This window comes from Bacillus mycoides, from assembly GCF_018742245.1.
In the GTDB taxonomy this organism is placed as follows: Bacteria; Bacillota; Bacilli; order Bacillales; family Bacillaceae_G; genus Bacillus_A; species Bacillus_A cereus_U.
The window spans coordinates 205,344-263,014 of record NZ_CP036132.1; the positions used below are offsets into that span (position 1 = coordinate 205,344).

The following is a 57,671-nucleotide window of genomic DNA, read 5'->3' on the forward strand; positions in this document are numbered from 1 at the left end:
ATTTGTTAAATGTAATGATGTTCATAATAATCTCTCCTTATTTGTTTAATGTAGTTGCAACTGCTTTTGCATCGATAAGTGCGGATAGCACCATGCCCATTGTATTTAAAAATTTGTTTGATTCCATTTTGTTCATCATGCGTATCCGCTCCTTTTCGAATTGTTGTTGCCCTGGTTTATGTCTTAATTATATGAAATATAGCCGCCTGCAACTATCGAATTAGCTTACGGAAGACTTACACTTTTGTAAGAAAAAAAGACATTCGTGTAAGAATGTCCTTCAAAGCATGTTGATATGATGATGCTCTTCAATTGTTTTTAAAAAGCTACGCATTGAATTCGTCATATAGCTATCTTTACGGCGTATGAAAACCGTTGAAATACTACCATATTTTTCAGGGATTGCATGACAATGTACCTTACCAGCTTTAGAAAGATGGTGGACAGCAGACTGTGGTACGAGTGTAATTCCAAGGCCGAGTGCAACACTGTTTAATATTGTTTCTAATATGTTAAATTCCATAATTCTTTTTGGTAGCAAACCTTCATCTTTAAGCCACCGTTCTAGCTTGGAACGGTATCCGCATCCTTGATTAAAAACGAGTAGGGGCGTCGTAGTAAATTCTTCTATATGAAAAGCTTTATTTTGTGTAACAAGCATTAATTTTTCGGTGCTAACATCGTATTGTTCAATTAATGGATGTTTAATAGGACCTGATATAAATGCACCATCTAATTGGTGATCGATTACTTCTCTAATAAGTTCTTCTGTTAGACCAGCTTGTAATGATAGATCGACATTTGGATAGCTCTTATAGTAAGAAGACAAAATGGTCGGCAATGTGCTTACTGTTTCGACTGTACCAATTTTTAATATACCAGATGGTGTTTCACTATCTAAAAACACTTGTTTTAGCTCTTCAACATCTTGCAAAATTTTATGAACATAAACGAGCATTTTTCTACCTTCAGCTGTTAAAGTCATGCCTCGTTTATGACGGTAAAAGAGCGGTGTTTTTAGCTCGTTTTCTAATTGTTTAATACGTGCGGTTACATTTGATTGTACGTAATTTAATTCCTTTGCTGCGCCACTTACACTACCGCGGTCGGCAACGCTCTGGAAGATTTGTAAGTCTCGTAATTCCATTTTATGCTCCTCCTTGATGTTAACTATCATTATAAATGATAGTTAACATCATTTTGAATCATTTTACGTGATATATTTTTTCTTTTACAATTCTCTTTGTGCAAATAGAAAGAAGTGGGGGATTGCGGTGAGAAGAAGTCAAATGATAATAGGTGCGTTGGCATGTTTAATTGCAAGTATGTCATGGGGAGCAATGTTTCCTGTTGCTGATCATGCACTAGAATACATAGATCCATTTTATTTTTCACTTATTCGCTATGGAGCGGTAGCAATAGTGCTGATTGTATTATTGTTAATGAAAGAAGGAAAGAAAGCATTTCGTTTAGAAGGAAGAGGAAAGTTACTCGTCTTTTTTGGAACGATGGCGTTTACCGTATATAATGTATTAATTTTTCTAGGGCAAATGTTAATGGGAAAATCAGGTGTAATGGTAGCTTCTATTATGGAGGCGCTTATGCCGATGATTTCCATTTGTATTCTATGGGGATATAAAAATATAAAACCGAAAAAGTATATGATAACGAGCATGTGTATTGCTTTTGTAGGAGCAGTGTTTGTTATTACGAAAGGTGACATGAGTTTCTTTTTAACATTGAAAGATAACATGTTTTCACTAGCATTTATATTTGTTGGTGTTGTAGGCTGGGTTATTTATACGATGGGTGGTCAAACATGTAGCGATTGGTCAACATTACGCTATTCTACGTTGACATGTGTATTTGGTACAACTGTCACAGGAATTATAACTGTAATCATTACGTCACTTGGATATGTATCAGTTCCAAGCATGGGAACGATTTCTGTTGTGAAGTATGATTTGTTATTTATGATGACATTACCAGGTATCGTAGCACTACTTGCTTGGAACTACGGTGTGAAAATTTTATCATCAATTAATGGTATTTTATTTATTAACTTTGTGCCAATTACTACGTTAGTTATTATGATGATGCAAGGGTATAAAATAACAACATTTGATATTGTAGGAACATTATTTGTTATTGCAGCGCTTATTCGTAATAATGTTTGTCAGAGAAAAGAAGAAAATATAAATAAACAAGTTTTACAAGAAGAGCAATTGCGTCAAGCTGTTTAATAGGCAACTGGAGGATTTTATATGTTAGAAAGTTTATTGTTTTTTTTTGCTGCTGGAGTTGCCTGCGAGCTTGCAGCAATTAATCGAAATGGTCGTAAGAATATAAAACAACAAGCTGAACTGATACAGCTTTTAAAAGAATTGAAGGAAAGAAAAATTTAAAAAGACGACCGGGCATAGACGGTCGTCTTCTTCTATATAAAGGGGAAAGGGGACACAAAGTTTATATAAGCGTAGCAGCGTAAATAAAAGCAGTAAGAAGAACTGAGCCACTAGCTAATCCTAAAAAATCTAAGTTGTTAAAAGTTATGTTATTCATTATAAATTCTCCTTACTTGTTTAATGTAGAAGCAACAGCTTTTGCATCGATAAGAGCGGAAAATACCATGCCCATTGTATTTAAGAAATTGTTCGTTTTCATTTTGTTCATCATATAGATCCGCTCATTTTCAAATGGTTGTTGTTACTTTCTGACTTAATTGTATAAGATAGTGGAGGGAGTCACTATCGAATTAGCTTACAAGAAAATTACACTTTTGTAAGAATTGAAATTTAACAATAAATACTTATTTTTATTACCAACTCCTAAAACTTAGTGTTATAATCGTTATAAGAAAATGATTATACTTCGGATATTCAGAAAGGAACGAAACAAATGTATAAACTAATTACATTTTCGTTGAAATATATATTTAAAACAGCTGGGAAAGTAGAAGTACAAGGGAGAGAGAAATTACCGGAAGGTGGCCCTTACGTTGTTGCGTGCACACATACAAGTTTTATGGATGTTTTAATGTTAGCTGCAGGAATGTATCCAACTCAAATTCATTACATGGCAAAAAAAGAATTGTTTGAAGGTAAATTTAAAAATTGGTTTTTTAAAAATGTAAATGCGTTCCCTGTAGACCGTGCGAATCCAGGGCCAAGCACATTGAAAATTCCATCGCGTTTATTAAAAGAGGGAAAAGTAGTAGGGATTTTCCCAAGTGGGACGAGATCATCAGAAGACGTTTCATTAAAAGCTGGGGCTGTTACGATTGCAATGCGTTCTAACGTTCCGTTAGTACCGGCAGCTTATATTGGCCCATCAAGTATAAAAGAATTGATAAAAGGAAAAAAAGCGCAATTAGTTTTTGGAGATCCAATTCAAATTGATGCTGAAGAACAAATAGATCGAAAAACGGCTATGAAAATGATGACAGATGAATTAAATGCAAAGTTTGAAGAACTAAAGGAAGTTTTACAGCCAAATTAAAAGTAAGAAAAGACGACCGGGCATAGACGGTCGTCTTTTCTATTATTATTTATATAAAGGGGAAAGGGGACACAAAGTTATATAAGCGTAGCAGCGTAAATGAAAGCAGTAAGAAGAACTGAGCCGCTAGCAAGTCCTAAAAAATCTAATTTGTTAAAAGTGATGTTGTTCATAATGTATTCTCCTTACTTGTTTAATGTAGAAGCAACAGCTTTTGCATCGATAAGAGCGGAAAATACCATGCCCATTGTATTTAAGAAATTGTTTGATTTCATTTTGTTCATCATATAGATCCGCTCCTTTTCAAATGGTTGTTGCCCTGTTTCTGACTTAATTATATGAAATGTTGCGGAGAGTCACTATCGAATTAGCTTACAGGAAAATTACACTTTTGTAAGAAAAACGAATGAAGGTGTCATGAGGAGAAGATTTGACATATGTTCATGTGATTTATTAAGTTAAAAGTAGAGGTGAGTGTATGGCTAATATTAAAGAGATTGCAAAGATGGCTGGGGTTTCAGTTACGACTGTTTCGAGGGTATTAAATGATCATCCGTATGTAAGCGAAGAAAAAAGGAAAGTTGTTTTAGAAATAGTTGAGAAATTGAATTACTCGCAAAATGCAAATGCTGTTCATTTATCAAAAGGGAAAACGAATATTGTTGGTGTGATTTTACCTTATATTAATCATCCGTGTTTTGATGCGATGGTGGGTGGAATGATGGAGGTCGCATTAGCTCACAACTATCGAGTACTTCTTTGTCAAACGAATTACAATAAAAAAGAAGAAATGAAAAGTTTACATATGTTGAAAACAAAGCAACTAGACGGTCTTATCATTTGTTCTCGTGCCAATGAGTGGGAAATTATAGAGCCGTATGCAGCGTATGGGGCGGTTATTGCTTGTGAGGATAATGATATTGAAAGCATATCGAGTGTATATACAGATCATTTTAATGCTTTTCAATTAGGGATGAGTTACCTTATTGAAAAAGGTTATAAGAAGATTGGATATTGTACGGGAAGAAAGTTAGGGCCAAGTAGTAAGAAACGTTTTGATGCTTATAAACAACAGTTACAATTAATAGATGAAGAAGTGATGGAAGATCGGATTTTCACAGAATGCTTTACATTAGAAGATGGTGTAAGAGTTGCACATCAATTCAAGGAGATGGAGAATCCTCCTGAAGCATTAATAGTGGCAGGGGATGAAGTTGCTATTGGGATCATGACAGAAGTTGAAAAATTAGGTATTAAAGTTCCTGAAGATTTAGCAATTATTGGTTTTGATAATCAACCGATTTCTCAAGTTTTACAACTGACAACCATTGACCAAAATTTAAAGGGAATAGGTAAGACGGCTTTTGAAATGTTTTACAGGCAAGTAAGTGATGAGAGTTCTAAACAAGAAAAGATGGAAATTCCGTATAAACTTGTGGAACGCTCCACGGTTTAGTATTTATCCGTTATGTGTATAATCACATAACGGATTATTTTTTGAAATGTCTTTGACAAGAAACCCGTTTCATACTTTATAAAAGAGTTACACCGGTCTGTAATAATCCATGGATTCTTTTCAAGTGTTAAAACAATGAATAGAATTTGGAGGAATATGCATGAATGAGCTTTTATTAAGTATGAAAAAATATGTAGAGGATGATGAACAAATTTTAGCATTTGTGATAGGTATATTTGAGAAAGATGATTTTACCTTATCATATCGGCATGGGATTTTTGTTGCTACTACTAGACGTCTCCTTTTTTACGGGGAATTTCCTTACTATCCTGCAACATTTGAAGAGTATTCGTATTTGCATATAGACGACATAAATTCTCATCCGCATTTAGTATTTACTTGCAAGCAGGAAACGGTGACAGCTAAGTATATTCAGAAAGGTAATGTGGAACGCTTCGCTCGTACAGTTCGAGCAAATATGAATAATTAATCAGGCGTGTGTTTAAACATAATAACCTTACTGTTATGAGAAGAATTGCGTAATAAAAACCACTTCTAAACCTCTAGGAGATAGTGATACAATGTCAAATGGGGGGAGGGATGAACTATGGTTAATCAACGTATAAAGGAAATCGCATTAATTACAATCGGTTCATTACTATTTGCAATTGGTATTAATTACTTCGCAATTCCAAACCGTTTATCAGAAGGTGGAATCATCGGTCTAACGGTTGTTACTTATTATTTATTTGATTGGTCACCAGGAATTGTAAATTTTGGTTTAAATGCAATTTTATTAGCTGTAGGTTATAAATTTTTTGATAAGAAAACGATGGTTTACACAATTATAGGTATTGTGGAAACATCTTTGTTTTTATATGTTACAGAGCACATTCAGTATCAAGTAAATAGTGATACATTATTAGCGGCTTTATTCGCTGGTGTATTTGTAGGTATCGGATTAGGATGTATGTTCAAAGCTGGAGGTACATCAGGAGGGTCGGCAATTTTAGCGCGGTTAGCAAATCAATATTTAGGTTGGAGCGTCGGAAAAGGCGTACTTATTATTGATATCGTTGTAATTGCTGGATCTGTATTTATAATAGGACAAGAAAAGGCAATGTATACACTTGTAGCTGTATTTGTCGGAGCGAAAGTGATTGATTTCATCGTGGAAGGTATGGATACAAAAACAGCTGTTACGATTATTTCGAATCAACCAGACTTAATTCGAGAGACTATTACGAAAAACATGACACGCGGTGTCACTGTATTAGAAGGACGCGGCGGATATACTGGTAAAAATAAAGAAGTATTATATGTCGTTATTAATAAACAAGAGCTTGTTAAGTTAAAGCAAGTTATTAGTAGAGTTGATGAAGATGCTTTCGTTGTTATTCACGATGTACGTGATGTACTTGGTGGTGGCTTTAAAGCGAGCTAAAAGGTGAACGAGTAAATTCGTTCGCCTTTTTTAATTCTTACAAAAATGTAAGTGTAATGTAATGAGATTCAATAGTAGATTTTATTCCTTCTTTTTAAAATGGATGTATATATATCCTGCAGAGGAGGAATGTTTAGTATGAAGAAAAAAATGATCACTACTATAATAGCGATGATAGTGATAGTAGTAATGTTACTGCCTACAAAACTTGGACCAGTTATCGATAAATATAATCCACTTTATAAGACGAAAGAATATTATACGGTTGTGAATACAATTGGTCAGCATATTGGTGATGAATGGTATGAATATGAATTTATTGCATTTGACGAACGTGGAAAAGAACAAAAAATAAAGAAGACTGTTAAGCATATGTTAAAGAGAGATGAAGCATTAAAAGTGTACGCAAAAGGACGCTACGGCGAGGCGATTGAAGAAATTGAAGCTGTAAATATTCCTATTAATGCGAAGAGTAAACTTTTAACGATGAGATAGCGAATTATACCCCCGCCTATTTTTTGTCGAAAATAAAAATACTAGGTAGGGGTATTTTGGAGTGCATGAAAAATCCTTAGTCCATATGGACTAAGGATTTTTTTATTATATAAAGGGGAAGGGGGTACATTGTAGTAGCATGAGTGAAAGGTATAAGAAGAGTAGCTACTAGCAATGTAATTTGGTTATGTGAGTGTTCTTCTTATTTGGCTTACTTTCTAACTTTATTGTACGAGATGTAGGTAAAGGAAACTATCGAATTACATTACACATAGCTTACAAACATGTAAGCCTTCTGTAATGTAATTCGATGGTTAATAGATAGTGAATTTCATATAGTGTAATTAGAAAGTCTCACTGTATTACTTTCTGTTTGTAATGTTAATGAAGAACGAAAAACCAACTAACTTTGAATAGCCCTCATCTTAGCTTAAGATGAGGGTTTTTTTAAAACCTTACAATATTGTAAGGTTTACGTAAGTTAATTCGATAGTAATTTTGTCATATTTTTTGCATAATAGATACAAATAGATAAAAAATAATTAGGGATATAGTAAGAAGGGAGAAAACTGGGATGCGTAAAGAAGAAGTAGTGAAGTTTCCAATTAAAGATTTCTGTAGCTACTTTACTGTTGCCATAGTATGTATTGGATTATTTGATATAATAACAAATTTAATTGTTAACTAATATAGATGATAAAACAAGAAGGGAGACCCTTTCTTGTTTTTTTTATGGGGGCATAAAGATGAAATGGATTGATAGCCATATACATGTTGATCAATATGAGAATGAAGAGAAAAGTAGATTACTTATAGATGTGGAAAACAGTAAAGAGATACAAGGGCTTATTGCAGTATCTATGAATTATCAATCATGTCTAGAAACTTTATCTTTAGCAAAGCGATATCCTTTTGTGCAGCCAGCGATAGGTTTTCATCCAGAGCAACCGATTCATAAAGAGGAATGTGAGCAAATTTATAAATTAATTGAAGATCATGTAGAGGACATCGTTGCGATTGGTGAAGTGGGGCTCCCATATTATTTAAGGAAAGAAGATGAAAATATTGCTGTCGATCCATACATAGCGGTGTTAAAAGAGTTTGTTGAACTAGCTAGTAAATACGATTTACCAATTATACTGCATGCGGTTTATGAAGATGCTGACACTGTATGTGATTTACTTGAAGAATATAAAGTTTCACGTGCACACTTCCATTGGTTTAAAGGAAGTGAAGAGACAATGAAACGGATGATGAGGAACGGTTATTATATTTCTATCACACCGGATGTTTTACATAAGGAGAAAATTAGAAAGATCGTTTCGTATTATCCGCTTGAATATATGATGGTAGAAACAGATGGGCCGTGGGAATTTCAGAAAGATGTTATGACGCACCCAAAGATGATTCGAGAAGTACTAAAAGAAATCAGTGTCATAAAAAATATATCCATTGATAAGGTTACAGAAACAATATACGAAAATACAATTCAATTTTACTTGAAAGGATAGGAGAGTCACTCTTATCCTTTTTATTATGGATACTTTTTCTAATATTTTCTATAATTTATGTTGTGTTTAATTTAATGAAGGAAGCAGGGGGGAGAAAATGGGTAAAGCATATAAAAAGATAGCTATTACGATTATGACCGGGGCGCTTTCGCTTGCAATGTTTGGGTGCGAATCAGAAAAGAAGGTGACAAATACAAACGTAGCACAAGAAAATAAGGAAGAACAAATTGATCCATTAGTTGAAAAACAGATGAAAGAAAATGAGAAAAATGGGAATGCGGTTGGAAATAGTTCTAACAAAGGAAAAATGGCAGAGAGTAATGGATGGATTTACTATGCGGTAAATGGTGATAAAAATACAGGAGGCATTTATCGTACGAAGGATCAATTTCAAACATCAGAGCTTGTAGTAAAAGGCGTGAATGCTTCTTACATAAATATAAAAAACAAATCTTTATATTTTATTCATACGGATGAAGATAGAAATGCGGGATTATCTTCTTTAATGAAGTATGATATATCTTCTAAAAAGCTGGATACGTTAAAAGCAGATACAAAGTATGTTTATATAAAAGACCAAACGTTATTTTACCCGAAAAAGTATTCTGAACATGGTGGTTTTGATATTGTAGGGATTGTAAAAATGGATTTGAAAACAGGACAAGAAGAGGAAGCTGCATTTAAAAACTCTGGCTGGTCCAGGACGATAGACGATAGTATTCTACATTGGAATAAAAATCGTGGAACACAAGTGACAAAAGACAGTCAAACTTGGTCAAAAGAAAAGTATGCAACAATATCTAGTGCGACTTATAATAATGAAAAATTATACGCTGTTGTTGATTTTTCGTTACCTTTTGAAGCGAATCAAGCTGAACATGGTATATATGAGATAGACACTCAACAAAATAATGAAAAGTTATTGGTAAAGGATGCCTTGCAGATGAATGTGAAAGGTGATACTTTTTATTATTTGAAAAATGATGGAGTGTATAAGAAGAAAATTAATGGTGGAAATGAAAAGGTAATTTATAATAAAGCAATAGAGCCGACTAAATCCTATTTATATTTTGTAGCAGGAGATATGTATCTCTATACGGATAATGGAACTATTCTGAATCTGGATACGAAGAAATCAAACGAAGCAAAAGATAAGAAGTTAGCGGATGATGTTATGTTAAAGAAAGTATTGAATGCGCAAAAGGAACTTACTAATATTCAAATAGCGGCACTAACAGGAAGCCCAAAACGAATGGGGAATTTCTCATATGGAGAATTAGTGAATCCTACTTATAATACGAAGGCTGCTTTAGAGACTACACTATCTACGTACTTTTCAAAACAATTTATAGCAGAATACATGAAGAGTGAGTATATTAAAGAATTAAATGGAACGATGCATTATGTTATTGGAGATCCAGGGGCGAAAGCGGGGACTAAATATACAAAAATTCTTTCAGCTCAGTTAAAGGACGGAAAGATAGAAGCGCAGGTAGAAACATATAACGATTATGATAATGTAACGGAAGAAGTAGAAGTAGAATTTATTTATGAAAATAATCAATGGGTTGTTAATAAAATGCCACGTTTCGATTTAGGTTAAAAAAAACACCGAGCATCTCGCTTGGTGTTTTTATTATGACTCTAATTTTTTCGCACGTCTTAATAATAAAAGAAAGACAATTATAATGAACCCAATTATAAGGAAGAACCCATATTGTTTTATATAATCAATTATGTCCTTCGCACTTGTTGGCTTTTCAGCGTGAATGCCGTCTTTATTAGTAGTAATATGAATATCTTTCATTTTTACTTCATTCGTTTCTTTTTGTAAATCAATCCACTCTATGTTTGGAATATTTTCTAGTTCGTTTAATACTTCTTTTAATGGTGTAACGCCCAAGTAAGGATGATAAAATGCACCGATAATTCCATCGGATAATTTTTCGACAGATAAAGCACGTTCTTTCATTTTTGCTATAGCTTGTGGCTTATCTTCTTCAATAAAGCCAACAGTTTCAGGAATTAATTTCATCCCATGTAAAAATGACGGTGTACTTATATAAGCCGGTGAGTGCATTGATTTCCAAGTTGTATCGTTTAGTTGTAGTTGTCCTACATAAGTTGAAAAATATTGTGATAGTATTTCATATCCTTTTTGAGACATTGTATAGTGAGGAGCTTCAAAGGCAACTGGATATAATTTCGCTCCTACAAGCTCTGTAATCCCTTTTTCAATATGATCTTTAGTATATTTTTCTTCGAAGGCTTTTCCTTTTTCTATGTATTTATTGTAGTCTTCTGTAGACTGAAAATCTTCTTTTGTCTTTGGTTTTTCATGGTTTGGTTGGCGAATTGGTTGATCTGTTTTTACATCCCAAAATTCAAAACCTTCACCAGTTTCACTATCATAAAACTGATGAGTGTAACCATGCATAACGATAGAACCGCCGTTATCTTGCATAAAGCGTAAAACATTGACTAATTCAGAGTTATCCTTTAAATGTACTGTTTTTCCTGTGTTGGGATCTTTGTAAACAGGGATAACGGTAATCATATAAGGAAGTTTTTTCTCTTTTAGTAATTCAGCAATTTCTTTTAATTGCTTTACATCTACAGCTGGGTGAACGTCTTCAAGACGTAAATAAGCTGAAGTTTTATTTGTCATAGGCTTTTGTTCGAAGTAAGAAAATAGCATTTCACCGACGTAATGAGACATCCAATCAAAAAGGTTTGGAGTTGCGACATAATAGGATGTTCCTTGCTGAACGATTAACGGATGAGTTCCATCAGTACTCAAGGCGTAAGCAAGAGTTGTTCCTTTTGTTTCAACTTTCTTCATTAAGCGTTCTTCATGTAATTCATTTTTTAACTGGTTAGTCGGATATTCTATAGTGTGAATTCGTATATCGGTTTCTTTCGAGGTAATGAAAGAAAAACGATTAGATAATTGTTTAACATTTTGTCCTAAAACTAATACTGGACCTGAGAAGTTTTCTAGAAATTGTTTTACTTCAGTAGAAAAATCTTCTTTTTTCTCTCCGATATAAACAATATGTGTATAAGAAGATGAGTTAGTGGTTTCATTTACCTCGTTTAAACTTTTTACTGTTATATCTTTTGTAAAGTGCCCTAACTGAGTATTAAGGATTTGTACATTGTTTGTAATTTTGTTGTCTTCTGTACTATACAAAATAAGTACTTTTGGCTTGGATGATGTTTGCGCAGATGTGTGTATAGGAATGAGTAGTAAAATACTAAAAAAGAGTAGTAGGAATTTTTTCATTTATATATGCTCCTAGTCTATATAGAATTCAATTTACAATTATATACAATAAATAAGTTGTAGTCCATGTAAGTTACATTTTTGCACGTATTTACCAACTGTTTTTTCGCAAAATCGGTCTAAAGCATGATGAAAATATGTATAGTTATTTGCTATGATGGAAGAGTAAGAGAACGATAGAGTGTAGGTAATTGTAAAGGGAAGGCTGAAAGGGGACAAATTTCAGCGGAGAAAGAGGTAGAGGTAGTGAAGAAATTCTTTGTAGGATTTTTAGTTGTTCTTGGAGTGTATTTATATTTCCAAGGAAAGTCTGAAGGAATGGATAAACTAATGAATGAGACAAGCTATGTTGATTCAGAGGAAGCAAAACAGATGAAACAAATTATTATAGAGGAAGCAAAGAAAGTAAACCTTCCAGAATGGATACCTCTTACAATTGCCGAACATGAAAGTAGGTTAAATCCAAGAAGTGTTGGAGATAACGGAACTTCATTCGGATTGTTTCAATTACACCGCGGTGGTGGGCTTGCACCAGAGCATTTAACTGATGAAGAGTTGAAAGATCCGCGTACAAATGCGCAAATTGCAATGCCGCATTTAATGAAAGGATATAAGCGCGGGGTGCAAAAAGGTTTGACTGATTTTGCATTACTGAAATATATAGCGAATACATCTGGATGGCCAGGGAATTTAGGACCAGAGTGGACGGATAACAATATGAAGTATAATATCGGATTAGAGGATGTATACTATCGAAATAAAGGTGTAATTAAAGAGTAGGTTTTCTATACCTACTCTGTTTTTTTATGAATAATTTCATCCTTTTCTCTCGTGAAATACTGCACTAGTTGTATTTTCACATCTTCTAGTTTTGTAGAAACTTGCGGTATTTTATATCCTACATACAACGGTGAAACGACAAACCTAGGAACAACTTTACAAATGATTTTTCCATTTAGGTGATAGAAGAATAAGTTATAACTACTACACCCTTTGTGGAAATCTGTCAGTATGTAACGTACGGTTTGCTGAATATAATTGGCCATTTCATCTATAAATGCAATATCTTCAATGATGATATTAAATTCAGTAAAGCCGATAATAGGACGCTCTGAAATGTTGAGTTCAATGCGTTCATTTTTTTGAACAATTACCCCTTGGAAATTTGCTTCATCAATATTTTTAAGATAGTCTACATGTTTCATTCCGATAATTTGCATATGTGCATGGTGCAAACTCCCACCTGAAAACGGACCATGATTTTTGTATAAAATTACAGATGAAAAGTCTTCGTTTTCCTGTAAATTTAACCAATGTTGAATAGAGAAATGAATTAGTTTTCGCATATGTTCTTCTGTATATGTTGCGATATGGTCTTCGCAATTATCTGTTTCGATTAGCACGGTTTGAAAGGTATCCTTTAATGTAGGGAATTTATTTTTTAACCAAATAATAGAGCCCTCAGTTGCTAAAATATCCGTTAAATTTTCTCTGTCACAAAAAGGACATGTAGTGCTTCTGTTCCGAATACTTTCTGGTTTTTGTTTACCGATATCGTTTAAAAAATATAGTTGTTGTGTATCCATTTGTATATATGCCCCTTTAAAATATATGTAAAAATCCCGCTTAATACATTCGGGAAAAGGAGAAGGAAATCCTTTAAAGGGAATAGGGAAAAATAAAAGACAAGATATCCTCATTGCAATAGGGTACCTTGTCTTTTATTTTTTCTTTAATAGTGTGTATGGATAATATAGAGCATTTTCATCTTGTTTCTTTTTTCTATTTTTTATTGTGTATAAGGCAATTGCTGTACTTGCGATTACAATAATGGCTTTCTTCATATTCATATACCCCTTTTTATTGTTGGTTTAATTCTTGGCTAACTGCTTTTGCATCGATTAAAGCGTGTAAAACCATTTTCACCATGTTCATCATATTCCTTCACTCCTTTTTATAGTTCGTTTAGTTCTTTTACAACTGCTTGTCCGTTCACTAATACCTCAAAGATCGCTTTTACGAGTTCTTTCATCATGATTGTTTCCTCCTTGTTTTTGTCTCTCTTGTTTATATCTTTATTGTATAGGGAGGCATCTTTTCGTACTATCGCTTTCCATTACGTGAACATAACAGTTTTGTAAGATTGGATGTCACTTATTGAAATGTTTAGTCTATCTTCATTATTTTCAGAAAAATGACTATTCAAACATGAAATGGGAAAGTATAATAAAGAAGTAAGTATTAAATTCCGTACGAAAGGGGTGAATGAGATGAAACGTTCTTTAGCTGCGCGTGCCAAATTTTTAGATTATATCTATTTTTGTCGTGCGATTTTTCATGATGTAGTTGTTAACGGGATACGTATGCCCTTTTTTAACAATTGCATAGTAGCTATTGAACGATAGAAGTCTCTTCACCCATTTTTGATAAACGTGTGAAAAGGGAGCTATTTGGCTTCCTTTTTCTATGCCAAAAACCATGGGGAATGTTTCTTTCCCATGGTTTTTTATATTGAAAGGAGTACGGAAAATGACAATTTGTAGTGTAAATAATGTAAAGAAATCTTTTGGTGGAAACATCATATTTGAAAATATATCGCTTGAAATAAAGAATGGAGAACGTATTGGATTAGTTGGTCGTAACGGTAGTGGGAAGACAACTATCTTTCAGCTTCTAACAGGAATGGAGAGTTTGGATGCAGGAGCCATTCATATGAAGAAAGGTACATGCATCGGTCATGTAGCACAAATTCCAAAATTCAATAATGAAATGAATGTATATGATGTATTAAGCTCCGCTTTTAAAAAGGAAAAAGAGTTGGAGATAGAAATGCATGCTTTAGAAAAAAATATGGCGGAAGAACAGGAATCATCTGCTTTACAAAAATTGATGGAGAGATACGGAGTAATTCAAGAAAGGTACGCGTTTCTCGGTGGTTATGAAATAGAGGCGAATATTATGAAGGTAGCAAATGGTCTACAGGTGACGGAACTATTTCCTCGATCATTTATGGAGTTAAGTGGTGGAGAACAAACAAAAGTAAGCCTTGCGTATATGCTATTGCAGAAACCAGATTTACTTTTGTTAGATGAACCAACAAATCATTTGGACTTATTTGCAGTCGAGTGGTTAGAACAATTTCTAAAAGAGTATACAGGAACAGTTATGGTCATTTCGCATGATCGCTATTTCCTTGATGAAGTTGTAACGAAAATTTTTGATTTAGAAGATGGAGAAATTCACGTATATCATACGAACTATTCACAGTTTGTTGAGGAAAAGGAAGAAAGGTTGCTTCAAGAATTTCAAGCGTATCAAGAACAGCAAAAGAAAATAAAGAAAATGAAAGAAGCAATTAAGCGTCTACGTGAATGGGCAAATCAAGCGAATCCGCCGAATGAAGGATTGCATAAGAGAGCCAGAAATATGGAACGTGCATTAGAGCGCATAGAGAAACTAAAGAGACCCATTTTGGATAGAAAACAGATGGGACTTCAGTTTGAAGGGCAAGAGAGAAGCGGAAAAGATGTTGTTGTAATGAAAGAAGTGAGTAAAGGATTTGCTGAACGACCTTTATTTGAGAAAGCAAATTTGCATATTCGTTTTCAGGAGCGCGCAGCTATCGTTGGACGTAATGGTACAGGAAAGACTACGTTATTAAAACTACTACTAGAAGAAATGCAGCAAGATGCTGGTGAAATTCGGATTGGTAGTAGTGTGAAAATCGGTTATTTATCGCAACATGCGTACGGGAATATGAAGAACAATGTATTGGAAGCTTTCAGAGATTGTGTAGCTGTAACAGAGGGAGAAGCAAGACATATATTAGCGCGATTTTTATTTTATGGTCCAGCTGTTTTTAAGAAAGTAACGCAACTTAGCGGTGGAGAGAAAATGAGGCTAAGACTCGCGCAACTTATGTATCAAGATGTTAACTTTCTTATTTTAGATGAACCGACGAATCATCTTGATATTGAATCAAGGGAAGTTTTAGAGGAAGCCCTTGAACAATATAACGGGACGATTTTAGCTGTTTCACATGATCGTTATTTCTTAAATAAATTGTTTGAAAAGACATATTGGATTGATGAGCACAAATTATTTGAGTTTGCAGGGAACTATGCATGGGCTCGTCAAAAGTGGGAAGAAAGAATTGAGAAACAAGTAGCAAAACAGAAGCAGCAACAGCAACAGCAAGGGAATAGAGCGTTAGAAGTAATGCCTATAAAAAAGAAGAAGGCTAGGAATTTAGAGGAAGTTGAAAGCGAGTTAGTGCATATAGAAGAAGATATATATGCACTTGAATGTAAAATGGAACATGTAGTTGATGTTGAAATGCTTGAACAATTGTATGAAGAAAAAACGAAAAAAGAGTTTTTACGAGCGGAGTTATATAATGAGTTAGAGAATATTGTGGGGTAAAGAAAATAGAATGGAAGAGCAAGTTGTTTTCTCATGTTTTGAGGGAGGGCTTGTTCTTTTTTCTATAAGGAAAGAGGAAAAATTGGTATAATTTTCTTGTTGATGCGATAACGAGACGAACTTTAGGTTATTAAAATGTGAGGAGAATTTTATGTTAGGATACGCGCGGATTGCTACAATCGTTATGATTTGTTTCGTTTACGCAAATCATGTTTCACGTGAAACAGCAAATTTACAAATTTTTGTCGGTATTGCACTTTTCATTTATATTGTGAATCATATTTTACTTGTAAAAGCAAAAGAGAGTAGGAAACTCATTTTTTATACCTTGCTCGCAAACGGTATTGTCACAGCATTATTAGGATTTTTATTTCCCGAGACATGTTTGTATTTAATTATATTTGGAATTGATGCGGTAGGATTATTTATTCATGATTGGCGTAAAAGTATGACTTATTTTTTCATCGCTTTTTTCTTTCTTTGTTGGTTTATAAATATAATGCATACGTACCAACATACAGGGAGTTTGGAATTGGAGAGTAATGCAATTAACTTTATGTTTATCATTTTTAGTGCTTTAGCTGGAAACTTAATAAAAAAACTTACAGCTGCTAGGCAAATGGTAGATGAGCAATATGGGGAATTAGCATTATCTCATACAGCTTTAAAAGAAGCACATGAACAATTACGGCTATATGCTAAAGAGGTGGAAGAATTGACAGCTGTTCGGGAACGGAATGATATTGCCCGAGAAATTCATGATACCGTCGGTCACAATATGACTGCTTTACTTGTTCAGTTGCAACTGGCAGAGGCTTTATGGAAACAAAAATTGGACGCTACGGAAGAGGTTTTACATACATGTCATGGGTTAGCTAGAAAATCACTTCAAGAAGTAAGAGCTTCTGTGCATGCCTTAAAAGAAGAAAGTAAACTAGGGAATATAATAGAGAATATGCGAGAAATGTTACATGGATATTCTAAAGCGACGAAAGTACAAGTATCTTTTCAATTACAAGGGGATCCGGTTGTGATTCCGTTGTCACTACAGCCTACGTTGCTTCGTATTATGCAAGAGTCTTTAACGAATGCAAAACGTCACGGGAAAGCCAGTTTATGTGAAGTAAGTTTAGTTTGCTCAGTGGAACAGGTTAAGTTATGTATTTCCGATAATGGTATGGGAGCCAATGAAGTAAGCCCTGGGTTTGGGCTGCTTAATATGAAAGAACGTGTGGAGGAGCATGGTGGAAGCATTCAATTTGAGAGTGAAATAGAAAAAGGTTTTCGCCTGAAAATCGAATTCCCACTGCGAGAAAAAACATGGATAATAGGGGGAGCGTTATGATTCGAATTATGATTGTTGATGATCAATCACTGATTCGTGATGGATTGGCAATGATATTAAATTTACGTCCGGAACTGGAAGTGGTAGGGACGGCTAGTGATGGGGATGAAGTCGTACAAAAGGTGAAACAATTACAGCCTGAAATTATTTTGATGGATATTCGGATGCCTCGTATGAATGGTGTTGAAGGAACTCGTTTAGTTAGAGAACAGTTTCCTCATATAAAGGTTCTTATGTTAACGACTTTTAGTGATAGTGAGCTTATTTTTGGAGCATTAGAGCAAGGAGCGAGCGGATATTTATTGAAGGACATGGAGACGGATGTAATCGTTCAAGCCATTTTAACGGTACACGGTGGAGGTGCTGTGCTTCCTCAAGATATAACAGCGCAAATTGTAAAGGAATTAAAAAAGACAAAAGTAGCAGTAGAGTGCCCCCTGCCAAAACAACTAGAACAATTAACTGAGCGTGAAGTGGGTGTTTTAAGGGAAATTGGGCTTGGTTTAAATAATAAAGAGATTGCTGAAAAGTTATTCATTACAGAGGGAACTGTAAAGAATCATGTTTCTAATTTGATTAGTAAGCTAGAACTGAGAGATCGAACACAAGCAGCAATATACGCAGTAAGGTATGGTATTACGACATACACATGACTTTTGGCATATATAAGTATGAAAAAGCAGCGGAATTTGCTGCTTTTTTATTTTGTATTTCTATCTCAAGGGTGATGGAGAGAAGAAGATATTTTTCTACAATGAAAGTATAGATGAATGCAAAGGGGCTGAATCAATATGTTAGTCATAGATCATATTACGAAATCATTTGGCAAGAAGGAAATCGTAAAGAATGTTTCTTTTGAAGTGAAAAAAGGTGAAACATTTGGATTGCTTGGACCAAACGGAGCGGGGAAATCAACGACGATATCAATGATTTGTGGGTTAATTCCATACGATAGTGGTGATATAAAAGTTGGTGGGAAATCTGTAAAAGAGTATCCATTAGAAGCGAAAAAGAAAATCGGTATTGTCCCGCAAGACATTGCGCTGTATCCGACACTTTCAGCGAAGGAAAATTTGATTTTTTGGGGAAAGATGTACGGTTTAAATGGGAAAGTTGCAAAAGAGCGAGCAGAGGAAGTGTTAGCTTACGTCGGTTTACAGGATCGGGGAAAAGATAAAATTGAAACATTTTCAGGTGGAATGAAAAGGCGTATTAATATTGGTGCAGCACTTATGCACGAACCAGAGTTATTAATTATGGATGAACCGACAGTCGGGATTGATCCGCAATCGAGAAATCATATTTTAGAGACTGTTAAAAAGTTAAATGAAAAAGGTATGACGGTCATTTATACGAGTCATTACATGGAAGAAGTTGAGTATTTATGTGAGCGAATTGCCATCGTTGATCATGGAAAGGTAATTGCACTAGGAACGAAAAGAGAGTTATGTAATCGTCTGACAGATGGGTTTATAGTGAAATTACAATTAAATCGCTATAGTACGGAACTGCTACAAAAGTTGAAAGCACTACCTGTTGTTGAGCGGATTATTTTTGACGAAGATACTAGCACAATTGACATTGGACTAAATGGTGGCGAGGCAATTGGTACAGTTGTTTCCGTAGTTGTTGAGAACAACGCTCAAATTTTAAAACTGGAAGTACAAGAACCGAATTTAGAGGCACTCTTTTTACAATTAACAGGACGTTCACTGCGTGATTAAGGAGGTTAGTGTGAGATGAAAAGTTTCATTATTGCATGGAAAGATTTGAAAATCCGTTTAATTGATCGCCGCGGCTTTATGATGATGTTAATTATGCCGCTTTTATTAACAGCGATTTTAGGTTCAGCGTTAAGTAATGTATTTGATAGTGGTGGACTACCGAAAACAGTAATTGGCTATTATCAAGAGGGAACGGATGAGTTTGCAGATGTCTTTCAAAAAGATGTATTGCAATCTAAAGAAATAAAAGATGATGTGAAAGTAAAGGTAGTTAACTCTCGGGAAGAGCTTGAAGATATGTTAAAGGAAAAGAAAATAGATGTAGGAATTGTTATCCCAAATAAATGGAGCGAACAAGTGCAAGATGGGAAATTAAAAGAACCAACGGTACTTATAGACCCATCAAAAGATATACAAGCAAAAATTGCCGAGTCAATGATCCGCTCTTTTTCGGAACGTGTTCAAACAGTCGCAGTATCTACTAAAAGTGTTGTAACAGAATTAGCAAAATCTCAGCATGGTGATCTAGCACAAGTTGCAAAAGAAGTAAGTGGAAGCCTACAGACGATAGCAACTGCAAGTGTGGATAACATCCAAAAAGGAACGATAGGTAAAAAAACAGTTGTAGCCATGCAATATTATGCAGCAGCAATGTTAGTCATGTTTTTACTATATAACATAACAGTAGGTGCAAAGTCAGTTGTAACAGAGCAACGAACTGAAACGTTGGCGCGTTTGTTCAGTACACCGACGAGCTCATTTTCAATTTTATTTGGGAAGTTTTTAGGTACATTACTATTTGCCTGTGTACAACTTGGAATATTTATAGTTGCTACACACTTTATGTTTCATGTGGAATGGGGCGAAGACGTGTCTCAAATAGTAGTGTTGGGGATTTCTTATGCAATTTGTGTTTCTGGTTTATCCATGTTAATTGCAGCCTTTATTCGTGAGGAAAAAACAGCAGATTTAATGGGGGGAATCGGTATTCAAATACTAGCTATATTAGGGGGATCAATGTTACCGATTTACGTATTTCCCGATACACTTCAAACAGTTGCGAATATTGCTCCGAATAAATGGGCACTTACGAGCTTCTTAAATATTATGTCGGGAACATCTTGGGATGTGCTATTCCCTGTCATTTTAAGTTTATGTAGTGCAGGAATTATCTCCGTTATGATTGGAACGTTACGTTTACGTACGAGATAGGAGGGGAAATGATGAAGAAGGTTTGGGCGCTTTGTTGGCTAGAGTTAAAACAAATTTTAATTAAGCCACAAAGTTATATACTCATGTTTGGAATGCCTATTATTTTCACACTCATTTTCGGTGGACTTTTAGGCGGAAGTGGGAATGAGAAAGTAAATGTTAGTTTAGTAGATAAAGATGGTTCTGTATTATCTGGCAAGTATTATGAGGAAATAAAGAAAAGCGATTTAATTTCTATAGAAAAGGTAATGTATAGGGAAGGGACACAGAGGATCGAAGACAAGAAATCATCTGGTATAATCATCATTCCGAAAGATTTTCAAAAGAGTATGCTAGATGGAAAAGTAGAAAATATTCAATTTCAAGCCAGTGCTGATTTTACGGGTGGAACTTCTGTAGAGCAAGTATTAGCAAGTGCATTAAAAAAGATGGAGATAGAAGTTAGTGCAGCAAGAGATTTTGAGAAGAAAAGTAACACTTCGTGGGAAACGATGTATGAAACAATTTATACAAAAATAGATCCTGTTTCGATTCAAAAAGAATCGATTTTACACGATGATCAAAAGTTAAATAACGTTACAGGGCGAGCTACAGGTTTTTCAATTCTATTCGTCATGATTGTCATGTTAAGTGCGACGGGAACTATTTTGAAAGCTAGACAACTTGGTGTTTGGTCTCGTTTATTAGGGGCACCAGTTTCAAAAATTCAAATACTAGCAGGATATATCCTTTCCTTCTTTTTAATAGGGTGGATTCAATTTGGTGTTTTAATGATATTAACGCATTTATTATTTGATGTGCAGTGGGGAAATTTATTAGGGGTTATTACACTCGTTTCAGTATTACTATTAGCGGTTATTGGTCTAGCTTTATTATTGGCAAGTATCGTGAAAACAGCAGAACAGCAGTCCGCACTAGGGAATATCGTTGTAATTTCAACGTGTATGATTAGTGGTCTTTATTGGCCAATTGAAATTGAGCCTTCATGGATGCAAGCGGCTTCAAATTTTGTTCCGCAAACGTGGGCGATGCGTGGCTTTACTGAGTTAATTGTAAGGGGAGGTACATTAGCAGATATAGGAGGATATATTGGTATACTCATTTTATTTGCGGGAGTATTTTTCGTAATTGGTTTAATAAGAATACGTTATGACTGAAAAAAGAAAGCAGAGTTCACAGCTTTACGCGCTGAACTCTGCTTTCTTTTTGTGTGGCATCTTCTCTCGTTGAAATTATAATAGCGATCCCGAGCATAATAAAAAAAGCTAAAAAGAGGACGAACTTTGGGAAGAAAGGGAATAGTAATAACGCCCCGACTATCATGAGTGTCAATAATACATAGTGCAGGACATATTGGAATAGGTTGTCCATATTTTCGCCCCCTTTTTGGTAGTTAATTGTTATTATTCTATGCGTGGCTATTAGGTAATAGAAGGTGTTTTTTGTTTTTTTGAGAGAAAACAATTAGCAAGGATTGACATGACTATTGGAAAGGAATAATCTTAAAATTAATTCGCACTATTTTTATAGGTAAAATAAAGATAGTTACAGAAAGGGGCGTTATGTTACCTCTTAATTAAAAAACAGGAAAGTAAAGGTGAGAATTATGCGAAAGGCTTTGAAAGGGTTACTTGCTACATTCCTTAGTACATCGGTTTTATTAGCAGGATGTGCTAAGGAAGAGAAAAGTACAAATGAAGCAGTAAAGATGCCGAAAGTAAAAGATGAGTTTATTAAGGCGAGTGACAAAGCAAAAAGTCCAGCAAAGGCAAAAGAAAGAAAAGATACCTTTGTAGTGGGAATGCCGAGCCCTGGCGGGATATTCCTTCCGCATTTTATGGAAAATGGGTGGGATGGTAATATAACACAAGCTATCTTTGCTCCTCTCGTTGGATTGGATAAGGAGGGGAAACCAATCCCAATTCTAGCGAAGAGGTGGGATATTTCGGAGGATCAGCTTACATATATGTTTCATTTGAACGATGATGTAAAGTTTAGTGATGGTTCACCGTTAACAGCGGATGATGTAGCATTTACATTAACGTTACTGCATGATCCAACTTATAGTGGTGCAACGGACATAAGTCAAACAGCAATAAAGGGGGGACAAGCATATAAAGAAGAAAAGGCTACATCTATTGAGGGGATTCAAGTCATCGATCCGAAAACAATTACGATTACAACTGAAAAGGTAAATGCCCAAACATTATCGTTAATTGGTGGAGAAGTTATATCAAAAGCTTATTACGGTAAAGAATATAAGCAAGGAAATTTAGAGTATTTAAAAGAGTTATACGGAAAACCGATGGGAGCAGGAGCTTATAAACTAGATAAATATATTCCAGGTCAAGAAGTTCGTTTTGTAGCAAATGAAAATTATTTTGAAGGTAAATCGAAGATTGAGTACTTTATTTATAAAATTACAAAAGGTGATACGAATTTGCAACAATTTCAAGCGGGAGAAGTAGATTATGATGGCTTCACGACAAATGCGGAAACGATTGAGCAATTAAAAGATCTAGGTTTCGCTAATATTAATGTGTATACAGGAAGTTCTTACGGCTATATTAAAATGAATTATAAGAAGCCCTACTTTAAAGATAAACGTGTACGCCAAGCGTTTATTTACGGATTAGAGCGCCAAAAAGTAATTGATACGTATTTCCAAGGTTATGCTTCACTTGTTAATGTACCAATTACACCAGTTTCGTGGGCGTATACAGAAGAAGGAATCAATAAATACGAATATAATTTAGAAAAAGCGAAGAAATTGCTCGATGAAGCTGGCTGGAAAGCTGGTTCAGATGGAATTCGTGAAAAAGATGGCCAAAAATTGAAGGTAAGTTATTTTGCCTCTTCTGCAAGTAAAATCAATGATGTGATGATTCCCGTTATGAAAGAGGATTATAAAAAAATTGGGGTAGATTTCAACCCTGAATACATGGACTTTAATACGATGATTTCCAAGGTAATTAAAGGAGATTATGATTTAGCAATGGTCTCCACACCGATGATTGATGATCCGAGCGGAACAATTGAGGAGTTTGTTTCGACAAGTAAGCGTAATTATGATGGATATCATAATCCGAAAGTAGATGAATTAGCTAAGCAGGCATTAGAAACATTGGATATTGAAAAACGAAAAGAAATCTATAAAAAACTATATCAAGAGTTAAGTGAGGATCCACCTGTTATTTTCTTAAACAATAGTAAAGTCGTTTCTGCTCACAACGCACGAATTCAAGGATTACAAGAAGATAACTATAATGGTATATTGTTAAGTTTACCTAAATTGAATATTGCTCAATAATTTTTGGAGAACTCTCAAAATATTTATATAGAAATAATTGACAAAATATACTGAAAGATATAAGCTGATAACCATAAAGTCTACCGGAAAAGTCGGAATAAGATTGTTACCCCTCAAAAACATCTTTTTTTACGTTAAAAACCGACTTTTCCGATTGGCTATAAAATGTTGCTGTGGGAGGCATACATAAGGCAAGCAGTTCATAAGGTGTAATTATTAAAAAAAAGTTAGGGTGGGGACAATGAAGAAAAAGACAAAAAAATGGGCTGGTTTATTTTCAGTATTACTGAGTAGTTCGTTTGTGTTATCTGCTTGCGGGGGACAGGAGGATACGGCTTCTACAGAACCAGTTAAACAGCAAGATTTAAAAAATATAAAAGTTGAAAAGATTGCTGCGACAGATAAGACGAAAGTACCAGATAAAGCGAAGAATAGAAAAGATACGTTAGTAGTTGGTATTAGTAAACCAGGCGGCGTATTTTTACCATATTTCCAACAAAATGGTTGGGATGGAAACGTCACTTCAGTTATTTTTGCATCTCTTGTATCTACAGATAAACAAGGAAAGCCAACTCCAGAATTAGCTGAGAAGTGGGATATTTCCTCTGATCAGTTAACATATACATTCCATTTACGTAAAGATTTGAAATTTAGCGATGGTTCACCATTAACAGCAGATGATGTAGCGTTCACATTGACGCTTTTACATGATAAGGCATATGAAGGTGACAAAGACATTTCTCAATATGCTGTTAAAGGCGGTAAAGAATATAAAGAAGGAAAAGCAAATTCTATTGAAGGAATTCAAGTTGTTGATCCACAGACAATTAAAATTACAACTGAAAAAGTTAATTCACAGGCACTAACAGCTTTAGGTGGAGAGGTGTTATCAAAAGCTTATTATGGAAAAGATTATAAACAAAATGCAAGTTTAGATTACTTAAAAGCGTTATATGAAAAACCGATAGCTGCGGGTCCATATAAATTTGAAAAGTATATCCCAGGGCAAGAAGTTCGATTTGTAGCAAATGAAAATTATTATGCGGGTAAACCAAAAATTCCAAACTTCATTTATAAAATTACTTCTGGTGATACGAAGCTTCAATTATTCCAAACAGGTGAGGTTGACTACACTGGCCTAGGTACTGGTGACGAAGTTCTTGAACAGGCTAAGACTTTAGAATTTGCAAATATCCAAATCGAAACAGCAGCATCATTTAGTTATATTTATATGAATAATAATAAGCCGTACTTAAAGGATAAAAAGGTTCGTCAAGCACTTATTTACGGATTAGATCGTAAAAAATATGTTGATACAGCATTGAAAGGATACGGTACGGTAGCTAATGTACCAATTCATCCAACCTCTTGGGCTTATACGGAAGAAGGAGTTAATAAATATGAATACGACAAAGAAAAAGCGAAAAAATTATTAGATGAAGCTGGATGGAAAGTTGGTTCGGATGGAATTCGTGAAAAAGATGGTCAAAAATTAAAGCTTTCTTATTTCGGCCCAAGTTCGGCTAAAGATAGTGATTTATTAATTCCAATTGCAAAAGAGAATTATAAAGAAATAGGTGTAGAATTTAACCCTGAATTTATGGACTTTAATACTATGCTTTCGAAGGTAAATAAAGGTGACTATGATTTAGCTTCTGTTTCGACACCGATTACAAGTGATCCGAGTGAAACAGCTGGTGAATATTTGTCTGGTGTCAATGAGAAGAGCCTTGGTTATAAAAATGCGAAAGTAGATGAGTTAATTAAAAAGGGTATTGAGACAGTTGATATTGAAAAACGTAAACCTATTTATAAAGAATTATATAAAGAGTTAAGTGATGACCCACCCGTAATTCTATTAAACTACCGTAGAACAATTACAGGGTACAACGGGAATTTAAAAGGCATTGACCCTGAAAAATACAACAGTATTAGCGCAAACTTACCAGTATTATCACTTGAAAAATAACGAGAAGAGTGTATAAATAGAAGACATTTTTTCATTCGGCTAGTAATGTGCTGATTCGAAAAAATGTTCTTCTATTTTAAGCATAAGATTGGAGAGAAAAAGGGTGAAAACATATATTGTTCGTAGGTTGTTGCAAATGATTCCTACACTGTTTGGTACATCAATTATTATCTTTTTCCTGTTTGCGCTTCTTCCAGGGGATTATATTGATTCGAATCCAAAGATTACACCAGAAAGAGCAGCTGAACTTAGGGAATTGTATGGGTTGAACAAGCCGATTGTTGAGCGTTATTTTCATTGGTTAGGTAATGCATTGCAAGGGGATTTTGGCTTCTCGCTTCAATATCAAGAACCTGTAACATCACTATTAAATAAATTTATTTGGAATTCTTTTAGTGTAGCATTTATTGCGTTGTTCTTTATTTGGCTAATTGCACTTATTATCGGTGTATTTTCGGCGACGAAGCAACATTCTTTATTCGATAAACTTGTAACAATTGGTGTCTTTGCAGCAATGTCATTCCCTTCATTCTTTATCGGTTTGTTTTTAATTAAAGTGTTTGCGGTTGACTTTAAGCTGTTACCGATAGGCGGAATGATTGATGTCGGGAGTAATTCGACTGGATTAGCTTACGTAATAGAAGTTGCAAAGCATATGGTTTTACCGGTGTTTATTTTAACCCTTCTTGGAGTAGGTTCATTAACTCGTTATTTTAGAACGAGTATGTTAGAGGTTGTGAGACAAGATTACATACGAACAGCACGAGCAAAAGGTTTAAAGGAGAAGACCGTTATTTATAAGCATGCATTAAAAAATGCAATTTTGCCGGCGATTACTTTATTAGCCTTTGAATTACCAGGCTTATTTTCAGGGGCAATTATTATTGAACAAATTTTTAACTGGCCAGGTATCGGTAATATTCAATTAGAAGCACTTAATTTCCGTGATTATACAGTATTGATGGCATTTACAATGTTCCTTTCAGTTTTAACAATCGTTTCAAATTTTTTAGCAGACATTGTATATGCAGTTGTTGATCCACGTATTCGGTTGAAGTAAGGGGGGAATGAGATGGAAACTGTTACAGCAATTACAGAGAAAAAGGCAAAGAAGAAAAGACGGAATGAATCATCGCCGTGGAGGCAAGCTTTTAAAAGGATAAAGAAAAATAAAATGGCACTTATAGGGTTTTATGCATTAGTTTTTATGTTTTTATTTTGTTTTATCGGTCCATTTTTTTCGCCGTATGCATCAGGGAAAATACAAGTTACGCTAATTAATAAACCACCTAGTTTTTCTCATTGGCTCGGTACAGATCAATTAGGAAGAGATATTTTAACGAGACTTATGCAAGCGGGACGTATTTCATTAACAATTGGCTTAGCTTCAATGGTCTTATCGGTTATACTTGGAGCTTTATTAGGAGCTATTGCAGGTTTTTACCGTGGTATCGTCGACAATATTATAATGCGTCTTGCTGATATTTTAATGTCGATGCCAGGATTACCGTTACTTATTATAATGGGAGCTATTTTGTCAGAATGGAAAGTACCATCTGATTATCGTCTTTATGTCATTATGATTATTTTAAGTTTAGTAGGTTGGCCAGGACTTGCACGCCTCGTACGAGGTCAAATTTTATCGTTACGAGAACAATCGTTTATGCAAGCTGCTGATGTGCTCGGGATAAACGATTACCGGAAAATTGTATATCACTTAATCCCGAATGTTTTGCCGATATTAATTGTTGTATCAACATTAGGTGTTGCGGGTTCTATTTTAGGAGAGTCTGCACTAAGCTATCTAGGCCTTGGTGTCGTTCCACCTACACCATCGTGGGGAAATATGATTAGTGCAGCTAACTCATTAATTGACTTCCAAAAGCGTCCGTGGTTATGGATCCCGCCCGGTTTTGCAATTTTTATAACAGTTGTATCAATTAACTTACTTGGTGATGCACTTCGTGATGCGTTAGATCCAAAGATGAGACGGTAGGTGAGGAAGCATGAGTAAAGCGGTAGTTGAGCTGAAAGATTTACAAACACATTTTCAGACAGAAGAAGGAACAGTAAAGGCTGTTAATCATGTTAGTTTTGCAGTTCGAGAAGGTGAAACAGTTTGTGTTGTAGGTGAATCAGGCTGTGGAAAGAGTGTAACGGCGCTATCTATTATGGGGCTTATTGCTGAATCAGGCAGTGTAGTAGGTGGAGATATTTTATATGAAGGAAAAAGCCTTTTAGATATGAAAGAGAAAGAGCTTCGTAATTTACGAGGCAATGACATTGCGATGATTTTCCAAGAACCGATGACATCGCTAAATCCTGTCTTCACTGTAGGAGAGCAAATTGTTGAGACGCTAAGAGAACACGAACTACTTAGTAAAAATGAAGCATATAAGAAGGCAATTGAATTAATTCGTAAAGTTGGTATTGCTCGTGCTGATGAAATTGTCCATTCTTATCCGCACGAACTAAGCGGTGGCATGTTACAACGTATTATGATTGCTGTTGCACTTAGCTGTAATCCAAAGTTATTAATTGCTGATGAACCGACAACGGCCCTTGATGTTACGATTCAAGCTCAAATATTAGACTTACTAAGACAAGTAAAAGAGGAATTTAAAACATCCATTTTATTAATTACACATGATCTAGGTGTTGTAGCGGAAATGGCCGATTACGTTGTCGTTATGTATGGCGGAAAAGTTATTGAAGAGGCACCGGTACTAGAGATATTTCAAAATCCGAAACATCCATATACGCAAGGGTTGCTAAAATCAAAACCAGTAATGGGGAAACGAACAGATAAACTTTATTCTATCCCAGGGCAAGTTCCAAATTTAGTTGGCTTAGATGAGTTTTGCTACTTTAGTGGCCGCTGTGAACATTGCATGGAAATATGCAAAAATGAAGCGCCAAATCTTAATGTGCATGACGATAATCATAAAGTAGCTTGTTGGTTATATGAGGAGTGTGCTGGGCGATGAGTGAACCATTATTAGAAGTGAAGAACTTAAAAACGTATTTTCCGATTAAGGGCGGCGTATTTAGTAGAACGATTGGACATGTGAAAGCGGTAGATGGGGTAAGCTTTACAATTGATAAAGGAGAAGTGTTTGGCCTTGTAGGAGAGTCTGGAAGTGGGAAAACAACGATAGGGAAAACAATTCTCCGTCTCGTTCAAAAAACAGAAGGTGAAGTGAAGTTTAAAGGTCAAGACATTCATGCTTTGTCAAAAGAGGAGCTGAGAAAGCATCGTCCTAATATGCAGCTCGTCTTTCAAGATCCATTTAGCTCATTAAATCCAAGAATGAGAATTGGAGAAGCGCTTGGTGAGCCAATGTTGGCTCACGGACTAGCGACGAAAGAAAATGTCCGTGAAAAGGTGATAGAAGTATTGGAGTTATGTGGTTTAGCGCCGTATCATATTGACCGGTACCCTCATGAGTTTTCCGGTGGGCAACGTCAGCGTATCGTTATTGCAAGGGCAATGGTATTAGATCCAGAATTTATTGTGGCTGATGAGCCTGTTGCGGCATTAGATGTATCTATTCAAGCGCAAATCATTAATTTGTTTAGTGAATTACAGGAGAAAAAGGGATTGTCCTATTTATTCATTTCACATGATTTAAGTGTTGTGGAGCACTTATGTACGAAAATTGGAATTATGTATTTAGGAACTATTGTGGAAACAGCACCACGTGATGAGTTATTTGCGAATCCACTTCATCCATATACAAAAGCATTATTATCAGCAGTACCAATACCTGATCCAACGGTTAAGCGAGAACGGATTATTCTAGAAGGGGATATTCCAAGTCCGGCAAATCCGCCGTCAGGTTGCCGTTTTCATACACGCTGCCCCTTTGCTACAGATGTTTGTAAAACGAATGTACCAGAATTCCGTAATGTGGGCGAAGATCATTTTGTTGCTTGTCACCATGTGTAAAAAAAAGGACTCTTTCAAAAAGTGAAAGAGTCCTTTTTTTACCCCGCATTAACGGGCAGTAAGACTCCCACCTGAAAATTCGACACATGCGGGGAAGTTAGGTGGGAGATTAACTGCCCGTAAAAGCCCGATTGGTTCAACTAATAATCAGAGGAACCCCACCTCTGATTAAAGTTTCACTTTATTTACTAGATGAAGTTTGTTTCAATACAAATTGCTCAATTGCATGAGCAACACCGTTTTCATTATTTGTTAATGTAACAACGTCACATAATTTTTTTACGTCTTCTTCAGCATTTCCCATTGCAACTGATAAGCCGGCTACTTGTAGCATTGGCACATCATTAAAGTTGTCACCGATTGCAACAGTATCTTCAATTGGTATATTGAAATAAGCTGCCATTTCTTGTAGGCCGTTCCCTTTATGACCATGCTTATCCATAATTTCTACATTAGTAGGAGCTGATGCCGTAACTGAAATGTCCGTATCTTCTTGTAAAGTTTGTAATAGCTGTGAACGATGAGCGGCATTAAATGTTAAAATGAAGAATTTAGATATTTCTAATTCTGGATTATTTACGACATCCTCTATTTTTTGGAAATCAGTAATTAAGTTAGATTTCTTTTGTTTTTCTGTAATTCTTTCAAGTTCCTCAAGTGTAACATCTAGTGTATGTTTATTTTCTTCGAATGCCTGCATGACTTGGCCTTGCCATGTATAAGGAGAATAAACCCCTTTATTTGTGTACAACTTATATGGAAAACCTTCAGATTCTAGTAATTTTGCAAGCTTGTATACTTTATCATTTTGTAAACAACGCGAGTTAATTACTTTTCCGTCCACATAAACAATTGCCCCATTGCTTGCTCCAACTGGAAGAGATAGTTTATATTCTTCCAATAATTTCAAAGCATCCTCTTTCGCGCGGCCAGAACAAATCATTACAATATGACCAGCTTCTTTTGCGGTTTGGATAGCTTGTAAGTTCTCTTTGGAGATTTCAAGATTAGATGATAGTAGTGTACCATCCATATCTAGTGCGATTAATTTCAAAATGACCACCTCTTTGTTTCCATTATACATAGTTATATAGAGGAAACATATAAACTTATCTTGGAAAGATAGTATTTTATCCCGCATTAATTGCCAGTAAAAGCTCGATTGGCGAGGGGGAATAACCAGTAGGGAATGGAACCCTCGCTGATTGAAGTTTCACTTTGTTTTGTAACAAAATAGAGATGAATAATATTATATTTCGCTTTATGACTGTAATGTTACACTAGTGTTACAAACGAGATTGTAGTAGAAAACGCATTAAAACAAGGTTTTTGAGTGTTTATTTAAAAAAACGTAAAAAAAGTGTAATAAAATTTACGTAATTATATTGCAACGTAATAATAGTTATGTTACATTAATGTTACAAACGTTACGTAATTAATTTTAATGTAACGTTAACATGAAAACTATGAACTAATCATTTCTTAGAAATTACATATAGATAACTTATAAAAGGAGAATGAATGATATGAACAACGAGCAAGTATTAAACGTAACAAAAGGTGACTTCTTAGGATCAGCAAGCGGAGCAGTAGTATTAACAGCATTAATCGTATTTCTTTCAAGCGTATTAGTATAATAGAAGCTTTGTAACAAAAATAAGAGAAGGGAGAATGAAAATTATGAACAACGAGCAAGTATTAAACATAACAAAAGGCGACTTCTTAGGATCAGCAAGTGGAGCAGTAGTATTAACAGCATTAATCGTATTTCTATCAAGCGTATTAGTATAATAGAATTTTTGTAACAAAAATAAGAGAAGGGAGAATGAAAATTATGAACAACGAGCAAGTATTAAACGTAACAAAAGGCGACTTCTTAGGATCAGCAAGCGGAGCGGTAGTATTAACAGCATTAATCGTATTTCTTTCAAGCGTATTAGTATAATAGAAGTTTTGTAACAAAAATAAGAGAAGGGAGAATGAAAATTATGAACAACGAGCAAGTATTAAACGTAACAAAAGGTGACTTCTTAGGATCAGCAAGCGGAGCGGTAGTATTAACAGCATTAATCGTATTTCTTTCAAGCGTATTAGTATAGTAGAAGTTTTGTAACAAAAACAAAAGAAGGGAGAATGAGGAATATGAACAAGGAACAAGTATTACAAGTAACAAAAATGGATATTTTAGTATCAGCAGGTGGAGCAGCTGTATTGACAGCGTTTATTATATTCCTTACAAATGTATTAGTATGATGAATATTGATAACAATAAGTTTTTATATACCGTACGTACCATTATTCTAAAAAAATAAAGACTCTAGCATATTAGTAAATAGTTAATATGTTGGGGTCTTTTTTGTTTTCCTCTCATATATCCCCTCAAGTATTAATGTTATCCCCTTATCCCGTAAAAGCCTGCTGATTAAAGTTTCACTGTATTTTAAAGAGAAAAAGGTCGAATTTTATATGTAAGAAAAAAAGAGGAATTTGACAGAAAAGATAGAAAATTTTAAAGGTCATAATTTGTTAGCTTGCTAACTAATTTCTATTAACGAACATTGGAAGTGTTTTCGGTTAGGTTTAATTATGGACCATTTAATCTATTTACAGGGGGATGAGGAATTTATGAAACAAAAATCTATGGATACGCTAGCTGCACAAATGGAGGATTTTTTCCCGGTACGTGATGTAGATCATATAGAATTTTACGTAGGAAATGCAAAGCAATCAAGTTATTATCTTGCGAGAGCATTTGGATTCAAAATTGTAGCTTATTCTGGATTAGAAACAGGAAACCGTGAAAAGGTATCTTATGTTCTTGTGCAAAAGAATATGCGTTTTGTTGTGTCTGGAGCTTTAAGTAGCGATGGCCGTATTGCAGAGTTTGTAAAGACTCATGGTGATGGAGTGAAAGATGTGGCTTTACTTGTTGATGACGTTGATAAAGCTTACTCTGAAGCGGTGAAGCGTGGCGCTGTTGCGATTGCTCCTCCTGAAGAGTTAACAGATGAGGAAGGTACCTTGAAGAAAGCGGTTATTGGTACGTATGGTGATACAATTCATACGCTTGTAGAGCGTAAAAATTATAAAGGAACATTCATGCCAGGATTTCAAAAGGTAGAGTTCAATATTCCATTTGAAGAATCCGGTTTAATTGCTGTAGACCATGTTGTTGGTAACGTTGAGAAGATGGAAGAATGGGTTAGTTATTATGAGAACGTCATGGGATTTAAACAAATGATTCACTTTGATGATGACGATATTAGCACAGAGTATTCGGCATTAATGTCAAAAGTTATGACGAATGGAAGCCGTATTAAGTTTCCAATTAATGAACCAGCAGACGGAAAAAGAAAGTCACAAATTCAAGAATATCTAGAGTTCTATAACGGAGCGGGTGTACAGCATCTCGCTTTATTAACAAGTGACATTGTAAAAACAATTGAAGTGCTTCGTGCGAATGGTGTTGAGTTTTTAGATACGCCAGATACGTATTACGATGAGTTAACTGCACGAGTGGGGAAAATTGATGAAGAAATTGATAAATTAAAAGAATTGAAGATTTTAGTAGACCGTGACGAAGAAGGGTATTTATTACAAATCTTTACGAAACCAATTGTAGATCGTCCAACTCTATTTATTGAAATCATCCAACGTAAAGGTTCCCGTGGATTTGGCGAAGGGAACTTTAAAGCGTTATTCGAATCAATTGAAAGAGAACAAGAGCGTCGCGGAAATTTATAAAATTTGTATCCACCAGCAAGAGTTCCTTTGTTGGTGGAAATTTCATTTTCATAGGGAGGAATCATGATGAAATTTGTTACATTTCGTCTCCCATCGAAAGAAATGCGAGCTGGATGGCTTGAAGGTGACAAAGTAATCGATATGAATCTTGCGAGTGATGGACTATTACCTTCTTCTATGTTCGCCTTTTTAGAGAAAGCAGATGAGTATGTAGAAGTATTGCGTAATATTAAGCATCCTGAGAAGGGTATATATTCCTTAGATGAAGTTCAATTAGCAGCGGCAATTCCTAATCCGAGTAGCATTCGAGATTTTTATGCATTTGAACAGCATGTAAAAACAGCCCGCGGAAGAAGAGGGCTAGATGTTGTACCTGAATGGTATGATATCCCGGTTTTTTATTTTACTAACCACCGTGCTGTTATTGGACCAGATGATTTTGTTATTGGTCCGAAGAAGTCTAAAAAACTTGATTATGAGTTAGAGATTGCTTGCGTAATTGGGAAGGAAGGACGAAACATTTCTCGTGAGCAAGCAGAGGAATATATTTTTGGGTACTGTATTATGAACGACTGGAGTGCAAGAGACTTACAAGCAACAGAAATGAAAGTAGGGCTTGGCCCAGCGAAAGGGAAAGACTTTGCAACTTCATTAGGAGCGTATCTCGTTACGAAAGAGGAATTAGACGTTTATCGTAACGGTGATCGTTATGATTTAGAGATGACTGCTCATGTAAATGGGCAACTGTTATCAAAAGGGAATTTTCAAGATATTCATTATGCATTCTCTGAAATGATTGAACGTGCTTCGGAAGATGTTACGTTATATCCAGGGGATGTTATCGGGTCTGGAACAGTAGGAACAGGCTGTATTTTGGAGCTTGGTACGGAAGAGTGGCTGCAAGATGGAGATGTTGTAGAACTTACGATTACTGGTTTAGGTACATTACGTAATACGGTCAAAAAAGACATGAAAGCAGGTGATGGGCATGTTTTATCGTCACATGGGGGAGCTACCTCATAAACGACATGTACAATTTCGTAAAAAAGATGGAGCGCTTTATCGTGAACAGGTAATGGGAACGAAAGGTTTTTCTGGTACGCAGTCTATTTTGTACCATCATTATATGCCAACGGAAGTAGGTCATGCGGCATTATCTCATTCTTGTCAGTTGCAGTATGAAGAGGATGTAGCTCTTGCACATCGCCATTTTCGCACGAAAGAAAATAAAAAAACTGGCGATGCAGTAAGCGGAAGAACCTTTATTCTTGGGAATGAGGATTTATTAATTGGAGTAGTGACTCCAACAGAAAAAATGGACTATTTCTACCGTAATGGTGATGGCGATGAAATGTTATTTGTTCATTATGGAACAGGAAAAATTGAAACAATGTTCGGAACGATTCACTATAGAAAAGGTGATTATGTAACGATCCCAATTGGAACGATTTATCGTGTTATTCCAGATGAAGGAGAGACTAAGTTTCTTGTTGTAGAGGCGAATAGCCAAATTACAACACCAAGTCGCTATCGCAATGAGTATGGGCAATTGTTAGAGCATAGTCCGTTTTGTGAAAGAGATATTCGTGGTCCGGAGAAATTGGAGACATATGATGAAAAAGGTGAGTTTGTCGTAATGACAAAGTCGAGGGGTTATATGCATAAGCATGTTTTAGGGCACCATCCGTTAGATGTTGTTGGCTGGGATGGCTATTTATATCCATGGGTATTTAATGTTGAGGATTTTGAACCAATTACAGGTCGTATTCATCAGCCGCCACCAGTACATCAAACATTTGAAGGGCATAATTTCGTCATTTGCTCTTTCGTACCGCGTTTATACGATTATCATCCAGAATCTATTCCGGCACCGTATTATCATAGTAATGTAAATAGTGATGAAGTACTGTACTATGTAGAAGGAAACTTTATGAGCCGAAAAGGGGTGGAAGAAGGTTCTATTACGCTTCATCCGAGCGGGATTCCACATGGGCCGCATCCTGGGAAAACAGAGGCAAGTATCGGAAAGAAAGAAACGCTTGAATTAGCCGTAATGATAGATACATTCCGTCCGCTTCGTATTGTGAAACAAGCACATGAGACGGAAGATGAAAAGTATATGTATAGCTGGATTGAAGAGGGTTCATATACTGTGAAATAAGTAAAAAGAGGCATGCTCAATAAAGGAGCATGCCTCTTTTGTGGAATCGACATGTATACTAATACCAAAAACAGTTATGAAAAGATATATAGATATGATTGTGTGAATCTTTTTATAGAAAGAATGATAAGGGTATAGCGCGTATCTCGATAGTTTTCTGTTTATTCCGACAAAAGTATTGACTAAAAAACATACTGTAGGTAAAATGAAAAAAGTAAATTAAATTTTCAGAAAACTAAAATCGTGGAGGAGCACAGTATGAAGCAAATTTTTCAAAAGAAGCCGATTTCAACGTTACTGCAAGAAAGTAAACAAAAGACATTATCGAGAACGTTAGGGGCACTTGATTTAACAATGCTTGGAATCGGAGCAATTGTTGGAACTGGTATTTTTGTTCTTACTGGCGTTGTAGCAGCGAAACATTCTGGACCAGCTATTATATTATCATTTGCTATAGCTGCATTAGCTTGTGCCTTTGCTGCATTTTGTTACGCTGAATTTGCTTCTTCAGTTCCTGTCTCAGGGAGTGTGTACACGTACACGTATGCGACGATGGGAGAAGTATTTGCATTCTTAATTGGATGGGATTTAATGCTCGAGTATTTATTAGCTACATCTGCTGTAGCCAATGGATGGTCAGCGTATTTTCAATCGTTATTAAAGGGATTTGGGATTCATATTCCGACCATTCTCTCCTCGGCCCCTGGTACTGGAAAGGGTGGAATAATTGATTTACCTGCAGTTCTAATTATTCTAGTTATGACGGCTCTTTTATCTAGAGGTGTTCGTGAAAGTGCACGTGTAAATAATATAATGGTATTTATTAAACTAGCAGTTGTTCTCATTTTTATCTTCGCCGGATTTAATTATGTAAAACCTGAAAATTGGACACCTTTTATGCCATTTGGGTTAGATGGTGTAATGGCTGGAGCAGCTACAGTTTTCTTCGCATTCATTGGATTTGATGCTGTATCAACAGCCGCAGAAGAAGTGAAGCGCCCACAACGCGATTTGCCGATTGGAATTATTGCATCGTTACTAGTTTGTACGGTTCTTTACATTGTTGTTTCACTTATTTTGACAGGGATTGTTCCATACGGTCAGTTGAATATATCAGATCCAGTTGCTTTCGCACTTCAATTTATTGGACAAGATAGTTTGGCGGGAGTGATATCAGTAGGAGCAATTACAGGAATTACAACTGTAATGCTAGTTATGATGTATGGGCAAGTTCGTGTTTCATATGCAATGAGCAGAGATGGATTGTTACCGAAGCGTCTTGCTAAAGTTCATCCGAAATTTAAAACACCATTTTTAAATACATGGACAACAGGTATTATTGCAGCACTTATTTCAGGATTAATAGATTTAAATGTTTTAGCACATCTTGTAAATATGGGAACTTTGTCAGCATTTGCACTTGTAGCTGTTGCTGTCATTGTGATGAGACGAACTCATCCTGATTTACCAAGGGCGTTTAAGGCGCCGCTCGTACCATTTTTACCAGCATTAACAGTTATCTTTTGCTTATATTTGATGCTTCAATTATCAGCGACAGCTTGGATTAGTTTTGGTGTTTGGATGGTTATCGGTATAGTAGTTTATTTCGCCTATAGTAGAAAGCGTAGTGTTTTAAATAATAGTAAAAAAGAAGAAGATGTAGCAAATTTATAAGTGGAAAAATCCATTCTAATTCTGTTAGGATGGATTTTTATTTTGAAAATTTACATTTTTCTGAATGTATTATAAGATAATTGTTGGCGAACTAAAGGGGTGAAAATGTGAAAAATACATGGCGTGAGCTAAGAGAGATGGATCGTAACGTATGGATTCGATTTATCGGTGAGACTTTGAACGGAATTGCGATGATGATGTTAATGCCTTTTTTTGCACTATATTTAAAAGATAAGGTAGATTCTTTATTACAAGTTGGAATCATTATGGCGCTTTCTCCAATAGCTGCAAGCTTTGGCTCGCTTATAGGCGGAAGAATAGCTGATATATATGGAAGAAAGCCAATTATGATATTTTCAATGGCGAGTAATGCGTTATTAATGCTCGGTTTTTTATTTATCGAAGGATTTATTCCATACGCTATTTTATCTATTTTTTTAGGGTTAAGTAATTCTTTATTTCATCCAGCAGCATCAGCGATGGTGGCAGATGTGACGGCACCAGAAAAAAGAACAGAGGCATATGGTTTATTGCGAATGGGACACAATATTGGTGCTGCAATTGGACCGATAATGGGAGCATCAGTAGTTGTTTTATCAAAGAACCTCGTGTTTATTATTGCTTCATCCGCTATGTTGTTTTATGCGCTACTAGTGTTAGTACTTATTAAAGAAACAATGCCAAAAATTACGGATATGACGGAAAAAAATAAAGAGAAGGAATCCGGAGCAGTTTGGAAAATTTTAATGAGAGATAAGGCGTTAATGATTTATTTGTTAGCGGGGATCATTATTTCTATGGGGTTTTCTCAAACAGAAGGCATGTTACCGCTTCACTTTGATAACGAAATGAAGGATATTTTTGGAGTCAACAATCCATACCCATATTTAATGGCATTAAATGGTCTATTAGTTGTTTTATTTCAATTTCAAATTTCAAAATGGGCGACGGATAAACCTGTTGGAAAGACGATGTTATACGGTGCGTGTTTGTTCGGAATTGGTTTGTTTTTTATAGGGTGGTTACCGAAGTGGTTTGGAGAATTTGATACAAATGCTACAATTATTTTAATGACGTTAATGTTTGTTTATGCCATATATACGTTAGGCGAGATGATTATGTCGCCTGTACAGATGACGTTTGTAGCGAATTTGGCCCCTGAGCATTTGAGAGGAACCTATATGGGGGCGGCGAGTTTGCAGTGGATTACAGGAAGTGCATTCGGTCCACTTCTTGGTGGTTTTCTATTGGATCGTTTGCTTGGTCACTACTTATTTACAATTTTAAGTGTAGGGTGTGTAGTTGCAGGCTTTGTATATGTTTCTTTAGATCGTCTTATTGAGCAGAGGCAAAAAGATACGCCTACAAAACAGTCTTCTTAATAAAATGAAACTTTAATCAGTGTTTTTTCATTCTCCACAAATGGTAGGGTAATATAGATGACATACACACAAAGTGGATTTCTACATATTTTAGGTACATAACCAGATTAGATAGCAACCTTACTTTAAAGTTTAATTATGTTTAGGTGTGTAGAAAATTAAAGAGAAAAAGTGTAGAAAACCAATAAGTGGTGTCTTTTAATTATTTATGGAAGTTACATTTTATTTCAAATAGGAACTACCTATTTTTATAAAAAGTGCTAAAATAGAAAAATGAAAACAATTGGTTAGGGTGATTTCAGTGACAAAAATTAAATTAGGTTTATTATACGGTGGAAAATCAGCTGAGCATCAAGTTTCGCTACAAACGGCTCTTGCTGCTATTAAAGCATTAAATCAAGATAAATTCGAGATTCATCCAATTTATATTACAGAACAAGGTCAATGGGTACGCGGTGAGCGTATTGAAGGTGAAGTAACAGATGTTGAAACTTTAAAAATGAGCGGTGCAGAAAATGCGATTTCCCCGTTATCATTAAGTACAGAAATTATTCCGTCTGCAACTTCTCAAGAAGATGCTATTGACGTTATTTTCCCATTACTACATGGGCCAAACGGTGAAGATGGAACGGTTCAAGGGTTATTAGAATTAATGAACATTCCTTATGTAGGTAACGGTGTATTAGCATCAGCTGCTGGTATGGATAAAGTCGTTATGAAAAATATCTTTGCAGAAGCTGGATTGAAACAAGCGAAATATGCATCTTTCATTCGTAGCGCATGGGAAAAAGATAGTGAAACAGCGTATGAAAAAGTAGAAGAAGTATTAGGATATCCTTGCTTCGTAAAACCAGCAAACCTTGGTTCAAGTGTTGGTATTAATAAGTGTAACGATCGTGAAGAGCTTGAGAATGCATTCGAAGAGGCATTCCAATTTGACCGTAAAATTATTGTAGAAGAAAATATTGTAGGTCGTGAAGTAGAAGTTGGTGTATTAGGTAATGATGAGCCGAAATGTTCTGTTGTAGGTGAAATTGTACCGAAAAAAGATTTTTATGATTACAAATCGAAATACATCGATGGTGATACAGCGTTAATTATTCCAGCTGAAATGACAGAAGAAGAGTCTAATGTAATTAAGCGAGATGCAATTATTGCATTCCAATCATTAGATGGTTCGGGCTTAACACGAGCTGATTTCTTCTTAACGAAAGATGGAGAAGTATATATTAACGAAGTAAACACAATGCCAGGATTCACGCCGTTTAGTATGTTCCCGCTATTATGGCAACATACGGGGTTACCGTATCCGGAATTAATTGAAGAGTTGATTCGTTTAGCGATTGAACGTCACGAAGAAAAACAAAAAATTAAATATACAATCTAACAAAAAAGGAGGAAGCACTATTCGAAGGAATAGTGCTTCCTCTATGTAAGGAGTGTTTTCATGATAAAACGAACGTTAAAACAAGTAGAGCAGATGATAGATGGTACGGGATTAGTAGAGAAATATGAGGGAATTACTATACAAGGAGCATCTATTGATACGAGAAAGATTGAAAAAGGAAACTTATATGTTCCGATTCAAGGTGAACGTTTCGATGGACATGCTTTTGTAGATAAAGCAGTTGAAAACGGGGCTGTTGCTACATTATGGATGAAGGGTGTAGCAAATCCGCCTGAGAATCTTCCTGTTATTTTTGTCGAGGATACGCTAGCAGCATTGCAAATGTTAGCGAAAAACTATCGTGATCAATTGGATGTAAAAGTTGTTGGTGTAACGGGTAGTAATGGTAAAACATCTACGAAAGATATTGTAACAAGTATTCTTGCGACTAAATTTAAAGTTCAAAAAACAGAAGGTAATTTCAACAACCATATCGGTTTACCTCTTACTATTTTAAATTTAGAGGAAAATACAGAAGTAGCTGTATTAGAAATGGGCATGTCAAGCCAAGGAGAAATTGAATTTCTATCTAAGTTAGCTCGTCCTAATGCAGCTATTATCACGAACATTGGTGAGGCACACTTAATGGATTTAGGATCTCGTGAGGCGATTGCTGAAGCGAAGTTAGAAATTGTTACAGGTTTACAAAAGGGTGGCGTGTTCGTATATAATGGAGATGAGCCGCTTTTAACAAATCGTGTTCCAGAAATGAATTTAGTAGCTGAAACAGTTACATTTGGCGATGCGAGAGCAAATGATTATTATCCAACTACTGTAACATTACAGGCGACTGGGACACACTTTAAGATGAACAGGGATGAAACTTTGTCATTCTACCTGCCGGTATTAGGAAAGCATAATGTATATAATACACTTGCTTCAATGGCGATTGCGAAACATTTTGGCGTAACATGGGAAGAAATGAAAGAAGGTTTAGTAACACTTCAAATGACAGGCATGCGTATGGAAATTGTAAAAACAGATAGTGGTTTAACAATTATCAATGATGCTTATAATGCAAGTCCAACGGCTATGGAAGCAGCGTTCCACCTCATGAATGGTTTAGATGGATTTGCAAAAAGAATTGTTGTGCTTGGCGATATGTTAGAACTTGGAAATCAAGAAGTGCAATTTCATTATGAAGTAGGTAAATTAATTGACCCAGCAAAGATTTCATATGTATTCACATATGGAAAATTAGGGGCCCAAATTGCTGAAGGAGCAAAAATTAATTTTCCTAAAGAACGTGTAAAAGCGTATGAAAACAAAGAAGAACTTGTAAAAGACTTACAAGCAGTAGTTGATGCGAAAGATGTTGTGTTAGTAAAAGCGTCTCGCGGTATGAAATTAGAAGAAGTAATTACGATGTTGAAATAATTGGTGTATATAAATAGGGATGATAGCCACGAAAATAGTGGAAACTTATAATAAGCGCTTACAGTAAATGATAAAAAAATAAAAGTAAAGAAAAAAGCTCTGAATATGAAATAAGGTAACAGTTGGGGTTTGCTTTTTACACCTACAAAACTTATAATTGATAAAGTGTAATAACGTTTAGAAGTATTTTCGTGAAGAATATACGCCCGGTTATATACGTAAGTATTCAGGAAAAGGGCTTTTCCGCAAGTTCGGAAAACGCCTTTTTTTAAATGATAAGTATAGGATAGAAAAGGAGAAGTAACATTGACAACATTTCGAGAATTAGGATTAAGTGAGTCTTTACTACAATCTGTTGAAAGTATGGGCTTTGAAGAGGCTACGCCGATTCAAGCTGAAACAATTCCATATGCATTGCAAGGTAAGGATATTATTGGGCAAGCGCAAACAGGTACAGGGAAAACAGCAGCATTCGGATTACCACTATTAGATAAAGTAGATACAAATAAAGAGGCAGTTCAAGGTATTGTTATCGCGCCAACACGCGAATTAGCAATTCAAGTTGGAGAAGAGCTATACAAACTTGGTAAACATAAACGAGTTCGTATTCTACCAATTTATGGTGGTCAAGATATTAACCGCCAAATTCGTGCTCTAAAAAAACACCCACACATTATTGTTGGTACGCCGGGTCGTATTTTAGATCATATTAACCGTAAAACACTTCGCTTACAAAACGTAGAGACTGTTGTTCTTGACGAAGCGGATGAAATGTTAAACATGGGCTTCATTGAAGATATTGAAGCGATTTTAACAGATGTGCCAGAAACACATCAAACATTATTATTCTCAGCGACAATGCCAGATCCAATCCGTCGTATTGCTGAGCGTTTCATGACTGAGCCTCAACACATTAAAGTAAAAGCAAAAGAAGTAACAATGCCAAACATTCAGCAGTTCTATTTAGAAGTGCAAGAAAAGAAAAAGTTTGACGTGTTAACACGCTTACTAGATATTCAATCTCCAGAGCTTGCAATCGTATTCGGTCGTACAAAGCGTCGTGTTGATGAATTATCAGAAGCATTAAACTTACGTGGTTATGCAGCAGAAGGTATTCATGGTGACTTAACACAGGCGAAACGTATGTCTGTATTACGTAAATTTAAAGAAGGTGCTATTGAAGTTCTTGTTGCAACAGACGTTGCTGCACGTGGTCTTGATATTTCAGGCGTAACACACGTATACAACTTCGATATCCCGCAAGATCCAGAATCATACGTTCACCGTATCGGTCGTACTGGCCGTGCAGGTAAAAAAGGTATTGCAATGTTATTTGTAACGCCACGTGAATCAGGACAATTGAAAAATATCGAGCGTACAACAAAACGTAAGGTTGATCGTATGGAAGCACCGACACTTGACGAGGCGTTAGAAGGTCAACAACGTTTAATCGCAGAAAAGCTTCAAAGCACAATCCAAAATGAAAACTTATCATACTACAAGCGTATTGCAGAAGAAATGTTAGAAGAGAATGACTCTGTAACAGTAGTAGCTGCTGCTTTAAAAATGATGACAAAAGAGCCAGATACAACTCCAATCGCTTTAACATCAGAACCACCAGTTGTTTCAAGAGGTGGCGGTGGCGGTTCTAAAAAACGCGGTGGTAACGGAAGTGGATACCGTGATGGTAACCGTAATCGTAGTCGTGATGGACGTGGAAGTGGAAGTGGCGATGGTCGTAACCGTGATCGCAATCGTGATGGACGTGGAAGTGGAAGTGGCGATGGTCGTAACCGTGATCGCAATCGTGATGGTGGTAGTGGTAGCCGTGATGGTAACCGTGGTCGTAAAGGTGAAGGTCGCCCTGGATCTTCAAATGGACGCGGCGAAAGAAAACATCATAGCCGTCCACAAGCTTAATAAAAAAGAGAATGCCCTTTGCTGGCATTCTCTTTTTTTATTTCTGTAATTGTGCATACTACATAATAACTCGTATAGAAATGAGGTGCTATATGCTTGTAAGACTTGGGTATGTTGCGATGAGTGTGCATTTGAAGAATGCATCTCCATCTCAAACGATGACATATGCACAGTTTCAGCGGATTGATGATCGAGAGGCTGCGATTCGTAAACTTGAAAGAATCGCTAATTCGAATTTAGAAAATTGCTTACGGTTATTAAAGCATAATAAAGGACATGATATATCTTTCTTTCGACTTAGTTCCAAGCTTATTCCTTTAGCGAATCATGAGGAGTTGTTAGATTGGAACTATATTCGTCCTTTAAAAGAAAATCTGAAAGAATTAGGTGAATATGCAATTCGTATGAATATGCGAATTGACTTCCATCCAGATCATTTTGTTGTACTAAATTCACCTGAGGAGAGTATTTTTAAACAATCTGTAAAGACATTGCAGATGCACAAAAAATTGTTAAAGGGTATGGGAATTGAACATAAGCAACGATGCATATTACATGTGGGAGGAGGTTATAACGATAAGGAGCTCGCATTAGAACGCTTTATAGAAAATTGGTCAACTGTTCCAAGAGGTATTCAAGAGATGATTATATTAGAAAATGATGACACGACCTTTTCTTTAGAAGAAACATTGTATTTAGGTGAGAAATTAGACATTCCAGTCGTGTTTGATTTGCACCATCATATGATGAATAATGACCAGGAAGATTGGCATAAAGATTGGGCACGTGTTGTACATACGTGGGAATCGTCTTTGTTACCAGTTAAAATGCATATCTCTAGTCCTCGAGATGGAAAAGACCCAAGAGCACATGCGGATTTTATTGATGTAGATACCTTCTTATCTTTTTTGAGAAAGATAAAGGGGAGTGTTCCGCAAATTGATTGTATGATTGAGGCGAAGAAAAAGGATGAGTCTTTATTTCAACTAATGAGAGATTTAAGTAAACAAACAGATGTGGAAATTGTCGATGGTGCGAGCTTTTATATTAAATAAGCTCTGCGCCATCGATTTTTTTGTCCCGCTATTTGCCGGGCAGTAAGACTCCCACCTCAAAATTCGGCGAATGCGAGGGAGTTAGATGGGAAATCTGCTGCCCGTAAAAGCCCGATTGGTGCGGGCTAATAATCAGTGGGGGATGGACAAAATCCCCACTGATTAAAGTTTCACTTTATTAAAAAAGGGGTGCAAATGCCGCCGATTATTAAGCCGGTTAAATGGCTTATAGGATTGGCAGAGGGATTAAAGAAAGTAAATAGTAGTAATATAAGTATCATTATTGAAAAAATAGCGATGTCTCTTGGTTGTGAAGAACGATATCGACTATACAATAAAAATAATTGGGCGCCTAGTAATCCGAAAATACCACCAGATGCTCCGGCGTGAATATATTCAAGAGGCATAATAATATAAGAAGAAATATTCCCGAGAATGCCAGAAAGGAAAAAAATAATGATGAAAGAAAAATGTCCTAGTTGTTTTTCAATAGAAGAACCAAGTATAAATAAACAAATGCTATTAGAAAGAAAATGTTGTAAGTCTACGTGTACAAGTAAGGAAGTTATGACACGCCACCATTCTCCTTTAGCGATATATTCATTGTAGGCTGCCAGGTGAAAGAGGGAAAAGTCGCTCAATATAATCATGACTAATTGTATAAGAAGTAAAGAAATGATAATCGGTTGTAAGGAAATGCGAGTGGATGGTATTAGCATGTTGTTAGTATCACTCCTTTTGCATCAGAAAGATTCTCTGTTATTCTTACAATATGAATGAAGAAAGCTAAATAGAAGAAGGGGATTTTGAAATGATTGTAGGGATTGGAATCGATATTATTGAGTTAAATCGAATTGAAAAAATGCTAGATGGAAAGCTTAAATTTATGGAACGTATTTTAACTGAAGGAGAACGTGGTGTTGCTGAGGGGCTGAAAGGAAGTCGTCTTACAGAATTCGTAGCTGGAAGATTTGCAGCAAAAGAGGCGTATTCTAAAGCGGTAGGGACTGGTATCGGGAAAGAAGTGAGTTTTTTAGATATTGAAGTAAGGAATGATGATAGAGGTAAGCCAATTATCATTACAAATACAGAGCATATTGTTCATTTATCAATTAGCCATAGTAAAGAATTTGCCGTTGCTCAAGTTGTTTTGGAAAGCTCGTCACGCTAGTCTGCATATTTTATATCTTTGTCTCATATATTTGAGGTAGCGATAAGGAAGGCATATCTTCCATTCATTTATAGGGGCAAAGGGGCTGAAGTGATGAAAAGGCGTCTGTTTTTAGTTCTTGTCGGTTTGTTGACCGTTTTTGTGTTGGCGGGTTGTATGGAAAAGAAACAGGAAGATGTTGTGAGAGATTTAGAAGCGAAAGTTAAAAGTATGAAGAGTTATCAAGCTGAAGCGAAATTATCTATTAAAACAGGAAATGAGCCTCAGGAGTACAATGTAGAAATTTGGCATAAAGAACCTTCGTATTATCGTGTGAATTTGCAGAATGCGAAAAAGGATCAGAGTCAAATTATTTTAAGAAATGATGAAGGTGTATTTGTATTAACGCCGGCGCTTAATAAGAGTTTCCGTTTTCAAAGTGATTGGCCGCAAAATAGTAGCCAGGCTTATTTATATGAATCACTTGTAAGAGATATTTTGCAAGATAAGAAAAATCTCTCTTTCGAGAAAACAGATAAGTATTATGTATTTAAAACAAAAACAAATTATCAACATCAAAATATGTTGCCGAAACAAGAAATTAAGCTGAATAAAAGTGATTTAACACCAGTTTCTGTGAAGCTGATGGATAATGACCAAAATGTCCTTGTAAAAGTAGATTTCACTAAAGTAAAGTTTGATGCAAAGTTTGATAAAGGTGCATTTGATACGAAACAAAATATGTCTAGAGCACAAGTGGATGTTCAGACGGCAGCGAAAGAAGACAAACCGTTTGCTATTTTGTATCCGCGTGATACGCCGCAAGGCATGACTTTGAAAGAGGAAGAAGAGTTGAAGACAGACAGTGGCAAGCGTGCAATACTCACATACACTGGAAGTAAGAAATCCTTTACTTTAATACAAGAAAAGGCAAAAGTTGCAGAGGCCTCATCGGCGGTAAGTGTAAGTGGAGAGCCGGTTGATCTTGGTTTCACGATTGGTGCATTGACGAAAGAATCTGTAACGTGGTCGCATAACGGAGTAGAATATATGCTCGTGTCTAAAGGTTTAGAGCCGAATGAGTTGTTGATGGTTGCTCGTTCGGTTACAGCGAAGCAGGTGAAGTAAACATCTTAGACGTGGTGATATATGTGCACCGCGTCTTTTCTTAGTTTGAAGGTGGATTTCATAAAAGAAGCATATAAAAGAATAAGCTTCGCATATCGTGTATAAGGAAGTGTATTTATGGAAGACGCACCGTTTTACCGTGACACCTGGGTGGAAGTGGATTTAGATGCGATTTATAACAATGTTACGCATATTAAAGAGTTCATTCCAAGTGATGTAGAGATTTTTGCTGTAGTTAAAGCGAATGCATATGGGCACGATTATGTACCGGTGGCTAAAACTGCATTAGAAGCAGGAGCGACAAGATTAGCAGTTGCTTTTTTAGATGAAGCTTTAGTGCTTCGGAGGGCTGGTATTACTGCACCGATTTTAGTATTAGGTCCTTCCCCGCCCCGTGATGTAAATGTAGCTGCTGAAAATGATGTAGCATTAACTGTTTTTCAAAAAGAATGGGTGGAAGAAGCGATAAAGCTCTGGGATGGTTCATCAATAATGAAATTTCATATTAATTTTGATAGTGGTATGGGGAGAATCGGAATACGTGAACGCAAAGAATTAAAAGGGTTCTTAAAGAGTTTAGAAGGTGCGCCATTTTTAGAGTTAGAAGGAGTATATACGCATTTTGCAACAGCGGATGAGGTTGAGACTTCTTACTTTGATAAGCAATATAATACATTCTTGCAGCAGTTAAGTTGGTTGAAAGAATTTGGAGTGAATCCTAAATTTGTCCATACAGCCAATAGTGCTGCAACGTTAAGGTTTCAAGGGATTACATTTAATGCGGTGCGAGTTGGTATTGCGATGTATGGATTATCCCCATCTGTAGAAATACGTCCTTTTTTACCATTTAAATTGGAACCGGCGTTGTCACTTCATACGAAAGTTGCTCATATTAAGCAAGTGATTAAAGGGGATGGGATTAGTTATAATGTCACATACCGAACGAGAACGGAAGAATGGATTGCGACAGTTGCAATTGGATATGCAGATGGCTGGCTTAGAAGATTGCAAGGGTTTAAAGTACTTGTAAATGGTGAAAGAGTACCGATTGTAGGGCGAGTGACAATGGATCAATTGATGATACATCTTCCTTGTGAAGTGCCACTTGGTACGAAAGTTACACTCATTGGGAGACAAGGTGATGAGTATATTAGTGCTACCGAGGTCGCTGAATATTCCGGGACTATTAATTATGAAATTATCGCAACGATAAGCTTCCGTGTACCGAGAATATTTATACGGCACGGTAAAGTTGTAGAAGTAATCAATTATTTGAACGATATATAGAAGAAGGTATTATCGCTCAGTATCTCGTCATTTAGGGGATTTTCGCTAATGGAAAATAGGCTCTTTTTTGCTAGGGATCTTCTTTTTATACTTGTTATTAATATAAGTTACAATGAAATGTTGCGGAAGGGATTGCTTTATTTCTTGTTTGAAAGAGATGAAAAGTAAAAGAAGATGAATGTTTTGTTTATGAATTGGAAAACATAAGCAGGGAATAAGGAAGTCTTTGCAACAGGCTCCATACAATGGTATTATTACAATAGGTGTCATATATATATTTGGGTGTGTAGTTGACGGTGGAGGTGTATTTTTGTGTCCGAATCAAGTGTAACTACTGAAATCGTGGTTCGGTTGCCAAAGCAAATGGTAACGGAATTGGACGGAATTGGAAAACAAGAGAATAAGAATCGCCATGAACTAATTTGCCAGGCAACACAACTGTTATTGCGTCAACATAAGACGAAGAAACGCTACCAACATGAATCAATGCGACGTGGGTACATTGAAATGGGAAAAATTAATCTTGGTATTGCATCTGAAGCTTTCTTAGCAGAGTATGAAGCAGCTCATACAGTAGAACGCTTAGTTAGCGGGGGGTAATATTTTGATTGTAAAACGCGGCGACGTGTATTTTGCAGACCTTTCCCCAGTTGTTGGTTCTGAGCAAGGAGGCGTTCGTCCGGTTCTTGTCATTCAAAATGACATCGGAAATCGTTTTAGTCCGACTGTGATTGTAGCGGCTATTACTGCGCAGATTCAAAAAGCGAAATTACCCACTCATGTGGAAATTGATGCGAAAAAGTATGGTTTTGAGAGAGATTCTGTTATTTTACTTGAGCAGATTCGAACAATCGATAAGCAACGCTTAACGGACAAAATCACTCATTTGGATGAAGTGATGATGAGTCGTGTAGATGAAGCGTTACAAATTAGTTTAGGACTAATAGATTTTTAAATCGGCAGTTTAAGTTGCTCTCTTTACAGGGCAACTTTTTTTTATTATAGAGGAGGTTACGGTTGGATATGGAAATGGTAGATAATCGACAAGGGTTAATGAAAATGTTAGTGAAAGAATTAGGCTTTACAGAAAAGCAAGTTCGTCATGTTATTCAATTAACAGAAGAAGGTAACACAGTTCCATTTATCGCTCGTTACCGAAAAGAATGGACAGGATCTCTAGATGAGGTGCAAATTCGTGCAATCTTAGAAAGATGGCAATATATGATGCAACTAGAAGATAGGAAAGAAGAGGTTCTTCGTCTTATTGGTGAAAAGGGTAAACTAACCGAAGAGTTGCGTCGTCATATTGTTGCTGCAAAAAAACTTCAGGAAGTAGAAGATTTATATCGTCCATATAAAGAAAAAAGAAGAACGAAAGCTACAATTGCTAAAGAAAAGGGATTAGAACCGTTAGCTGAGTGGCTATTGTTATATAAAAAAGAAAATCCAGCAGAGAAGGCTATGGAATTTGTTAATGCAGAAAAAGAAGTGGCGTCTGCAGAAGATGCGTTGCAAGGTGCGCAAGATATTATTGCGGAACTTGTTTCGGATAATGCGGCATATCGTAGTTGGATTCGCAATACTACTTTCCGACAAGGGATTATGTCTTCATCTGTAAAAGATAAAGAAAAAGATGAAAAGAATATATATGAAATGTATTATGGCTATGAAGAACCGTTGCAAAAAGTAGTGCCACATCGTGTACTAGCTATGAATCGTGGTGAAAAGGAAGACGTATTAAGAGTTTCTGTTATCACGCCAATTGAAGAAATCCTTCAGTTTTTACATAAGAAAATGATTCTTGATGAAGCTTCTAAAAGTGCGCATTATGTACAATTAGCGATGGAAGATGGATATAAGCGATTAATTCAACCTTCAATAGAAAGAGAAATTCGTAAAGAATTAATGGAAACGGCCGAAGAACAAGCGATTCATATTTTCTCTGAGAATTTACGTAATTTATTATTACAACCTCCGATGAAAGGGAAAGTTGTGTTAGCGGTAGATCCAGCATATAGAACCGGTTGTAAATTAGCTGTAGTAGATGATACAGGGAAAGTTCTTCACATAGATGTTATTTATCCGCATCCGCCTGTTCGTAAATATGAGGATGCAAAAACGAAAATCATTTCCATTATAGATAAATATGAAGTTGAAATGATAGCGATTGGAAATGGTACAGCTTCGAGGGAAACGGAAGAATTTATAGTAGATGTATTACAAAATGTAGAACGAGATGTATTTTACATTATTGTAAATGAAGCGGGTGCTAGTGTGTACTCAGCATCTGATGTAGCTCGCGAGGAGTTTCCGAATTTACAGGTTGAAGAAAGAAGTGCCGTTTCAATTGGGAGACGTCTGCAAGATCCACTTGCAGAGCTTGTGAAAATTGACCCTAAATCTGTTGGGGTGGGACAATATCAACATGATGTATCTCAAAAGAGATTAAATGAATCATTAACATTTGTAGTAGAGACAGCAGTTAACCGAGTTGGTGTTAATGTAAATACAGCTTCAGTTGCATTGTTGCAATATGTTTCGGGGTTATCAAAAACAGTTGCGAAAAATATTGTAGCTAAGCGTGAGGAAGATGGGAAATTCACGAAGCGTACTGAATTAAAGAAAATCCCGCGTTTAGGTGCAAAAACATATGAACAATGTATCGGGTTTTTACGTATATTAGAAGGAGCGAATCCGTTAGATCGCACAGGGATTCATCCAGAGCAATATAAAAATGTTGAATTGTTATTAAAGAGCCTAGGGTTATCAAAGAATGATGTGGGGAAACCAAACTTGCAAAAGAGTTTAGAAGGAGTAGATATTTCTAAAATATCTCAAGAGACCGAGATTGGTGAGCCGACATTAGTTGATATTATGGATGCTTTAATTAGCCCGGAACGAGATATGAGGGATGAGTTGCCAAAGCCACTTTTGAAAAAGGGGATTTTAAAATTAGAAGATTTAAAGCGTGGTATGGAATTAGAGGGAACGATCCGCAATGTTGTTGATTTCGGTGCCTTTGTTGATATTGGTGTGAAGCAAGATGGTTTAGTACATATTTCTAAACTAAGTAAACAATTTGTAAAGCATCCATTAGATATCGTATCCGTAGGACAAATTGTAAAGGTATGGGTAGATGATATTGATACGAAAAAAGGTCGTGTTGCATTATCAATGTTACCAATTGAATAGAAAGTAAAGAGAGCAGATGAAACTGCTCTCTTTTTATAGATAGGAAAGTTTCATTGATTATGAGCTTTGGTGTATTTTACTATAATAAAACCAGCATTCATTTAGTAACTTGATTTGATACCGGTTTTTTTCGAAATATGCACGTTGCATTTGTTTCTTTAGCCATGTAGGCATAGGAATCCCTCCTTGTTTAATCCTGCTCTCAAAAGTTCCTTCTTTTATTTAAAGAAATATTGATGAGAGGTTGGTGAGTGGATTTCTATCAATGCTGCATTTTTAGAAATCACGTTTCTTGAATGAGGATGGGTATATGTACTATTTAATATATGTATAGGAAGGGAGAAAAGTGTAAAAATATTTTTTTGTTTAGGAGGAATGAGAATGGATGAGCAAGAAATTCAGAGGTTAGTGGAAGAGGTATCGTTACAATGCTTTGGAATGCCGTTTTTACATAAAGCGATGTTTAATAGTAGGTTACGTACAACGGGTGGGCGCTATCTATTGAAGAATCATAATATAGAATTGAATTATCGATATTACGAAATATATGGTAAAGAAGAGTTAGTCGGGATTGTTAAACATGAACTTTGTCATTATCACTTACATATCACAGGAAAAGGGTATAAGCACCGAGATAGAGATTTTCGTGAATTATTAAAGAAAGTAGGTGCACCACGTTTTTGTAAACGAATGATTAGTGAGGAGGAAACGAAAGTTTATACGTATGAATGTATGGGTTGTTCGTTTCAATATGTAAGAAGACGTCAAATAAATACACAAAGATATGTATGTGGAAAGTGCAAAGGACAACTAAAACTGGTAGTGAAAACATCTTGACAGTGAAAACGCAATCCAGTATATTATAAACATGTCCAGTTTGCGCAAGACGTTGTGAAAAAACATCTTGACTTACGATGAGAAATTTTATAAGATACAAATTGTCTTTATTATTCCGCAGTAGCTCAGTGGTAGAGCTATCGGCTGTTAACCGATCGGTCGTAGGTTCGAGTCCTACCTGCGGAGCCATATACAGAGAAGTACCCAAGTGGCTCAAGGGGCTCCCCTGCTAAGGGAGTAGATCGCTAACGCGGTGCGAGGGTTCGAATCCCTTCTTCTCTGCCATATATATTGGCCCGTTGGTCAAGTGGTTAAGACACCGCCCTTTCACGGCGGTAACACGGGTTCGAATCCCGTACGGGTCACCACTTCGGAGGATTAGCTCAGCTGGGAGAGCACCTGCCTTACAAGCAGGGGGTCGGCGGTTCGATCCCGTCATCCTCCACCATATAAATTATATAAATAATATTATCGCGGGGTGGAGCAGTACGGTAGCTCGTCGGGCTCATAACCCGAAGGTCGCAGGTTCAAATCCTGTCCCCGCAACCAAATGGTCCCGTGGTGTAGTGGTTAACATGCCTGCCTGTCACGCAGGAGATCGCCGGTTCGACCCCGGTCGGGACCGCCATTTTAACTTCTGCTATAAGGCAGTTGTTTTTTATTGGTCATTATGGTACAATAACATTTGTCTTCGGAAAGAAGATAACTATTTCGATGGGCTATAGCCAAGCGGTAAGGCAACGGACTTTGACTCCGTCATGCGCTGGTTCGAATCCAGCTAGCCCAGCCATTTACGAGCCATTAGCTCAGTTGGTAGAGCATCTGACTTTTAATCAGAGGGTCGAAGGTTCGAATCCTTCATGGCTCACTTTTGTTTTTTCCGCGCGGTCGTGGCGGAACGGCAGACGCGCTAGGTTGAGGGCCTAGTGGGGGAAACCCCGTGGAGGTTCAAGTCCTCTCGGCCGCATCAAAAAATCTTTTGAAAAAGTACTTGCATTTGAAAATGTAGTATGATAAGATAATTGAGTCGCCAAAATACAACGACGAAAAAACATCATGAATAAGCGCCCGTAGCTCAATTGGATAGAGCGTTTGACTACGGATCAAGAGGTTAGGGGTTCGACTCCTCTCGGGCGCGCCATAACGGGAAGTGGCTCAGCTTGGTAGAGCACCTGGTTTGGGACCAGGGGGTCGCAGGTTCAAATCCTGTCTTCCCGACCACGCGGGTGTAGTTTAGTGGTAAAACAAGAGCCTTCCAAGCTCTGGTCGAGAGTTCGATTCTCTTCACCCGCTTTTAGTTCTTTGAAAACTGAACGAAACAAACAACGTGAACGTCAATTTTTATTTTTAGATGCTAGACAAACTAACTTTATTGGAGAGTTTGATCCTGGCTCAGGATGAACGCTGGCGGCGTGCCTAATACATGCAAGTCGAGCGAATGGATTAAGAGCTTGCTCTTATGAAGTTAGCGGCGGACGGGTGAGTAACACGTGGGTAACCTGCCCATAAGACTGGGATAACTCCGGGAAACCGGGGCTAATACCGGATAATATTTTGAACTGCATAGTTCGAAATTGAAAGGCGGCTTCGGCTGTCACTTATGGATGGACCCGCGTCGCATTAGCTAGTTGGTGAGGTAACGGCTCACCAAGGCAACGATGCGTAGCCGACCTGAGAGGGTGATCGGCCACACTGGGACTGAGACACGGCCCAGACTCCTACGGGAGGCAGCAGTAGGGAATCTTCCGCAATGGACGAAAGTCTGACGGAGCAACGCCGCGTGAGTGATGAAGGCTTTCGGGTCGTAAAACTCTGTTGTTAGGGAAGAACAAGTGCTAGTTGAATAAGCTGGCACCTTGACGGTACCTAACCAGAAAGCCACGGCTAACTACGTGCCAGCAGCCGCGGTAATACGTAGGTGGCAAGCGTTATCCGGAATTATTGGGCGTAAAGCGCGCGCAGGTGGTTTCTTAAGTCTGATGTGAAAGCCCACGGCTCAACCGTGGAGGGTCATTGGAAACTGGGAGACTTGAGTGCAGAAGAGGAAAGTGGAATTCCATGTGTAGCGGTGAAATGCGTAGAGATATGGAGGAACACCAGTGGCGAAGGCGACTTTCTGGTCTGTAACTGACACTGAGGCGCGAAAGCGTGGGGAGCAAACAGGATTAGATACCCTGGTAGTCCACGCCGTAAACGATGAGTGCTAAGTGTTAGAGGGTTTCCGCCCTTTAGTGCTGAAGTTAACGCATTAAGCACTCCGCCTGGGGAGTACGGCCGCAAGGCTGAAACTCAAAGGAATTGACGGGGGCCCGCACAAGCGGTGGAGCATGTGGTTTAATTCGAAGCAACGCGAAGAACCTTACCAGGTCTTGACATCCTCTGAAAACTCTAGAGATAGAGCTTCTCCTTCGGGAGCAGAGTGACAGGTGGTGCATGGTTGTCGTCAGCTCGTGTCGTGAGATGTTGGGTTAAGTCCCGCAACGAGCGCAACCCTTGATCTTAGTTGCCATCATTAAGTTGGGCACTCTAAGGTGACTGCCGGTGACAAACCGGAGGAAGGTGGGGATGACGTCAAATCATCATGCCCCTTATGACCTGGGCTACACACGTGCTACAATGGACGGTACAAAGAGCTGCAAGACCGCGAGGTGGAGCTAATCTCATAAAACCGTTCTCAGTTCGGATTGTAGGCTGCAACTCGCCTACATGAAGCTGGAATCGCTAGTAATCGCGGATCAGCATGCCGCGGTGAATACGTTCCCGGGCCTTGTACACACCGCCCGTCACACCACGAGAGTTTGTAACACCCGAAGTCGGTGGGGTAACCTTTATGGAGCCAGCCGCCTAAGGTGGGACAGATGATTGGGGTGAAGTCGTAACAAGGTAGCCGTATCGGAAGGTGCGGCTGGATCACCTCCTTTCTATGGAGAATTGATGAACGCAGTTCATCAATAAACGTTGACTTGTTTTGTTTCGTTCAGTTTTGAGAGAACTATCTCTCAAGTTTAAATGTATGTTCTTTGAAAACTAGATAACAGTGTAGCTCATATTTTTTTAATTTTAGTTTGGTTAAGTTAGAAAGGGCGCACGGTGGATGCCTTGACACTAGGAGTCGATGAAGGACGGGACTAACGCCGATATGCTTCGGGGAGCTGTAAGTAAGCTTTGATCCGAAGATTTCCGAATGGGGAAACCCACTATACGTAATGGTATGGTATCCTTACCTGAATACATAGGGTATGGAAGACAGACCCAGGGAACTGAAACATCTAAGTACCTGGAGGAAGAGAAAGCAAATGCGATTTCCTGAGTAGCGGCGAGCGAAACGGAATCTAGCCCAAACCAAGAGGCTTGCCTCTTGGGGTTGTAGGACATTCTATACGGAGTTACAAAGGAACGAGGTAGACGAAGCGACCTGGAAAGGTCCGTCACAGAGGGTAACAACCCCGTAGTCGAAACTTCGTTCTCTCTTGAATGTATCCTGAGTACGGCGGAACACGTGAAATTCCGTCGGAATCTGGGAGGACCATCTCCCAAGGCTAAATACTCCCTAGTGATCGATAGTGAACCAGTACCGTGAGGGAAAGGTGAAAAGCACCCCGGAAGGGGAGTGAAAGAGATCCTGAAACCGTGTGCCTACAAATAGTCAGAGCCCGTTAATGGGTGATGGCGTGCCTTTTGTAGAATGAACCGGCGAGTTACGATCCCGTGCGAGGTTAAGCTGAAGAGGCGGAGCCGCAGCGAAAGCGAGTCTGAATAGGGCGTTTAGTACGTGGTCGTAGACCCGAAACCAGGTGATCTACCCATGTCCAGGGTGAAGTTCAGGTAACACTGAATGGAGGCCCGAACCCACGCACGTTGAAAAGTGCGGGGATGAGGTGTGGGTAGCGGAGAAATTCCAATCGAACCTGGAGATAGCTGGTTCTCCCCGAAATAGCTTTAGGGCTAGCCTTAAGTGTAAGAGTCTTGGAGGTAGAGCACTGATTGAACTAGGGGTCCTCATCGGATTACCGAATTCAGTCAAACTCCGAATGCCAATGACTTATCCTTAGGAGTCAGACTGCGAGTGATAAGATCCGTAGTCAAGAGGGAAACAGCCCAGATCGCCAGCTAAGGTCCCAAAGTGTGTATTAAGTGGAAAAGGATGTGGAGTTGCTTAGACAACTAGGATGTTGGCTCAGAAGCAGCCACCATTTAAAGAGTGCGTAATAGCTCACTAGTCGAGTGACTCTGCGCCGAAAATGTACCGGGGCTAAATACACCACCGAAGCTGCGAATTGATACCAATGGTATCAGTGGTAGGGGAGCGTTCTAAGTGCAGTGAAGTCAGACCGGAAGGACTGGTGGAGCGCTTAGAAGTGAGAATGCCGGTATGAGTAGCGAAAGACGGGTGAGAATCCCGTCCACCGAATGCCTAAGGTTTCCTGAGGAAGGCTCGTCCGCTCAGGGTTAGTCAGGACCTAAGCCGAGGCCGACAGGCGTAGGCGATGGACAACAGGTTGATATTCCTGTACCACCTCTTTATCGTTTGAGCAATGGAGGGACGCAGAAGGATAGAAGAAGCGTGCGATTGGTTGTGCACGTCCAAGCAGTTAGGCTGATAAGTAGGCAAATCCGCTTATCGTGAAGGCTGAGCTGTGATGGGGAAGCTCCTTATGGAGCGAAGTCTTTGATTCCCCGCTGCCAAGAAAAGCTTCTAGCGAGATAAAAGGTGCCTGTACCGCAAACCGACACAGGTAGGCGAGGAGAGAATCCTAAGGTGTGCGAGAGAACTCTGGTTAAGGAACTCGGCAAAATGACCCCGTAACTTCGGGAGAAGGGGTGCTTTCTTAACGGAAAGCCGCAGTGAATAGGCCCAAGCGACTGTTTAGCAAAAACACAGGTCTCTGCGAAGCCGTAAGGCGAAGTATAGGGGCTGACACCTGCCCGGTGCTGGAAGGTTAAGGAGAGGGGTTAGCGTAAGCGAAGCTCTGAACTGAAGCCCCAGTAAACGGCGGCCGTAACTATAACGGTCCTAAGGTAGCGAAATTCCTTGTCGGGTAAGTTCCGACCCGCACGAAAGGTGTAACGATTTGGGCACTGTCTCAACCAGAGACTCGGTGAAATTATAGTACCTGTGAAGATGCAGGTTACCCGCGACAGGACGGAAAGACCCCGTGGAGCTTTACTGTAGCCTGATATTGAATTTTGGTACAGTTTGTACAGGATAGGCGGGAGCCATTGAAACCGGAGCGCTAGCTTCGGTGGAGGCGCTGGTGGGATACCGCCCTGACTGTATTGAAATTCTAACCTACGGGTCTTATCGACCCGGGAGACAGTGTCAGGTGGGCAGTTTGACTGGGGCGGTCGCCTCCTAAAGTGTAACGGAGGCGCCCAAAGGTTCCCTCAGAATGGTTGGAAATCATTCGTAGAGTGCAAAGGCATAAGGGAGCTTGACTGCGAGACCTACAAGTCGAGCAGGGACGAAAGTCGGGCTTAGTGATCCGGTGGTTCCGCATGGAAGGGCCATCGCTCAACGGATAAAAGCTACCCCGGGGATAACAGGCTTATCTCCCCCAAGAGTCCACATCGACGGGGAGGTTTGGCACCTCGATGTCGGCTCATCGCATCCTGGGGCTGTAGTCGGTCCCAAGGGTTGGGCTGTTCGCCCATTAAAGCGGTACGCGAGCTGGGTTCAGAACGTCGTGAGACAGTTC

At 37.3% G+C, this 57,671-nt stretch carries 55 protein-coding genes, 12 tRNA genes and 2 rRNA genes (2 of these 69 cut by a window edge); 58 read left to right on the forward strand and 11 right to left on the reverse strand.

From position 1 onward, the window contains the following. Positions 1 to 25: the 5' end (the start) of a DUF3948 family protein gene (locus tag EXW56_RS01155; protein ID WP_002202024.1), read on the reverse strand. Its footprint begins 77 nt before the window's first position; the window shows 25 of its 102 coding nt (coding positions 1-25); its start codon is at positions 23 to 25; its stop codon lies off the left edge, out of view. Between the two features lie 255 nt (positions 26 to 280). Continuing rightward, complete coding sequence (locus tag EXW56_RS01160) at positions 281 to 1,147, reverse strand: LysR family transcriptional regulator (protein ID WP_002113382.1); 867 nt, start codon at positions 1,145 to 1,147, stop codon at positions 281 to 283. 127 nt (positions 1,148 to 1,274) lie between these two features. Between EXW56_RS01160 and EXW56_RS01165 the strand changes: the two genes are divergently transcribed. Continuing rightward, the gene (locus EXW56_RS01165; protein ID WP_002202022.1) at positions 1,275 to 2,243 is read left to right on the forward strand and encodes a DMT family transporter; all 969 of its coding nucleotides are present in this window, start codon (positions 1,275 to 1,277) and stop codon (positions 2,241 to 2,243) included. Between the two features lie 21 nt (positions 2,244 to 2,264). Continuing rightward, entirely contained in the window at positions 2,265 to 2,405 is a 141-nt protein-coding gene (locus EXW56_RS01170; protein WP_199661708.1) for a YrzO family protein, read from the forward strand. Positions 2,406 to 2,466: 61 nt separating this feature from the next. On the opposite strand, the gene EXW56_RS01175 is transcribed toward EXW56_RS01170, so the two are convergent. Further along, the gene (locus EXW56_RS01175) at positions 2,467 to 2,562 is read right to left on the reverse strand and encodes a DUF3948 family protein (protein ID WP_080013759.1); all 96 of its coding nucleotides are present in this window, start codon (positions 2,560 to 2,562) and stop codon (positions 2,467 to 2,469) included. Positions 2,563 to 2,898: 336 nt separating this feature from the next. Here EXW56_RS01175 and EXW56_RS01180 point away from each other — a divergent pair, with 336 nt between their 5' ends. Continuing rightward, positions 2,899 to 3,498, forward strand: a complete 600-nt coding sequence (locus EXW56_RS01180; RefSeq protein ID WP_002113389.1) for a lysophospholipid acyltransferase family protein — start codon at positions 2,899 to 2,901, stop codon at positions 3,496 to 3,498. Between the two features lie 77 nt (positions 3,499 to 3,575). Here the strand turns inward: EXW56_RS01180 and EXW56_RS01185 are convergent, their stop codons facing one another. Continuing rightward, positions 3,576 to 3,671: a DUF3948 family protein gene (locus EXW56_RS01185; RefSeq protein ID WP_070127837.1), complete on the reverse strand. Its 96-nt coding sequence runs from the start codon at positions 3,669 to 3,671 to the stop codon at positions 3,576 to 3,578. A 305-nt stretch (positions 3,672 to 3,976) separates the two neighbouring features. Here EXW56_RS01185 and EXW56_RS01190 point away from each other — a divergent pair, with 305 nt between their 5' ends. The 6 genes from EXW56_RS01190 to EXW56_RS01215 all read left to right on the forward strand — a co-directional run bounded on the left by EXW56_RS01190 (position 3,977) and on the right by EXW56_RS01215 (position 10,007). After that, a complete protein-coding gene (locus EXW56_RS01190; protein ID WP_002202021.1) occupies positions 3,977 to 4,954 on the forward strand; it encodes a LacI family DNA-binding transcriptional regulator in 978 nt (325 codons plus the stop codon). A 160-nt stretch (positions 4,955 to 5,114) separates the two neighbouring features. Beyond that, positions 5,115 to 5,444, forward strand: coding sequence for a PH domain-containing protein (locus EXW56_RS01195; RefSeq protein WP_002113391.1), 330 nt, complete (start codon positions 5,115 to 5,117; stop codon positions 5,442 to 5,444). Between the two features lie 117 nt (positions 5,445 to 5,561). Further along, positions 5,562 to 6,398, forward strand: coding sequence for a YitT family protein (locus EXW56_RS01200; protein ID WP_002202020.1), 837 nt, complete (start codon positions 5,562 to 5,564; stop codon positions 6,396 to 6,398). A 138-nt stretch (positions 6,399 to 6,536) separates the two neighbouring features. Next, positions 6,537 to 6,893 carry a YxeA family protein gene (locus EXW56_RS01205; protein ID WP_002202019.1) on the forward strand — a complete coding sequence of 119 codons (357 nt, stop codon included), beginning with the start codon at positions 6,537 to 6,539 and terminating at the stop codon, positions 6,891 to 6,893. A gap of 746 nt (positions 6,894 to 7,639) precedes the next feature. Next, positions 7,640 to 8,404: a TatD family hydrolase gene (locus EXW56_RS01210; RefSeq protein WP_215597126.1), complete on the forward strand. Its 765-nt coding sequence runs from the start codon at positions 7,640 to 7,642 to the stop codon at positions 8,402 to 8,404. Positions 8,405 to 8,501: 97 nt separating this feature from the next. Further along, entirely contained in the window at positions 8,502 to 10,007 is a 1,506-nt protein-coding gene (locus tag EXW56_RS01215) for a DL-endopeptidase inhibitor IseA family protein (RefSeq protein ID WP_002202017.1), read from the forward strand. Between the two features lie 33 nt (positions 10,008 to 10,040). Here EXW56_RS01215 and EXW56_RS01220 read toward each other — a convergent pair whose 3' ends face one another. Beyond that, positions 10,041 to 11,690 carry a DUF2334 domain-containing protein gene (locus tag EXW56_RS01220; protein ID WP_002202016.1) on the reverse strand — a complete coding sequence of 550 codons (1,650 nt, stop codon included), beginning with the start codon at positions 11,688 to 11,690 and terminating at the stop codon, positions 10,041 to 10,043. Between the two features lie 246 nt (positions 11,691 to 11,936). On the opposite strand from EXW56_RS01220, the gene EXW56_RS01225 reads away from it, so the two are divergent. Continuing rightward, on the forward strand, positions 11,937 to 12,470 hold the full coding sequence (locus EXW56_RS01225) for a transglycosylase SLT domain-containing protein (RefSeq protein ID WP_002202015.1): 534 nt from the start codon (positions 11,937 to 11,939) through the stop codon (positions 12,468 to 12,470). Positions 12,471 to 12,481: 11 nt separating this feature from the next. Here the strand turns inward: EXW56_RS01225 and EXW56_RS01230 are convergent, their stop codons facing one another. Together EXW56_RS01230 and EXW56_RS01235 are read right to left on the reverse strand one after the other, a co-directional pair. After that, positions 12,482 to 13,276 carry a DUF4931 domain-containing protein gene (locus EXW56_RS01230; RefSeq protein WP_033716795.1) on the reverse strand — a complete coding sequence of 265 codons (795 nt, stop codon included), beginning with the start codon at positions 13,274 to 13,276 and terminating at the stop codon, positions 12,482 to 12,484. 135 nt (positions 13,277 to 13,411) lie between these two features. Next, on the reverse strand, positions 13,412 to 13,540 hold the full coding sequence (locus EXW56_RS01235) for a hypothetical protein (protein WP_002113401.1): 129 nt from the start codon (positions 13,538 to 13,540) through the stop codon (positions 13,412 to 13,414). A gap of 420 nt (positions 13,541 to 13,960) precedes the next feature. On the opposite strand from EXW56_RS01235, the gene EXW56_RS01240 reads away from it, so the two are divergent. The 7 genes from EXW56_RS01240 (at position 13,961) to EXW56_RS01270 (ending at position 21,550) form a co-directional block, all read left to right on the forward strand. Further along, positions 13,961 to 14,095, forward strand: a complete 135-nt coding sequence (locus tag EXW56_RS01240) for an RAxF-45 family protein (RefSeq protein ID WP_079999070.1) — start codon at positions 13,961 to 13,963, stop codon at positions 14,093 to 14,095. Between the two features lie 124 nt (positions 14,096 to 14,219). Further along, positions 14,220 to 16,112 carry a ribosomal protection-like ABC-F family protein gene (gene abc-f / locus EXW56_RS01245; RefSeq protein WP_215597127.1) on the forward strand — a complete coding sequence of 631 codons (1,893 nt, stop codon included), beginning with the start codon at positions 14,220 to 14,222 and terminating at the stop codon, positions 16,110 to 16,112. A 151-nt stretch (positions 16,113 to 16,263) separates the two neighbouring features. Then, positions 16,264 to 17,457, forward strand: coding sequence for a sensor histidine kinase (locus EXW56_RS01250; protein ID WP_215597128.1), 1,194 nt, complete (start codon positions 16,264 to 16,266; stop codon positions 17,455 to 17,457). Continuing rightward, a complete protein-coding gene (locus tag EXW56_RS01255) occupies positions 17,454 to 18,110 on the forward strand; it encodes a response regulator (RefSeq protein ID WP_002202011.1) in 657 nt (218 codons plus the stop codon). Before EXW56_RS01250 ends, EXW56_RS01255 begins: the two co-directional genes overlap by 4 nt. 138 nt (positions 18,111 to 18,248) lie before the next feature. Then, positions 18,249 to 19,181 carry an ABC transporter ATP-binding protein gene (locus EXW56_RS01260; protein ID WP_002202010.1) on the forward strand — a complete coding sequence of 311 codons (933 nt, stop codon included), beginning with the start codon at positions 18,249 to 18,251 and terminating at the stop codon, positions 19,179 to 19,181. A gap of 15 nt (positions 19,182 to 19,196) precedes the next feature. Next, positions 19,197 to 20,393, forward strand: a complete 1,197-nt coding sequence (locus EXW56_RS01265) for an ABC transporter permease (RefSeq protein ID WP_002202009.1) — start codon at positions 19,197 to 19,199, stop codon at positions 20,391 to 20,393. A gap of 11 nt (positions 20,394 to 20,404) precedes the next feature. Continuing rightward, positions 20,405 to 21,550: an ABC transporter permease gene (locus EXW56_RS01270; RefSeq protein ID WP_215597129.1), complete on the forward strand. Its 1,146-nt coding sequence runs from the start codon at positions 20,405 to 20,407 to the stop codon at positions 21,548 to 21,550. Between the two features lie 16 nt (positions 21,551 to 21,566). Here the strand turns inward: EXW56_RS01270 and EXW56_RS01275 are convergent, their stop codons facing one another. Further along, positions 21,567 to 21,764, reverse strand: coding sequence for a hypothetical protein (locus EXW56_RS01275; protein ID WP_000369263.1), 198 nt, complete (start codon positions 21,762 to 21,764; stop codon positions 21,567 to 21,569). Between the two features lie 235 nt (positions 21,765 to 21,999). Between EXW56_RS01275 and EXW56_RS01280 the strand changes: the two genes are divergently transcribed. The 6 genes from EXW56_RS01280 to EXW56_RS01305 all read left to right on the forward strand — a co-directional run bounded on the left by EXW56_RS01280 (position 22,000) and on the right by EXW56_RS01305 (position 29,621). Next, positions 22,000 to 23,703: an ABC transporter substrate-binding protein gene (locus tag EXW56_RS01280; RefSeq protein WP_215597130.1), complete on the forward strand. Its 1,704-nt coding sequence runs from the start codon at positions 22,000 to 22,002 to the stop codon at positions 23,701 to 23,703. A gap of 241 nt (positions 23,704 to 23,944) precedes the next feature. Then, complete coding sequence (locus tag EXW56_RS01285) at positions 23,945 to 25,672, forward strand: ABC transporter substrate-binding protein (RefSeq protein WP_002202006.1); 1,728 nt, start codon at positions 23,945 to 23,947, stop codon at positions 25,670 to 25,672. Between the two features lie 103 nt (positions 25,673 to 25,775). After that, positions 25,776 to 26,732 carry an ABC transporter permease gene (locus EXW56_RS01290; RefSeq protein WP_002113406.1) on the forward strand — a complete coding sequence of 319 codons (957 nt, stop codon included), beginning with the start codon at positions 25,776 to 25,778 and terminating at the stop codon, positions 26,730 to 26,732. A 12-nt stretch (positions 26,733 to 26,744) separates the two neighbouring features. Then, positions 26,745 to 27,668, forward strand: coding sequence for an oligopeptide ABC transporter permease (opp4C, locus tag EXW56_RS01295; protein WP_002202005.1), 924 nt, complete (start codon positions 26,745 to 26,747; stop codon positions 27,666 to 27,668). A 10-nt stretch (positions 27,669 to 27,678) separates the two neighbouring features. Continuing rightward, entirely contained in the window at positions 27,679 to 28,659 is a 981-nt protein-coding gene (locus EXW56_RS01300; protein WP_002202004.1) for an ABC transporter ATP-binding protein, read from the forward strand. After that, entirely contained in the window at positions 28,656 to 29,621 is a 966-nt protein-coding gene (locus EXW56_RS01305) for an ABC transporter ATP-binding protein (RefSeq protein WP_002202003.1), read from the forward strand. The genes EXW56_RS01300 and EXW56_RS01305 overlap by 4 nt, the downstream gene beginning before the upstream one ends. A gap of 181 nt (positions 29,622 to 29,802) precedes the next feature. On the opposite strand, the gene EXW56_RS01310 is transcribed toward EXW56_RS01305, so the two are convergent. Then, the gene (locus EXW56_RS01310; protein ID WP_002187510.1) at positions 29,803 to 30,675 is read right to left on the reverse strand and encodes a Cof-type HAD-IIB family hydrolase; all 873 of its coding nucleotides are present in this window, start codon (positions 30,673 to 30,675) and stop codon (positions 29,803 to 29,805) included. 463 nt (positions 30,676 to 31,138) lie between these two features. On the opposite strand from EXW56_RS01310, the gene EXW56_RS01315 reads away from it, so the two are divergent. The 14 genes from EXW56_RS01315 to uvsE all read left to right on the forward strand — a co-directional run bounded on the left by EXW56_RS01315 (position 31,139) and on the right by uvsE (position 44,381). Continuing rightward, positions 31,139 to 31,258 (forward strand): DUF3948 family protein, encoded by a 120-nt coding sequence (locus EXW56_RS01315; RefSeq protein ID WP_002009865.1) that lies wholly within the window; start codon positions 31,139 to 31,141, stop codon positions 31,256 to 31,258. A 43-nt stretch (positions 31,259 to 31,301) separates the two neighbouring features. Then, entirely contained in the window at positions 31,302 to 31,412 is a 111-nt protein-coding gene (locus EXW56_RS01320) for a DUF3948 family protein (protein ID WP_070127846.1), read from the forward strand. Between the two features lie 34 nt (positions 31,413 to 31,446). Next, positions 31,447 to 31,566, forward strand: a complete 120-nt coding sequence (locus EXW56_RS01325) for a DUF3948 family protein (protein WP_002074222.1) — start codon at positions 31,447 to 31,449, stop codon at positions 31,564 to 31,566. A 43-nt stretch (positions 31,567 to 31,609) separates the two neighbouring features. Beyond that, on the forward strand, positions 31,610 to 31,720 hold the full coding sequence (locus tag EXW56_RS01330) for a DUF3948 family protein (protein ID WP_001058532.1): 111 nt from the start codon (positions 31,610 to 31,612) through the stop codon (positions 31,718 to 31,720). Positions 31,721 to 31,763: 43 nt separating this feature from the next. Continuing rightward, a complete protein-coding gene (locus EXW56_RS01335) occupies positions 31,764 to 31,874 on the forward strand; it encodes a DUF3948 family protein (protein ID WP_002113412.1) in 111 nt (36 codons plus the stop codon). A gap of 372 nt (positions 31,875 to 32,246) precedes the next feature. Continuing rightward, positions 32,247 to 33,365, forward strand: a complete 1,119-nt coding sequence (hppD, locus tag EXW56_RS01340) for a 4-hydroxyphenylpyruvate dioxygenase (protein WP_002113414.1) — start codon at positions 32,247 to 32,249, stop codon at positions 33,363 to 33,365. 66 nt (positions 33,366 to 33,431) lie between these two features. Beyond that, a complete protein-coding gene (locus EXW56_RS01345; RefSeq protein ID WP_002202000.1) occupies positions 33,432 to 34,388 on the forward strand; it encodes a fumarylacetoacetate hydrolase family protein in 957 nt (318 codons plus the stop codon). Further along, positions 34,354 to 35,526, forward strand: a complete 1,173-nt coding sequence (locus tag EXW56_RS01350) for a homogentisate 1,2-dioxygenase (RefSeq protein WP_002113416.1) — start codon at positions 34,354 to 34,356, stop codon at positions 35,524 to 35,526. Before EXW56_RS01345 ends, EXW56_RS01350 begins: the two co-directional genes overlap by 35 nt. A gap of 258 nt (positions 35,527 to 35,784) precedes the next feature. Beyond that, complete coding sequence (locus EXW56_RS01355; RefSeq protein WP_098635050.1) at positions 35,785 to 37,200, forward strand: branched-chain amino acid transporter BcaP; 1,416 nt, start codon at positions 35,785 to 35,787, stop codon at positions 37,198 to 37,200. A gap of 107 nt (positions 37,201 to 37,307) precedes the next feature. Then, on the forward strand, positions 37,308 to 38,582 hold the full coding sequence (locus EXW56_RS01360; RefSeq protein WP_002201999.1) for an MDR family MFS transporter: 1,275 nt from the start codon (positions 37,308 to 37,310) through the stop codon (positions 38,580 to 38,582). A gap of 301 nt (positions 38,583 to 38,883) precedes the next feature. After that, positions 38,884 to 39,969 (forward strand): D-alanine--D-alanine ligase, encoded by a 1,086-nt coding sequence (locus tag EXW56_RS01365; RefSeq protein WP_002113420.1) that lies wholly within the window; start codon positions 38,884 to 38,886, stop codon positions 39,967 to 39,969. 60 nt (positions 39,970 to 40,029) lie between these two features. Continuing rightward, positions 40,030 to 41,406: a UDP-N-acetylmuramoyl-tripeptide--D-alanyl-D-alanine ligase gene (gene murF / locus EXW56_RS01370; RefSeq protein WP_002201998.1), complete on the forward strand. Its 1,377-nt coding sequence runs from the start codon at positions 40,030 to 40,032 to the stop codon at positions 41,404 to 41,406. Positions 41,407 to 41,712: 306 nt separating this feature from the next. After that, positions 41,713 to 43,326 carry a degradosome RNA helicase CshA gene (locus EXW56_RS01375; RefSeq protein WP_070138740.1) on the forward strand — a complete coding sequence of 538 codons (1,614 nt, stop codon included), beginning with the start codon at positions 41,713 to 41,715 and terminating at the stop codon, positions 43,324 to 43,326. 92 nt (positions 43,327 to 43,418) lie between these two features. Beyond that, positions 43,419 to 44,381 carry a UV DNA damage repair endonuclease UvsE gene (uvsE, locus tag EXW56_RS01380; RefSeq protein ID WP_215597131.1) on the forward strand — a complete coding sequence of 321 codons (963 nt, stop codon included), beginning with the start codon at positions 43,419 to 43,421 and terminating at the stop codon, positions 44,379 to 44,381. A gap of 170 nt (positions 44,382 to 44,551) precedes the next feature. Here uvsE and EXW56_RS01385 read toward each other — a convergent pair whose 3' ends face one another. Beyond that, the gene (locus EXW56_RS01385; protein ID WP_002113424.1) at positions 44,552 to 45,100 is read right to left on the reverse strand and encodes a rhomboid family intramembrane serine protease; all 549 of its coding nucleotides are present in this window, start codon (positions 45,098 to 45,100) and stop codon (positions 44,552 to 44,554) included. 92 nt (positions 45,101 to 45,192) lie between these two features. Here EXW56_RS01385 and acpS point away from each other — a divergent pair, with 92 nt between their 5' ends. The 6 genes from acpS to EXW56_RS01415 all read left to right on the forward strand — a co-directional run bounded on the left by acpS (position 45,193) and on the right by EXW56_RS01415 (position 51,138). Further along, entirely contained in the window at positions 45,193 to 45,552 is a 360-nt protein-coding gene (gene acpS, locus EXW56_RS01390; RefSeq protein ID WP_070169775.1) for a holo-ACP synthase, read from the forward strand. Between the two features lie 156 nt (positions 45,553 to 45,708). After that, positions 45,709 to 46,659 carry a LolA family protein gene (locus EXW56_RS01395; protein ID WP_002201994.1) on the forward strand — a complete coding sequence of 317 codons (951 nt, stop codon included), beginning with the start codon at positions 45,709 to 45,711 and terminating at the stop codon, positions 46,657 to 46,659. Positions 46,660 to 46,776: 117 nt separating this feature from the next. Then, positions 46,777 to 47,946, forward strand: a complete 1,170-nt coding sequence (alr, locus tag EXW56_RS01400; protein WP_002201993.1) for an alanine racemase — start codon at positions 46,777 to 46,779, stop codon at positions 47,944 to 47,946. Between the two features lie 312 nt (positions 47,947 to 48,258). Then, on the forward strand, positions 48,259 to 48,546 hold the full coding sequence (locus tag EXW56_RS01405; protein ID WP_000004570.1) for an antitoxin EndoAI: 288 nt from the start codon (positions 48,259 to 48,261) through the stop codon (positions 48,544 to 48,546). 4 nt (positions 48,547 to 48,550) lie between these two features. Next, entirely contained in the window at positions 48,551 to 48,901 is a 351-nt protein-coding gene (ndoA, locus tag EXW56_RS01410) for a type II toxin-antitoxin system endoribonuclease NdoA (RefSeq protein WP_000635965.1), read from the forward strand. Between the two features lie 68 nt (positions 48,902 to 48,969). Then, positions 48,970 to 51,138: a Tex family protein gene (locus tag EXW56_RS01415; protein WP_215597561.1), complete on the forward strand. Its 2,169-nt coding sequence runs from the start codon at positions 48,970 to 48,972 to the stop codon at positions 51,136 to 51,138. A gap of 57 nt (positions 51,139 to 51,195) precedes the next feature. Here EXW56_RS01415 and cmpA read toward each other — a convergent pair whose 3' ends face one another. Continuing rightward, positions 51,196 to 51,312, reverse strand: a complete 117-nt coding sequence (cmpA, locus tag EXW56_RS01420; protein WP_001143642.1) for a cortex morphogenetic protein CmpA — start codon at positions 51,310 to 51,312, stop codon at positions 51,196 to 51,198. A 207-nt stretch (positions 51,313 to 51,519) separates the two neighbouring features. Between cmpA and EXW56_RS01425 the strand changes: the two genes are divergently transcribed. The 15 genes from EXW56_RS01425 to EXW56_RS01495 form a co-directional block, all read left to right on the forward strand. Beyond that, positions 51,520 to 51,975, forward strand: a complete 456-nt coding sequence (locus tag EXW56_RS01425) for a SprT family protein (protein WP_002201991.1) — start codon at positions 51,520 to 51,522, stop codon at positions 51,973 to 51,975. 114 nt (positions 51,976 to 52,089) lie between these two features. Continuing rightward, positions 52,090 to 52,164, forward strand: a tRNA-Asn gene (locus tag EXW56_RS01430). A gap of 5 nt (positions 52,165 to 52,169) precedes the next feature. Then, a tRNA-Ser gene (locus EXW56_RS01435) sits at positions 52,170 to 52,260 on the forward strand. Between the two features lie 8 nt (positions 52,261 to 52,268). Next, positions 52,269 to 52,343 (forward strand) — tRNA-Glu (locus EXW56_RS01440). 4 nt (positions 52,344 to 52,347) lie between these two features. After that, positions 52,348 to 52,423: transfer RNA gene (locus EXW56_RS01445), tRNA-Val, on the forward strand. 24 nt (positions 52,424 to 52,447) lie between these two features. Further along, a tRNA-Met gene (locus tag EXW56_RS01450) sits at positions 52,448 to 52,524 on the forward strand. Positions 52,525 to 52,527: 3 nt separating this feature from the next. Then, positions 52,528 to 52,603, forward strand: a tRNA-Asp gene (locus EXW56_RS01455). 87 nt (positions 52,604 to 52,690) lie between these two features. Further along, positions 52,691 to 52,765: transfer RNA gene (locus EXW56_RS01460), tRNA-Gln, on the forward strand. A gap of 5 nt (positions 52,766 to 52,770) precedes the next feature. Beyond that, a tRNA-Lys gene (locus EXW56_RS01465) sits at positions 52,771 to 52,843 on the forward strand. 16 nt (positions 52,844 to 52,859) lie between these two features. Then, positions 52,860 to 52,942 (forward strand) — tRNA-Leu (locus EXW56_RS01470). A 97-nt stretch (positions 52,943 to 53,039) separates the two neighbouring features. Further along, positions 53,040 to 53,116, forward strand: a tRNA-Arg gene (locus EXW56_RS01475). Positions 53,117 to 53,119: 3 nt separating this feature from the next. After that, positions 53,120 to 53,196: transfer RNA gene (locus EXW56_RS01480), tRNA-Pro, on the forward strand. Between the two features lies 1 nt (position 53,197). After that, a tRNA-Gly gene (locus EXW56_RS01485) sits at positions 53,198 to 53,268 on the forward strand. Between the two features lie 76 nt (positions 53,269 to 53,344). After that, a 16S ribosomal RNA gene (locus tag EXW56_RS01490) occupies positions 53,345 to 54,896 on the forward strand. A 146-nt stretch (positions 54,897 to 55,042) separates the two neighbouring features. Continuing rightward, positions 55,043 to 57,671 (forward strand): 23S ribosomal RNA (locus EXW56_RS01495) (it continues 293 nt past the right edge of the window). The 16S and 23S rRNA genes sit together here with 12 tRNA genes alongside, the layout of an rRNA operon.

What these genes read in the sequence shown, in the direction of transcription:
- opp4C (WP_002202005.1), top strand. Translation starts at nt 26,745, where the DNA reads ATGGAAACTGTTACAGCAATTACAGAGAAAAAGGCAAAGAAGAAAAGA.
- uvsE (WP_215597131.1), top strand. Translation starts at nt 43,419, where the DNA reads ATGCTTGTAAGACTTGGGTATGTTGCGATGAGTGTGCATTTGAAGAAT.
- murF (WP_002201998.1), top strand. Translation starts at nt 40,030, where the DNA reads ATGATAAAACGAACGTTAAAACAAGTAGAGCAGATGATAGATGGTACG.
- EXW56_RS01220 (WP_002202016.1), bottom strand. Translation starts at nt 11,690, where the DNA reads ATGAAAAAATTCCTACTACTCTTTTTTAGTATTTTACTACTCATTCCT.
- EXW56_RS01325 (WP_002074222.1), top strand. Translation starts at nt 31,447, where the DNA reads ATGAAAATTATGAACAACGAGCAAGTATTAAACGTAACAAAAGGCGAC.
- EXW56_RS01355 (WP_098635050.1), top strand. Translation starts at nt 35,785, where the DNA reads ATGAAGCAAATTTTTCAAAAGAAGCCGATTTCAACGTTACTGCAAGAA.
- EXW56_RS01170 (WP_199661708.1), top strand. Translation starts at nt 2,265, where the DNA reads ATGTTAGAAAGTTTATTGTTTTTTTTTGCTGCTGGAGTTGCCTGCGAG.
- EXW56_RS01230 (WP_033716795.1), bottom strand. Translation starts at nt 13,276, where the DNA reads ATGGATACACAACAACTATATTTTTTAAACGATATCGGTAAACAAAAA.
- EXW56_RS01385 (WP_002113424.1), bottom strand. Translation starts at nt 45,100, where the DNA reads ATGCTAATACCATCCACTCGCATTTCCTTACAACCGATTATCATTTCT.
- EXW56_RS01330 (WP_001058532.1), top strand. Translation starts at nt 31,610, where the DNA reads ATGAACAACGAGCAAGTATTAAACGTAACAAAAGGTGACTTCTTAGGA.
- EXW56_RS01260 (WP_002202010.1), top strand. Translation starts at nt 18,249, where the DNA reads ATGTTAGTCATAGATCATATTACGAAATCATTTGGCAAGAAGGAAATC.
- EXW56_RS01345 (WP_002202000.1), top strand. Translation starts at nt 33,432, where the DNA reads ATGAAATTTGTTACATTTCGTCTCCCATCGAAAGAAATGCGAGCTGGA.
- EXW56_RS01175 (WP_080013759.1), bottom strand. Translation starts at nt 2,562, where the DNA reads ATGAATAACATAACTTTTAACAACTTAGATTTTTTAGGATTAGCTAGT.
- EXW56_RS01280 (WP_215597130.1), top strand. Translation starts at nt 22,000, where the DNA reads ATGCGAAAGGCTTTGAAAGGGTTACTTGCTACATTCCTTAGTACATCG.
- EXW56_RS01210 (WP_215597126.1), top strand. Translation starts at nt 7,640, where the DNA reads ATGAAATGGATTGATAGCCATATACATGTTGATCAATATGAGAATGAA.
- EXW56_RS01190 (WP_002202021.1), top strand. Translation starts at nt 3,977, where the DNA reads ATGGCTAATATTAAAGAGATTGCAAAGATGGCTGGGGTTTCAGTTACG.
- acpS (WP_070169775.1), top strand. Translation starts at nt 45,193, where the DNA reads ATGATTGTAGGGATTGGAATCGATATTATTGAGTTAAATCGAATTGAA.
- EXW56_RS01180 (WP_002113389.1), top strand. Translation starts at nt 2,899, where the DNA reads ATGTATAAACTAATTACATTTTCGTTGAAATATATATTTAAAACAGCT.
- cmpA (WP_001143642.1), bottom strand. Translation starts at nt 51,312, where the DNA reads ATGCCTACATGGCTAAAGAAACAAATGCAACGTGCATATTTCGAAAAA.
- EXW56_RS01255 (WP_002202011.1), top strand. Translation starts at nt 17,454, where the DNA reads ATGATTCGAATTATGATTGTTGATGATCAATCACTGATTCGTGATGGA.
- EXW56_RS01240 (WP_079999070.1), top strand. Translation starts at nt 13,961, where the DNA reads ATGAAACGTTCTTTAGCTGCGCGTGCCAAATTTTTAGATTATATCTAT.
- EXW56_RS01235 (WP_002113401.1), bottom strand. Translation starts at nt 13,540, where the DNA reads ATGAATATGAAGAAAGCCATTATTGTAATCGCAAGTACAGCAATTGCC.
- EXW56_RS01350 (WP_002113416.1), top strand. Translation starts at nt 34,354, where the DNA reads ATGTTTTATCGTCACATGGGGGAGCTACCTCATAAACGACATGTACAA.
- EXW56_RS01335 (WP_002113412.1), top strand. Translation starts at nt 31,764, where the DNA reads ATGAACAAGGAACAAGTATTACAAGTAACAAAAATGGATATTTTAGTA.
- EXW56_RS01250 (WP_215597128.1), top strand. Translation starts at nt 16,264, where the DNA reads ATGTTAGGATACGCGCGGATTGCTACAATCGTTATGATTTGTTTCGTT.
- EXW56_RS01265 (WP_002202009.1), top strand. Translation starts at nt 19,197, where the DNA reads ATGAAAAGTTTCATTATTGCATGGAAAGATTTGAAAATCCGTTTAATT.
- EXW56_RS01275 (WP_000369263.1), bottom strand. Translation starts at nt 21,764, where the DNA reads ATGGACAACCTATTCCAATATGTCCTGCACTATGTATTATTGACACTC.
- EXW56_RS01285 (WP_002202006.1), top strand. Translation starts at nt 23,945, where the DNA reads ATGAAGAAAAAGACAAAAAAATGGGCTGGTTTATTTTCAGTATTACTG.
- EXW56_RS01415 (WP_215597561.1), top strand. Translation starts at nt 48,970, where the DNA reads ATGGAAATGGTAGATAATCGACAAGGGTTAATGAAAATGTTAGTGAAA.
- EXW56_RS01300 (WP_002202004.1), top strand. Translation starts at nt 27,679, where the DNA reads ATGAGTAAAGCGGTAGTTGAGCTGAAAGATTTACAAACACATTTTCAG.
- EXW56_RS01425 (WP_002201991.1), top strand. Translation starts at nt 51,520, where the DNA reads ATGGATGAGCAAGAAATTCAGAGGTTAGTGGAAGAGGTATCGTTACAA.
- EXW56_RS01305 (WP_002202003.1), top strand. Translation starts at nt 28,656, where the DNA reads ATGAGTGAACCATTATTAGAAGTGAAGAACTTAAAAACGTATTTTCCG.
- EXW56_RS01315 (WP_002009865.1), top strand. Translation starts at nt 31,139, where the DNA reads ATGAATGATATGAACAACGAGCAAGTATTAAACGTAACAAAAGGTGAC.
- EXW56_RS01200 (WP_002202020.1), top strand. Translation starts at nt 5,562, where the DNA reads ATGGTTAATCAACGTATAAAGGAAATCGCATTAATTACAATCGGTTCA.
- EXW56_RS01215 (WP_002202017.1), top strand. Translation starts at nt 8,502, where the DNA reads ATGGGTAAAGCATATAAAAAGATAGCTATTACGATTATGACCGGGGCG.
- EXW56_RS01205 (WP_002202019.1), top strand. Translation starts at nt 6,537, where the DNA reads ATGAAGAAAAAAATGATCACTACTATAATAGCGATGATAGTGATAGTA.
- EXW56_RS01320 (WP_070127846.1), top strand. Translation starts at nt 31,302, where the DNA reads ATGAACAACGAGCAAGTATTAAACATAACAAAAGGCGACTTCTTAGGA.
- EXW56_RS01185 (WP_070127837.1), bottom strand. Translation starts at nt 3,671, where the DNA reads ATGAACAACATCACTTTTAACAAATTAGATTTTTTAGGACTTGCTAGC.
- EXW56_RS01270 (WP_215597129.1), top strand. Translation starts at nt 20,405, where the DNA reads ATGAAGAAGGTTTGGGCGCTTTGTTGGCTAGAGTTAAAACAAATTTTA.
- abc-f (WP_215597127.1), top strand. Translation starts at nt 14,220, where the DNA reads ATGACAATTTGTAGTGTAAATAATGTAAAGAAATCTTTTGGTGGAAAC.
- EXW56_RS01160 (WP_002113382.1), bottom strand. Translation starts at nt 1,147, where the DNA reads ATGGAATTACGAGACTTACAAATCTTCCAGAGCGTTGCCGACCGCGGT.
- EXW56_RS01395 (WP_002201994.1), top strand. Translation starts at nt 45,709, where the DNA reads ATGGAAAAGAAACAGGAAGATGTTGTGAGAGATTTAGAAGCGAAAGTT.
- alr (WP_002201993.1), top strand. Translation starts at nt 46,777, where the DNA reads ATGGAAGACGCACCGTTTTACCGTGACACCTGGGTGGAAGTGGATTTA.
- EXW56_RS01195 (WP_002113391.1), top strand. Translation starts at nt 5,115, where the DNA reads ATGAATGAGCTTTTATTAAGTATGAAAAAATATGTAGAGGATGATGAA.
- hppD (WP_002113414.1), top strand. Translation starts at nt 32,247, where the DNA reads ATGAAACAAAAATCTATGGATACGCTAGCTGCACAAATGGAGGATTTT.